The sequence below is a fragment of the Streptomyces sp. NPDC058741 genome (assembly GCF_042746715.1).
Lineage (GTDB): Bacteria > Actinomycetota > Actinomycetes > Streptomycetales > Streptomycetaceae > Streptomyces.
This window is the reverse complement of sequence record NZ_JBHYQH010000047.1, coordinates 1-52,417: the sequence shown is the minus strand read 5'-3', so window position 1 is coordinate 52,417 and position 52,417 is coordinate 1. Positions and strand designations below refer to the sequence as shown.

47 protein-coding genes and 1 tRNA gene are annotated in these 52,417 nt (G+C 71.8%); 33 read left to right on the top strand and 15 right to left on the bottom strand.

Annotation, left to right across the window (positions count from 1 at the left end; all coding sequences use genetic code 11):
* Positions 1-463 (bottom strand): DUF3662 domain-containing protein (locus tag ACFW6P_RS27870; protein WP_386425211.1); only part of this gene is annotated, 463 nt, incomplete at its 3' end.
* A gap of 473 nt (positions 464-936) precedes the next feature.
* Between ACFW6P_RS27870 and ACFW6P_RS27865 the strand changes: the two genes are divergently transcribed.
* A tRNA-Leu gene (locus tag ACFW6P_RS27865) sits at positions 937-1,020 on the top strand.
* Between the two features lie 178 nt (positions 1,021-1,198).
* Here the strand turns inward: ACFW6P_RS27865 and ACFW6P_RS27860 are convergent.
* The 8 genes from ACFW6P_RS27860 to ACFW6P_RS27825 form a co-directional block, all read right to left on the bottom strand.
* Positions 1,199-1,567, bottom strand: coding sequence for a hypothetical protein (locus ACFW6P_RS27860; RefSeq protein WP_386359192.1), 369 nt, complete (start codon positions 1,565-1,567; stop codon positions 1,199-1,201).
* 169 nt (positions 1,568-1,736) lie between these two features.
* Complete coding sequence (locus tag ACFW6P_RS27855; RefSeq protein WP_386425208.1) at positions 1,737-3,248, bottom strand: multicopper oxidase family protein; 1,512 nt, start codon at positions 3,246-3,248, stop codon at positions 1,737-1,739.
* A 104-nt stretch (positions 3,249-3,352) separates the two neighbouring features.
* The gene (locus ACFW6P_RS27850) at positions 3,353-4,207 is read right to left on the bottom strand and encodes an NAD(P)H-binding protein (RefSeq protein WP_386359188.1); all 855 of its coding nucleotides are present in this window, start codon (positions 4,205-4,207) and stop codon (positions 3,353-3,355) included.
* Positions 4,208-4,271: 64 nt separating this feature from the next.
* Positions 4,272-5,732 carry an FAD-dependent oxidoreductase gene (locus ACFW6P_RS27845; protein WP_386359186.1) on the bottom strand — a complete coding sequence of 487 codons (1,461 nt, stop codon included), beginning with the start codon at positions 5,730-5,732 and terminating at the stop codon, positions 4,272-4,274.
* A gap of 132 nt (positions 5,733-5,864) precedes the next feature.
* On the bottom strand, positions 5,865-7,073 hold the full coding sequence (locus ACFW6P_RS27840) for a hypothetical protein (protein WP_386425206.1): 1,209 nt from the start codon (positions 7,071-7,073) through the stop codon (positions 5,865-5,867).
* Complete coding sequence (locus tag ACFW6P_RS27835; RefSeq protein WP_386425203.1) at positions 7,070-8,077, bottom strand: LLM class F420-dependent oxidoreductase; 1,008 nt, start codon at positions 8,075-8,077, stop codon at positions 7,070-7,072. The genes ACFW6P_RS27840 and ACFW6P_RS27835 overlap by 4 nt, the downstream gene beginning before the upstream one ends.
* A 12-nt stretch (positions 8,078-8,089) precedes the next feature.
* A complete protein-coding gene (locus tag ACFW6P_RS27830; protein ID WP_386425200.1) occupies positions 8,090-9,316 on the bottom strand; it encodes a cytochrome P450 in 1,227 nt (408 codons plus the stop codon).
* A 139-nt stretch (positions 9,317-9,455) separates the two neighbouring features.
* Complete coding sequence (locus tag ACFW6P_RS27825; RefSeq protein ID WP_386359178.1) at positions 9,456-10,160, bottom strand: TetR/AcrR family transcriptional regulator; 705 nt, start codon at positions 10,158-10,160, stop codon at positions 9,456-9,458.
* A 229-nt stretch (positions 10,161-10,389) separates the two neighbouring features.
* Between ACFW6P_RS27825 and ACFW6P_RS27820 the strand changes: the two genes are divergently transcribed.
* The 18 genes from ACFW6P_RS27820 (at position 10,390) to ACFW6P_RS27735 (ending at position 27,959) form a co-directional block, all read left to right on the top strand.
* A complete protein-coding gene (locus tag ACFW6P_RS27820; protein WP_386359176.1) occupies positions 10,390-11,853 on the top strand; it encodes an MFS transporter in 1,464 nt (487 codons plus the stop codon).
* A gap of 470 nt (positions 11,854-12,323) precedes the next feature.
* Positions 12,324-13,001: a response regulator transcription factor gene (locus ACFW6P_RS27815; RefSeq protein ID WP_386359174.1), complete on the top strand. Its 678-nt coding sequence runs from the start codon at positions 12,324-12,326 to the stop codon at positions 12,999-13,001.
* Positions 13,002-13,301: 300 nt separating this feature from the next.
* Positions 13,302-13,955: a TcmI family type II polyketide cyclase gene (locus ACFW6P_RS27810; protein WP_386425197.1), complete on the top strand. Its 654-nt coding sequence runs from the start codon at positions 13,302-13,304 to the stop codon at positions 13,953-13,955.
* Positions 13,952-15,223 carry a beta-ketoacyl-[acyl-carrier-protein] synthase family protein gene (locus ACFW6P_RS27805; RefSeq protein WP_386359170.1) on the top strand — a complete coding sequence of 424 codons (1,272 nt, stop codon included), beginning with the start codon at positions 13,952-13,954 and terminating at the stop codon, positions 15,221-15,223. Before ACFW6P_RS27810 ends, ACFW6P_RS27805 begins: the two co-directional genes overlap by 4 nt.
* On the top strand, positions 15,220-16,413 hold the full coding sequence (locus tag ACFW6P_RS27800) for a ketosynthase chain-length factor (protein ID WP_386359168.1): 1,194 nt from the start codon (positions 15,220-15,222) through the stop codon (positions 16,411-16,413). The genes ACFW6P_RS27805 and ACFW6P_RS27800 overlap by 4 nt, the downstream gene beginning before the upstream one ends.
* Positions 16,414-16,478: 65 nt before the next feature.
* Entirely contained in the window at positions 16,479-16,742 is a 264-nt protein-coding gene (locus ACFW6P_RS27795; RefSeq protein WP_386359166.1) for an acyl carrier protein, read from the top strand.
* Between the two features lie 47 nt (positions 16,743-16,789).
* Positions 16,790-17,575 carry a 3-oxoacyl-ACP reductase FabG gene (gene fabG, locus ACFW6P_RS27790; RefSeq protein ID WP_386359164.1) on the top strand — a complete coding sequence of 262 codons (786 nt, stop codon included), beginning with the start codon at positions 16,790-16,792 and terminating at the stop codon, positions 17,573-17,575.
* 28 nt (positions 17,576-17,603) lie between these two features.
* Positions 17,604-18,554 carry an aromatase/cyclase gene (locus ACFW6P_RS27785; protein WP_386359162.1) on the top strand — a complete coding sequence of 317 codons (951 nt, stop codon included), beginning with the start codon at positions 17,604-17,606 and terminating at the stop codon, positions 18,552-18,554.
* Positions 18,551-19,459, top strand: coding sequence for an alpha/beta hydrolase (locus ACFW6P_RS27780; protein WP_386359160.1), 909 nt, complete (start codon positions 18,551-18,553; stop codon positions 19,457-19,459). The genes ACFW6P_RS27785 and ACFW6P_RS27780 overlap by 4 nt, the downstream gene beginning before the upstream one ends.
* 85 nt (positions 19,460-19,544) lie before the next feature.
* Positions 19,545-19,946: a lipocalin-like domain-containing protein gene (locus tag ACFW6P_RS27775; protein WP_386359158.1), complete on the top strand. Its 402-nt coding sequence runs from the start codon at positions 19,545-19,547 to the stop codon at positions 19,944-19,946.
* Positions 19,943-20,134 (top strand): hypothetical protein, encoded by a 192-nt coding sequence (locus ACFW6P_RS27770; RefSeq protein ID WP_386359157.1) that lies wholly within the window; start codon positions 19,943-19,945, stop codon positions 20,132-20,134. Before ACFW6P_RS27775 ends, ACFW6P_RS27770 begins: the two co-directional genes overlap by 4 nt.
* Complete coding sequence (locus ACFW6P_RS27765; protein WP_386359155.1) at positions 20,131-20,991, top strand: 4'-phosphopantetheinyl transferase family protein; 861 nt, start codon at positions 20,131-20,133, stop codon at positions 20,989-20,991. The genes ACFW6P_RS27770 and ACFW6P_RS27765 overlap by 4 nt, the downstream gene beginning before the upstream one ends.
* Before the next feature lie 180 nt (positions 20,992-21,171).
* Entirely contained in the window at positions 21,172-22,617 is a 1,446-nt protein-coding gene (locus tag ACFW6P_RS27760) for a DUF2252 domain-containing protein (RefSeq protein ID WP_386359153.1), read from the top strand.
* Between the two features lie 365 nt (positions 22,618-22,982).
* Entirely contained in the window at positions 22,983-23,801 is an 819-nt protein-coding gene (locus tag ACFW6P_RS27755; protein WP_386425194.1) for a hypothetical protein, read from the top strand.
* Between the two features lie 112 nt (positions 23,802-23,913).
* Positions 23,914-24,243: a rhodanese-like domain-containing protein gene (locus ACFW6P_RS27750; RefSeq protein WP_386359199.1), complete on the top strand. Its 330-nt coding sequence runs from the start codon at positions 23,914-23,916 to the stop codon at positions 24,241-24,243.
* 862 nt (positions 24,244-25,105) lie between these two features.
* The gene (locus ACFW6P_RS27745; RefSeq protein ID WP_386425214.1) at positions 25,106-25,936 is read left to right on the top strand and encodes a DUF5819 family protein; all 831 of its coding nucleotides are present in this window, start codon (positions 25,106-25,108) and stop codon (positions 25,934-25,936) included.
* Positions 25,933-27,147 (top strand): HTTM domain-containing protein, encoded by a 1,215-nt coding sequence (locus ACFW6P_RS27740; RefSeq protein WP_386425191.1) that lies wholly within the window; start codon positions 25,933-25,935, stop codon positions 27,145-27,147. Before ACFW6P_RS27745 ends, ACFW6P_RS27740 begins: the two co-directional genes overlap by 4 nt.
* The gene (locus tag ACFW6P_RS27735) at positions 27,144-27,959 is read left to right on the top strand and encodes a TrmH family RNA methyltransferase (RefSeq protein WP_386359147.1); all 816 of its coding nucleotides are present in this window, start codon (positions 27,144-27,146) and stop codon (positions 27,957-27,959) included. Before ACFW6P_RS27740 ends, ACFW6P_RS27735 begins: the two co-directional genes overlap by 4 nt.
* Here ACFW6P_RS27735 and paaN read toward each other — a convergent pair.
* Positions 27,956-29,647: a phenylacetic acid degradation protein PaaN gene (paaN, locus tag ACFW6P_RS27730; protein WP_386425189.1), complete on the bottom strand. Its 1,692-nt coding sequence runs from the start codon at positions 29,645-29,647 to the stop codon at positions 27,956-27,958. The two genes, ACFW6P_RS27735 and paaN, sit on opposite strands and share 4 nt — an antisense overlap.
* Before the next feature lie 160 nt (positions 29,648-29,807).
* Between paaN and ACFW6P_RS27725 the strand changes: the two genes are divergently transcribed.
* Entirely contained in the window at positions 29,808-31,325 is a 1,518-nt protein-coding gene (locus ACFW6P_RS27725; RefSeq protein WP_386425186.1) for a 3-hydroxyacyl-CoA dehydrogenase, read from the top strand.
* Positions 31,322-31,912, top strand: a complete 591-nt coding sequence (locus ACFW6P_RS27720) for a TetR/AcrR family transcriptional regulator (protein ID WP_386359140.1) — start codon at positions 31,322-31,324, stop codon at positions 31,910-31,912. Before ACFW6P_RS27725 ends, ACFW6P_RS27720 begins: the two co-directional genes overlap by 4 nt.
* A 1-nt stretch (position 31,913) precedes the next feature.
* Here ACFW6P_RS27720 and ACFW6P_RS27715 read toward each other — a convergent pair whose 3' ends face one another.
* On the bottom strand, positions 31,914-32,399 hold the full coding sequence (locus ACFW6P_RS27715; RefSeq protein ID WP_386359195.1) for an Lrp/AsnC family transcriptional regulator: 486 nt from the start codon (positions 32,397-32,399) through the stop codon (positions 31,914-31,916).
* A gap of 189 nt (positions 32,400-32,588) precedes the next feature.
* On the opposite strand from ACFW6P_RS27715, the gene pdhA (ACFW6P_RS27710) reads away from it, so the two are divergent.
* From pdhA (ACFW6P_RS27710) to ACFW6P_RS27685, 6 genes are all read left to right on the top strand, one after another.
* Positions 32,589-33,734: a pyruvate dehydrogenase (acetyl-transferring) E1 component subunit alpha gene (pdhA, locus tag ACFW6P_RS27710; RefSeq protein ID WP_386425184.1), complete on the top strand. Its 1,146-nt coding sequence runs from the start codon at positions 32,589-32,591 to the stop codon at positions 33,732-33,734.
* Positions 33,731-34,735 (top strand): alpha-ketoacid dehydrogenase subunit beta, encoded by a 1,005-nt coding sequence (locus ACFW6P_RS27705; RefSeq protein WP_386425181.1) that lies wholly within the window; start codon positions 33,731-33,733, stop codon positions 34,733-34,735. Before pdhA (ACFW6P_RS27710) ends, ACFW6P_RS27705 begins: the two co-directional genes overlap by 4 nt.
* Complete coding sequence (locus tag ACFW6P_RS27700) at positions 34,735-36,159, top strand: dihydrolipoamide acetyltransferase family protein (protein ID WP_386359134.1); 1,425 nt, start codon at positions 34,735-34,737, stop codon at positions 36,157-36,159. Before ACFW6P_RS27705 ends, ACFW6P_RS27700 begins: the two co-directional genes overlap by 1 nt.
* 86 nt (positions 36,160-36,245) lie before the next feature.
* The gene (locus tag ACFW6P_RS27695) at positions 36,246-37,202 is read left to right on the top strand and encodes an NTP transferase domain-containing protein (protein WP_386359132.1); all 957 of its coding nucleotides are present in this window, start codon (positions 36,246-36,248) and stop codon (positions 37,200-37,202) included.
* A complete protein-coding gene (locus ACFW6P_RS27690) occupies positions 37,199-38,575 on the top strand; it encodes a molybdopterin molybdotransferase MoeA (RefSeq protein WP_386425178.1) in 1,377 nt (458 codons plus the stop codon). The genes ACFW6P_RS27695 and ACFW6P_RS27690 overlap by 4 nt, the downstream gene beginning before the upstream one ends.
* The gene (locus ACFW6P_RS27685; RefSeq protein ID WP_386359128.1) at positions 38,572-39,669 is read left to right on the top strand and encodes a potassium channel family protein; all 1,098 of its coding nucleotides are present in this window, start codon (positions 38,572-38,574) and stop codon (positions 39,667-39,669) included. The genes ACFW6P_RS27690 and ACFW6P_RS27685 overlap by 4 nt, the downstream gene beginning before the upstream one ends.
* A 78-nt stretch (positions 39,670-39,747) precedes the next feature.
* Here the strand turns inward: ACFW6P_RS27685 and ACFW6P_RS27680 are convergent, their stop codons facing one another.
* Together ACFW6P_RS27680 and ACFW6P_RS27675 are read right to left on the bottom strand one after the other, a co-directional pair.
* On the bottom strand, positions 39,748-40,596 hold the full coding sequence (locus ACFW6P_RS27680) for an ABC transporter permease (protein ID WP_386359126.1): 849 nt from the start codon (positions 40,594-40,596) through the stop codon (positions 39,748-39,750).
* The gene (locus tag ACFW6P_RS27675; RefSeq protein WP_386359124.1) at positions 40,593-41,612 is read right to left on the bottom strand and encodes an ATP-binding cassette domain-containing protein; all 1,020 of its coding nucleotides are present in this window, start codon (positions 41,610-41,612) and stop codon (positions 40,593-40,595) included. The genes ACFW6P_RS27680 and ACFW6P_RS27675 overlap by 4 nt, the downstream gene beginning before the upstream one ends.
* Before the next feature lie 191 nt (positions 41,613-41,803).
* Here ACFW6P_RS27675 and ACFW6P_RS27670 point away from each other — a divergent pair, with 191 nt between their 5' ends.
* Complete coding sequence (locus ACFW6P_RS27670; RefSeq protein WP_386359122.1) at positions 41,804-42,790, top strand: NAD(P)H-quinone oxidoreductase; 987 nt, start codon at positions 41,804-41,806, stop codon at positions 42,788-42,790.
* A gap of 158 nt (positions 42,791-42,948) precedes the next feature.
* Here ACFW6P_RS27670 and ACFW6P_RS27665 read toward each other — a convergent pair whose 3' ends face one another.
* Complete coding sequence (locus ACFW6P_RS27665; protein WP_386425175.1) at positions 42,949-43,347, bottom strand: hypothetical protein; 399 nt, start codon at positions 43,345-43,347, stop codon at positions 42,949-42,951.
* A 618-nt stretch (positions 43,348-43,965) separates the two neighbouring features.
* Here ACFW6P_RS27665 and ACFW6P_RS27660 point away from each other — a divergent pair.
* Positions 43,966-44,520 carry a bacterial proteasome activator family protein gene (locus ACFW6P_RS27660; protein WP_386359964.1) on the top strand — a complete coding sequence of 185 codons (555 nt, stop codon included), beginning with the start codon at positions 43,966-43,968 and terminating at the stop codon, positions 44,518-44,520.
* An 87-nt stretch (positions 44,521-44,607) separates the two neighbouring features.
* Here ACFW6P_RS27660 and ACFW6P_RS27655 read toward each other — a convergent pair whose 3' ends face one another.
* Complete coding sequence (locus ACFW6P_RS27655; RefSeq protein WP_386425172.1) at positions 44,608-46,242, bottom strand: protein kinase; 1,635 nt, start codon at positions 46,240-46,242, stop codon at positions 44,608-44,610.
* A 346-nt stretch (positions 46,243-46,588) separates the two neighbouring features.
* On the opposite strand from ACFW6P_RS27655, the gene ACFW6P_RS27650 reads away from it, so the two are divergent.
* From ACFW6P_RS27650 to ACFW6P_RS27635, 4 genes are all read left to right on the top strand, one after another.
* The gene (locus ACFW6P_RS27650) at positions 46,589-48,178 is read left to right on the top strand and encodes a protein kinase (protein ID WP_386425169.1); all 1,590 of its coding nucleotides are present in this window, start codon (positions 46,589-46,591) and stop codon (positions 48,176-48,178) included.
* Positions 48,179-48,570: 392 nt separating this feature from the next.
* Complete coding sequence (gene pdhA, locus ACFW6P_RS27645) at positions 48,571-49,773, top strand: pyruvate dehydrogenase (acetyl-transferring) E1 component subunit alpha (RefSeq protein ID WP_386359973.1); 1,203 nt, start codon at positions 48,571-48,573, stop codon at positions 49,771-49,773.
* Position 49,774: 1 nt separating this feature from the next.
* Positions 49,775-50,752 carry an alpha-ketoacid dehydrogenase subunit beta gene (locus ACFW6P_RS27640; RefSeq protein WP_386359976.1) on the top strand — a complete coding sequence of 326 codons (978 nt, stop codon included), beginning with the start codon at positions 49,775-49,777 and terminating at the stop codon, positions 50,750-50,752.
* Positions 50,753-50,762: 10 nt separating this feature from the next.
* Positions 50,763-52,298 carry a dihydrolipoamide acetyltransferase family protein gene (locus ACFW6P_RS27635; RefSeq protein ID WP_386425166.1) on the top strand — a complete coding sequence of 512 codons (1,536 nt, stop codon included), beginning with the start codon at positions 50,763-50,765 and terminating at the stop codon, positions 52,296-52,298.
* Positions 52,299-52,417: the final 119 nt, after the last annotated feature.

Sequence of the window (52,417 nt, the reverse complement as noted above, 5' to 3'; positions counted from 1 at the left end):
TAGAGTCAGAGCCGTAGCCGCCGGGGCGTCCGCCCTGCGGGGCCGCGGGCGCGGCGGCGCCGCCGCCCGGGCCGCCCTGCTGGCTGCTGGACGAGGCGAGCGTACGGCTGCGCACCCGGTACAGGCCGGTGTCGAGGTCGTCCGCCTTCTCCAGGTGCACCTTGATCGGGCCCATGAAGGTGTAGCGCTGCTGCTTGGCGTAGTCGCGCACCATGCCGGCGAGCTCGTCGCCGAGCTGGCCGGAGTACGGGCTGAGCCGCTCGAAGTCCGGTGTGCTCAGCTCGACGATGAAGTCGTTGGGCACGACCGTGCGGTCGCGGTTCCAGATGGTGGCGTTGTTGTCGCACTCACGCTGGAGCGCACCCGCGATCTCCACGGGCTGGACCTCGGACTTGAACACCTTGGCGAAGGTGCCGTTGACCAGACCTTCGAGACGCTGCTCGAACTTCTTCAGGACTCCCATGGGGCACCTCCTCCGTCACTGCCGTCCTGTGTACTGCCCTGCGGGCCGCTTGCCTGGTACTGCTTACTGATCGTATCCACGCGCCGCTCGATCGGCTGGTTCCCCCTGTCAGGCCCGCCGACGGGTGTCGACGGATGACGAAGTTCCCTGTGGAGCGCCTCTTCGAACTCCGCCGGCAGTACTGCTGCGCACAACCGCTTCAGGTACTCCCGCCAAGGATCGTAGAGGCGGCCGAAGACCAGTGTCCCGCACCCGGCTGTGGACCCGGACCCTCTCCTGGGGAGACAAGGGGTACCGGTACGAGGTTGATACGTGAAGCGGTCCGCGTTGATACGTGGCAGGGACACCGAAGGTCCGGCGGGGCTCCTGCCTGCGGCAAGAAGGGATGTGAACCCACCCCCGGCAGCGTGCTAATGTTCTCGATGTCGGAAGGCGCCGGCCCCAGCGGGGCAAGAGCCCAGGACACACCCAATGCGCGGGTGGCGGAATAGGCAGACGCGCTGGATTCAGGTTCCAGTGCCCGCAAGGGCGTGGGGGTTCAACTCCCCCCTCGCGCACAGAGGAGCACCGACGAAAGTGCTCTGGATTGCACCGGTGGAACGGGCGGCATCGTGATCACGATGCCGCCCGTTCCTCTTTGTGTGGGCAGAAACACGTGGACCGTCGGCGGTCTTGTTTTCTGGTGTGGATCTTCGGTTGGTTGTCGTAGCCTACGGGTGGCTTGTGATGAAGGTCTCAGGGCTGGGTGGCGTAGCCCTTGGGAGTCCAGGTGCCCAGTGGCTCGGTCTTGCGACGGCGGGTGGGCCGGCGGCGCGGTCGGTCGTCGTGCAGGGTGATCGAGTCGGCCCATGCCCTGAGCCTGCGGCGATTGTCTCGGGCGAGCCGGAAGGCCAGCAGGAGGGTCTGGGCGGCGATGCCGCGGATCCGGCGGGTGCCGGCGTCTTCGATCCGCTCGTAGAGGGGGTCCTTGGCGTAGCCGTCGATTCCTTCGACGCTGTCGCGGAGGCGGAAGTAGACGCGCTGCCAGGCTTCGGAGCCGTACCGGAGGGGCTGGAGAAGGGCCGATGACCGTACAGACCCCAGAACTCCGAAATACTGGATCAACGACTCCTACCAGTGCGGTTTGATGCCCTCTTCATCGACGCTGTCTCGTGGGGCCACCAACCGCGTCAGCGCCGGTGTCCACCACTATGGACACCGGCGCTGACGCACCGAACGGGTAGCTGGCGTCGGGTCTATCAGGAATGATTCATGACACTCCCGTGGCGTCGGCTCACCGACGGTGGGAGGGGTGTCGACGGGTTTCGCTCTGTGCTGTGGTGGCGGTCTTGCTGACCCGGAAGCTCGCCATCATGCCCATCGCCGAATGGTCGAGCATGTGGCAGTGGTACACGTACGTGCCCTCGTAGCCCGTGAAGGTCGCCTGCAGTCTGACCGTTTCCCCGGGCTTGAGGGTCACGGTGTCCTTCAGCCCGCTCTCCGGTCCGGAGGTGACGGGCTTACCGTCGCGCTCCAGTACACGGAACTGCACCAGGTGGATGTGGAAGTTGTGCGGCGTGTAGACGTTGGCGTTGCGGACGGTCCAGGTCTCCGTGGCCCCGTACTCGATCTCGGTGTCGATCCGGTTCATGGCGTACGACTTGCCGTTGATGAACGCGTCCATGGTCTTGCCGGTCTCGTCCATGCTTAGGACGAAGCTGCGACGGACCGTGGCGGTGCCGAGCGCGGGCAGCGTACGCAGGGTCGCGGGCACGCTGCTGGTGTCCTCGGCGGGACCGCCGACCCGGAACTGCAGCACCCTGCCGACCTGGTCGGCAGGGTCGCCGGGCAGCAGCCCGCCGGCGTTGCCGAGGATCAGCGTGCTGCCGACGGTGTACCGGGAGAAGTCGACGACGATGTCGGCGCGCTCACCGGGGGCGAGGAACACCGATGTCACGTCGAGCGGCTCCGCCAGCAGCCCGCCGTCGGAGCCGATCTGCTGGAACGCCGAGCCGTCGGACAGCTGCAGCGCGTAGAATCGCATGTTGGACGTGTTGAACAGCCGGAAGCGGTACTTGCGGGCGGCGACGTTGAAGTACGGCCACGCCCTGCCGTTGGCGAGCAACACCTGGCGGTTCTTGAAGTCGCCCATGGTGTAGACGAGTTGGCCGCTCTCGTCGAAGCGCGCGTCCCGCAGTGCGATCGGCACGTCGTACCTGCCCGAGGGCAGGTTCAGGTTCTGCTCCACGTCGTCGGTGAGCAGATAGAGGCCGGTCAGCCCGCGGTAGACGTTCTCCGACTCCTGCTCGTGGGCGTGGTCGTGGAACCACAGGTTCGCGTGCGGCTGATGGTTCGGGTACGTGTAGGTCTTCGACCCGCCGCCCGGCGCGATCAGGTCCATGGGGGAGCCGTCGCTGTTCTGGGGCACGTGGCCGCCGTGCAGGTGGATGGAGGTGGGCACGCTCAGCTGATTGGTCTGCCTGACCACGACGCGCCGACCGGAGACCGCCTTGATGACAGGACCGGGAAAGCGTCCGTTGAAGGTACGGACCCGGGTCAGGCGACCGGGCAGGATCTCCGCGTCCGCCTCCTCGATGCTCATGTCGTAGTAGCTGGTCATCCCCCGGTCGCCCACCGGCTCCAGTACCTCGGGCAACGGCATCGCCTGCTGGAACTGCGGGACGGTGGTCGGGTCCAGGTCTGCCGCCTGTGCGGGAGCGGCCACGGCGGGCACCAGCAGGCCGGCACCGCCGAGCGCGCCGGTGAGAGCTGCCCCCGTCTTGAGGACGTCTCTGCGGTGAATCATGTCTTCTCCCGGTGGAGAGTTGCGGGTGATGGAATCTCAGGGACCGCGGGAGAAAGAGCCTCACCCGTCCTGGGTGCGGCTCCTTCGTGTCGGAGGTCGGGCGGTCAGGCAGCGGTGAACGCCGGACGATGTTCCAGGGCCCAGTCGGCGAAGGCCGTCGGCGCTCGGCCGGTGATCCGGGCGACCGTGTCCGTCACCGGGGCGGCAGTGCCGACCGAGGCGGCGTACGTGTCGAGGACGGAGTCGACCAGGCCGGGCACCCCGAAACCGCCGTAGTGCAAATCCAGTTGGGCCCGAGCGGCGTCGTCGACCAGGTCGACGACGGTCACCGGACGCCCGATCGCCGCCTCGATCAGTTCGGCCTGCCGGCGCTGCGTCATCGACTCCGGGCCGGTGAGTTCGTACGTCGCGTTCTCGTGGCCGTCCGACAGCAGGGCCTGGACGGCGACCGCCGCGATGTCACGCTCGTGGATCGGGGAGACCGTGCTCTCGGCGTACGGGATGCGGACCTCACCGCTCTCGCGGATCGCGGGAGCCCATTGCAGCGCGTTGCCCGCGAACGCGCCGGGGCGCAGCACCGTACGGGCGAGACCACTGTGCTCCACCGCCTGCTCGATCGACAGATGCATGAGCCCGATCGGATTGGTGGTCACATTCGACGCGGTCACCGCGGCGGACGACAGCAGCACCACGTGCCGGACCCCGGACGCCTTGGCGAGGTCCAGGAACTCGGCGACGCCGGACGGGTTGGGGAACAGGAAGAGCTTCTCCACTCCCGACAGAGCGTCCCTGAACGAACCGGGGTCGTCCAGATCCCCGGCGCGTACGTCGACGCCCGCGGGCAGTCCGGCGGTCTTCGGGTTCCGGGAGGTGGCCCGCACCGGGACGCCGGCCGCGAGCAGTGACTCGACAACGGTGCGGCCGACGTTACCGGTCGCGCCGGTCACCAGAACGGTCATGAGGTGGATCTCCTGTGCATGTGGGGGGAAAGAGAGTGCGTCCGGCGCGAAGGCCGGCCGTGGGTCAGGTCCGGGGCGTGCCGAACCAGCGGTGGAGCGCTTCTGCGAGCGGTGTACCGGGCACCCAGCAGATGTAGCCGTCGGGGCGCACCAGCACGGCCTCGGCGGCGAGATCGGGGAGCTCCGGTACCTCCACGGCGTCCACCCAGCCGGTCCACGGCGCCGCCCCGGCGACGAGTTCCGTCCGCGTGGTGAGCAGGACGCCGTGCCCCTGGTGGAACAGTTCGCTGACCCAGCGGCCGTCCGGCAGGGCGAAGTCGGTGAGCCGGGCCCCGACGGGTTCGTCGCCCCCGAGGTCGTAGCGGATGGAGAGCCCGGAGATCGCACCGCCGAGCAGGCGGTTGGCCTCCGGCAGCTTGATCAACTGGGCGAAGATCTCGCGCAGCGCGTCGTGCTCGATGCCCTTCTGGCCGAGGGCGACCTGGGCGCGGGTGTTCGTGAGGACGGCGGCGCCCACCGGGTGGCGTTCGCCGTGGTAGGTGTCGAGCAGCCCTTCGGGGGCCCGGCCGGCGATCTCGGCGGCGAGTTTCCAGCCCAGGTTCATGGCGTCCTGCACGCCGGTGTTGAGTCCCTGTCCGCCGAGCGGCAGGTGGACGTGAGCGGCGTCGCCCGCGAGGAAGGCCCGACCGACGCGGTAGTGCTCCGCGAGGCGTGAGGCGTCGCTGAACCGGGAGCCCCAGCGCACCTCCTTGACCTCGGTCTCCGCGCCGTAGAACTCCCGGATCACCGCGATGACCTCGTCCTCCGGCACCTTCGCGCGCTGGTCGTCGATCACCTGGTCGGCGACGCTGTAGAAGATCCGGTGGACGCCGTCCGACTCCTTGCCGATCGGGAAGATGTTCGCGAACGACCCGTCCGGACGCATCCGGGGCGAGCCCTTGGTGTCCCAGGTCGTCGCGATCCCCTCGCCGGTGACACCGAGCACGACGTCGGCGACGGTGCCGAACCACCGCGCGTCCAGCCCAGGGAAGTCGACCCCGAGTTCCTTGCGGACGAAGCTGCGGCCGCCGTCGCAGCCCGCCAGATAGCGCGCCTCGATCCACTTGCCCCCGGCCTGGACCCGGACCCGTTCCTCGTCCTGCTCGATGCCGGTGACCTCCGAGTCCCACTGGACCCGCACCCCGAGCGCGGCGAGGTGCTCCTCCAGCACCTTCTCGACCTCGGCCTGCGGAATGGCGACCTGGTACGGGTAGCGGGAGTTCCAGCCGTCCAGCGTCAGCGGGACGGGCAGGTGCGCGAAGTGGGTGGTCTCCAGCCGGGTCCTGGCCTGCTCCTCCGCACCGTCGAGCATGCCGCGCAGGGCCAGCATCTCCGCGGTGCGGGGGTGGAGATTCAGGGCGCGGCTCTCGCCGGTCCGGCCGGGACCCTTGTCGAGCAGGGCCACGTGTGCGCCCGCGAGGGCCAGCTCGTGGGCCAGCGTCAGACCGGTGGGTCCGGCGCCCACCACGATCACGTCAGCGTCCATCACGATACCTCTCCGCCTTCCGGTTCCGAACGATGTTCTATCAGTGAACGTCGTTTTTTTGCAAGTACGGCGTTCTCACGAGGCCGTGAGGAGCCCGTCATGGCCTCCGAGGGCCCGCGGGAACGCTCAAGATCACCAGGTGTGCGTCGGGGCGATGCCCCACGCGTCCAGCTCCAGCTGGACGAGGCTGTGACCGACCGCTACACCGGCGGACTGGAAGCCGACGGACACGGTCTCGCCGGCCCTGAGGACGAAACAGTTCATCCGGCCGGGCGGCCCTCCGGCGCCCGAGACGGTGCGGAAGAGGATGCCCAGGGCGGGTCCGAAGACGTCCCGGGCCTCCGGCAGCATCTCGCCGGCGTTGGACAGCGCAGCGTCCGCCTGCGGGTAGCCGGTGAGGTGCCGGCCGACCGCTTCGGAGTACGCCGCCTTGCTCAGTCGGCGGATCTCCGAGAGGTCGGTGTAGCGCCCGCGCAGACCGTCCAGCCGCAGCGTGGCGATCCCGACCATGTTGGACGATTCCAGGTCGCCGGGCCGCCGGAAGCTCACGGGCAGCCCGACCGTGAACGGCCGGCCCGCCTCGGTGGTGCCCCGGGCCGCACGCAGAATGTTCGCGGTCATGGCGAGCATCAGCCCCGTCACGCTGCCTCCACCGCCCTCGGCCACCCGCTCGGCCTCGGCGGCCGACACGGTGAAGGCGAGCCGGGAACGGACGGGCGCCGCGCCGCCGCCCTGCGGCGACCGCCCGAACAGCAGCCGGGTGGCGGTGGCGGGTACCTCAGCGGCCTTGTCGTACAGCCGTGCCAGCGCCAGCCGGGAGTACGTCCACACGCCTTCCGTCAGCGCGTCGGTGACGTCGTCGACGAGCGAGGGCGACCCGGAGCACCCCTGCCGGGCGCTCTCCCGGGCGGCGAGCGTGGCGGCGCCGATCAGGCCCTGGCCGTCGGTCAGCGCGTGCGAACCGACCAGTGACACCACGGACGTACCGTCGGCGACGTACGCCGCGCTCAGTTCCCAGCCGCGGCCCCCATGGGCGTCGAGCTCGACCCGGCAGGCGGCGTCGGCCCAGTCCATCACCCCCTCCGGGGCGACCGTCCGGGGCGAGACGCGCAGCGGTCGGCAGTCGGTGTGCCGCTCCCAGACCGGGCGGGCCAGCGGCAGCCGGACCGCCCGCATCCGGCGGTTCAACGGGCCCTGGGCCAGGTTGCTGTGGATCTTCGCCAGCGCTTCGGGAGCCGGCCGGCCCTGCACCCGCCAGAGCAGCTGCACCGGCGGGTTCATCCCCAGCTGTTGCATCAGTACGTCGCCTCCGGTGAAGCGCTGCGATCCGCCCGTGGTCATGTGGTCGTCCCTGCCTTCGGCGCGAGCCCGACCAGGGGGGCCAGCGTGCGCCCGGCCAGCGTGATGGAGTCCGGATCGTGCGCGTTGGCCAGCATGTTGGCCATGAGCCCGCCGACTCCGTGGCACAGCACCCGCTCCTGCAGCTGCTCGGTGACCTCGGCCGGGGTGCCGACGAAGAACCGGTCGGTCGCCGCGGCCCGCTCGGAGTCCGTCAGCTCCGCCACGTTCACGCCCGACCTGAGCAGCGCCTCGTCCAGCAGCTTGCGGGCCCGGTCGCCGTCCTCGTCGATGATCAACGGCATGGCGAAGCTGGTCTCCAGCGTCGCCGGATCCCGGTCGGCCTCGGCGCACCGCGCCCGCACCGCTGCCATCTTCTGCGGCAGCTCCGACGCGGTGCAGATGATGTTGAGGTGGTCGGCGTGCCGGGCGGCGAAAGCGAACGTCTTCTTCTCGCCCCCACCTCCGATCAGCAGCGGCAGGTTCTCCCGGAGCCGGGGCTCGTTGATGGCACCCTCGGCCCGGAACCAGCGCCCCTCGACCCGCGGCCGCGCCCCGCGCAGCATGGGGACGGCAATGGCGAGCGCCTCCTCGAACCTGCCGAAACGCTCGGCGACGGTACCGAACTCGTAGCCGTACTCGCGGTGTTCCTGCTCGTGCCAGCCGGCGCCGACGCCGAGCACCGCGCGCCCCTGGCTGATCACGTCGAGCGTGGTGACCATCTTGGCCAGCAGGGCGGGGTTGCGGTAGCCGATACCGGTCACCATGGTCGACAGCTGCACCCGGCTGGTGGCTGCCGCCAGCGCCCCGAGCAGGGTGTACGCCTCCAGCATCGGGCCGTCGGGCGGACCGATCAGCGGCGGCTGGTAGAAGTGGTCCATCGTGGTGACCAGGTCGAAGCCTGAGTCCTCCGCGGCCCGCACCTGGGCGACCAGTGCGGGGAAGAGGTCGGTGACCGTCTCCGTGTGATGGAAGTATGGGATGTGGTAGCCGAGACGTATGCTCACGTGCTGTTCCTCCTACCAGGTGACGGGAAGTTCGCCGGGGCCGAAGAACTGGCCGAAGTACGTGAAGGGCAGGGCGCCGGGGTCCACGGCGAGCCGCAGGCCCGGGACGCGGTGGAAGAGCCGGTCGAGGACGATCTGGAGCTCGGCGCGCACGAGGTTCTGGCCGAGGCACTGGTGCGCCCCGTAGCCGAACGCGACGTGCCGGGTGTCGGGGGTGCGCCCGATGTCGAAGCGGTCCGGGTCGGGGAACGCGTCGGCGTCCCGGTTCGCCGGCAGGGTGGGGATGATGACTCCGTCGCCCGCGCGGATGCGGACGCCGCCGATCTCCACGTCCTCCAGGGCCATCCGGAGCGGCCCGGTGTCGGTGATCGACAGGAAGCGCAGCAGCTCCTCGACCGCGGCCGGCGTCCGGTCCGGGTCGGCGGTGAGCTCCTTCAGCTGCTCCGGGTCGGAGAGCAGGGTGAGCACCGACAGGGAGATCATCGCCGCGCTGGAGGCGTGTCCGGCGATCTGCAGGAGCTGCACCAGGCTGGCGAGTTCGAACCGGTCGGCGGCTCCGCCGCGCTCCCGGCGGGACCACTCGATCTGACGGCTGAGGAAGTCGTCGGCCGGTTTCTTCTCCTTGGCCGCGATGACGCCGTCGAGATGGGCGTGCAGTCCCGCGGCGGCGGCCCGCTGCTCTTCCTCCGTCCGGGCCTCCCGCAGCATCTTCTCGGTGTTGCGCTCGATGGCGTCGAGGTCGTCCGCCGGAACGCCCAGGAACGTCTCGAGCACCAGCGTGGGCACGGGGTTCGCGAAGTGGGCGACGAAGTCGACCGGCCGGTCCGGCTGCGCCAGCATCCGGTCGATCGCCGTGTCGACGATGCGCTGGATCCGCGGCTTCATGGCGTTGATCTTGCGCACGGAGAACTCGCCGAGGACCGCGCGGCGGGCCTGGGAGTGCTCGGGACCGTCCATGTTCACGAGGAACGGTGAGAAATAAGTCAGCGCCTTGAGTCCACCCGGAGACAGTTCGGGAAAACCGGGCCGAAGTTTCTCGGAACTGAAACGGGCATCGGAAAGAACCGCTCGGGCGTCCTCGTTCTTGGTGATGAGCCAGGCGGAGCGCCCGTCGGACATACGGACCTGGTGCACCCGACCGCCCGCCTCGTCCAGCTCCCGGTACGTGTCCGGAACGCTGAACGGGCAGGTGCGAAGTATCGGAAACTCTGGGGCGGCTTCGGTTGCGATCTCGTTCATGGCAATTCCCTTGGTTAAGCCGAGGGGGGCTGCATGAACGTTAGCGCGACTATTTTCCCTGGGGGTCAGACCAGAGTCAGCTTTTTGTTAATTCTCCGACCTGGAAACTGCAGGGGAATCCATTACAGAAAATGACCGGTCAGTCCGTGATGAAAGTCGCCAGTCCGGAGATCAGCATGTCCAGGCCCAGTTCGAACCTGCCGTCGCTGTCGGCGTCCAGCATGACGTCCACGTTGCCGGCGATGGACGGGAACCGGTCCGCGGGCAGGGAGGTGAAGTAGTCGCGGACGGGGTCGAGCCAGTCGTCCACGTCCTTGTGCGCCAGACGCCAGCCCTCGTAGACGTCGGCCGTCGTGTAGAGAGTGAGCCGGTGCAGGGCCCAGGACGCGGTCTTCGCGGAGACGCCCACGTTCAGTAGCACCGACAGCAGCCGCTCGGTGATGGCCACGCCGATGGCGGTGGGAGGGAAGGCGGCGAAGTTGTAGAGGGCGATGTCGCCGTGGGCCGACAGCACGCGCTGCATCTTCGTGTAGTGCGCCTTGAGGTCCTTGTCCCACTGCCCGGTGACCTCCGGGACGCCGACCTCCTTCATCACGCGCTCGAGTACCAGGAGCAGCAGCTCCTCGCGGTTCTGTACGTGCGCGTACAGGCTGGAGGCGACCACACCCAGGTCGCCCGCGACCCGGCGCATCGTGACCGCCGCGCTGCCCTCCGCGTCGACGACCGCGAGCGCGACGTCGACGATCCGCTCCGCCGTCAGCGGAACGCGCGCGGGAGCCGCGGTTTTCCGGCGCGCCTCCCATGGTGGAAGGGGCACCTCGTCGGGGTTCGACTTCTGACGCATCTCGGAGACCTTACCGGTGAGGACCAGGCGCCCAAAGGCGCGGGTTCGGATCGGGGACCGTGGGGGATTCTGGCGCGGGTTGACGCCGAACATCATTCTAGAGTAGAACATAGTTCGTTTACGTGAAAGTGTTCGGGTGCGGGCAACAGTATTCGATCAACGAACATCGTTCATCGCGCGTCCGACGCTGTTGGCGGCACTGTCAGCTGTCTCGACCCAGGAGGTCGGCATGTCCACTACCGAAACGCCGCAGTCCGTGGCCTTGCCGGAGGGCCCCGTGGTCTCTGCCAGGCGGGCATGGGCGGCCGTCGGCGTCATCCTCATCGGCGAGATCATGGATCTGCTTGATTCGCTGGTCACGACCATCGCCGGACCGACGATCAGGCGCGACATGGGTGGCTCGCAGGAGTTCATCCAGTGGCTCGCGGCCGGATACACCATCGCCATGGCCGCCGGACTGCTCATCGGCGGGCGGCTCGGCGACAAGTACGGGCGCAAGAACCTTTTCCTGGTCGGCCTGGCCGGCTTCACCGTGACCTCGCTGGTCTCGGCGCTGGCGACCAACCCGGAGACCCTGATCACCGCCCGGATCCTGCAGGGCCTGCTGGGCGCGCTGATGGTCCCGCAGGCGCTCGGCATCATCCGGGGCGTGTTCCCGCCGGACAAGGTCGCCCTGGCCTTTGGCGTGACCGGGCCCGCGATGGCGCTGTCCGGCGTGGCCGGGCCGATCGTGGCGGGCTGGCTGGTCGACGCGGACTACTTCGGATGGGGCTGGCGGATGATCTTCGCCGTCAACGTCCCCATCGGCGGCCTCGCTCTGCTGGCCGGACTCGCCGTGTTGCCCAGGTCGACGCGGCAGAAGGACCTCAGGATCGACGTGGTGGGGGCCCTGATCGCCGCGGCGGGGATGGCCGCCGTGATCTTCTCGCTCGTGCAGGGCCGTGAGCTGGGCTGGCCCTGGTGGGTGTTCGTGCTCCTGGCCGCCGGCGTCGCCGCCCTCGCCGGCTTCGTCCGCTACCAGTCCCAGCGGGCGGGCAAGGGCCTGTCGACACTCATCGTTCCCTCGCTGTTCGGGAAGAAGGCGTTCGTCTCCGGGCTGTCCGTCGGCATCCTCTTCTTCAGCGTGATGATGGGCGGCGCGCTGCTGTTCAGCCTCTTCTTCCAGCTGGGCCTCGGCATGAGCCCGCTGAAGTCGGGACTCGCCACGATCGCGCAGGCGGGCGGCATGCTGCTCGGGTTCGGGTTCTCCCAGGCGCTCGGGATGACGCGACGGACCATGCTCATCGGGTTCGCCGCCGTCGCCGCCGGCCTGCTGGCCGTGCTGGGCACGATCGCCGTCCAGGACGACCCGGTGAACGTCTGGTGGCTCTCGCCCGCGCTCGCGGTGGTCGGCATCGGTTCCGGGCTCGCCATCGCGCCGTTCTTCGACATCGTGCTCTCGGGCGTCGACGAGGAGGAGACCGGCTCCGCCGCGGGTACCCTGAGCTCCGCCCAGCAGGTGGGCAACGCGCTCGGTGCCTCCGTGCTCGGCACGGTCTTCTTCTCCGTCCTGAACGGGCGGCGCGAGCACGGGGCGTCGGCCTTCACGACGGCGACCTCGACGAGCCTCCTGGTGGCCGTCGCGGTCGTCGCGGGCGCCGCGCTGTGCACCTTGTGGCTGCCCGAGCGCGCGGTGCGGCACGTGGAGGTGTGACGGCGCTATCCCTCGCAGGATATGCGCCGACGGATTTCTCGTAGCGAAGCGTTGTCGGGTCACCTGCGCTAAATCTCGCCAGGCCGAATGAATTTAGCCACCGAGCAGGAATGCTCTGCGGCCTTTGGCGTATCGTGATCGACAGTGCTCCGTCGGAAGTGATCCGTTCCTGACGGAGCGGAGAAGAAGTTCACACCATGACCTCGGATTACATGCCTGGTTCGCCACGGCTGTCGATGAAGCCACCGTAAGTCCGGACCGGCAAACCCCGATCGACCTAAAAAGGGAGTAAAAGCTTTACGAGGAAGTGATCGGGATGTCTTCTGTCACACATCCAGAAACATGGGGGTAGATGGATGAATCAGTGTGCCGAGATATCGGAAAGTGACATACGGACGGATACTGCCGGTGAGGCCGATCGGCAGCGGTACCACGGCAGTGTCGCCGTGCTGCCGGCGCGGCCTCTGCCCGTGTCGTTGCCCGCGTTCGACACCTGGCAGGTACTCCTCGTCGAGAGCGAGCACCGGCAACGGGAGTCGCTGAGCGAGGCGCTGGGTCGGCACGTGCACCAGGTGACCTGCGTCGACACCGGCGCCAAGGCGCTCGGCGTCTATGACCAGGCGGATGTCGTACTGCTGGGCCCCGACCTTCCCGACATCGACGGGCTGGAGGTGTGCCGGGCCATCCGGGCCACCTGTGACACCCCGATCATCGTGGTCACCGACCGCGACTCCGAGCTGGACTGCGTGCTGGCCCTCCAGGCCGGGGCCGACGACTACGTGGTCAAGCCCTACGGATTCCGGGAGCTCCTGGCCCGGATGGACGCGGTGATGCGGCGCGCGACCCCGCGCCGGCAGGGCGAGCACATCATCGAGCACGGACCCTTGCGGATCGACGCGCTCACCCGCGAAGTGCAGCTGCACAACCGGATGATCCCGATGAGCCGCAAGGAATTCGACCTGCTCCAGCTGCTCGCGGCCAATCCCGACAGTGTCATCTCACGTGAGCACATCATGCGACAGGTCTGGAACGACTCCTGGTCGCGCCGCACGGTCGACACGCACGTCAGCAGCATTCGCGGAAAACTCGGCGAGAAGTCCTGGATTCTCACGGTGCGGGGCGTCGGCTTCCGCATCGGGCGGGCGTAGCCGTGATTTCGTAACACGGGCGTAGCCGTGATGTCATAACAGAAGAGAGCGCTTTGCCGGCCGCCGCCGCAGCTCTTCCAGCTGTGGCGGCGGCTTTCTCATGCCCTGAGCTGCCCTTCTGACATTCCCCTGACATGCCGCTGAGTTGTGCGTGGGGGGACCTGACAATTCCCTTCATGGAAATGTAGAACTTATGAAGTGGAACGTGTTGAGAGTGCAACGAGTCCTGGTGAATAGTGAATGCATAATCCGATCTGTCGGAAGACAACGGGAGGGCAGGGCATGTTCACTGTGGTGAGCGTGGGAAGGCTGAACGGGGATTCCAGCAAGGAGATATCCGAGATCTTCGCTGAATTCGACGCGGTGACCGCGCCCGGGATATCCGGCCTGAAACGCCGGCAGCTGTACAGCTACTACGACGTCTTCGTCCACATCCAGGACTTCACCGGGGAGAACGCCGACAAGAAGGCCGAGGGAGCGGCGAAGGACTCCCGGGTGGCCGGACTCCGCGAGCGGACGGCCCCCCTGGTCACGGCCTACGAGCCGACCCTCGCCGACGACCGTGCCGCCACCTTCTACCACTGGGAGGGAGACCCGCCCGTGGACAAGGAGACCGGCCTGCACAGCACGGTCATCGTGAACCGGGTCGCCGACGATGTCATCCCCGAGGTCGCCCGGCTCTTCGGCGAACTGGACGCCACCGACTTCCCGTACCGGATGGGCACCCGGCGCCGGCAGCTGTTCTCGTACCACGGCGTGTACTTCCACATCCAGGACTTCCCGAGTGAGAACGGCACGGCCGTGATCGACCAGGCGTGGAAGGAGGCCGACCCACGCTTCGTGAAGATCTGCGCCGACCTCGACCCGCTGGTGAAGAAGTACGCCCCGGAGCGCTGGCGCTCCACGGCCGACCAGATCGCCACCCGCTTCTACCTCTGGGAGGCCTCGGCGTGACCGCGCGACGAGTCGTCATCACCGGCGTCGAGGTCATCGCCCCCGGCGGAGTCGGCGCCCGGAAGTTCTGGGAGCTGCTCACCGAGGGACGCACCGCGACCCGGGGCATCACCTTCTTCGACCCCACCCCGTTCCGCTCCCGCGTGGCCGCCGAGGTCGACTTCGACCCGTACGAGCACGGCCTGACCCCGCAGGAGGTCCGGCGGATGGACCGGGCCGCCCAGTTCGCGGTGGTCGCCGCGCGCGGCGCCGTCGCCGACAGCGGCCTGGCCCTCGACGCCCTCGACCCCTACCGGATCGGCGTCACCGTCGGTACCGCCGTCGGCTCCACCATGAGCCTCGACGAGGACTACCGGATGGTCAGTGACGACGGCCGCCTCGACCTGGTCGAGCACACCTACGCCGACCCGCACTTCTACAACTACTTCGTGCCGAGCTCCTTCGCGGCCGAGGTCGCCCGCGCCGTCGGCGCACAGGGACCGAGCAGCGTGGTGTCGGCGGGCTGCACCTCCGGACTCGACTCGGTGGGCTACGCCGCCGAACTGATCCGCGAGGGCACGGCCGACGTCGTGGTCACCGGAGCCACCGACGCGCCGATCTCGCCGATCACCCTCGCCTGCTTCGACGCGATCAAGGCGACCACGCCCCGCAACGACGAACCGGAGCACGCTTCCCGGCCCTTCGACGGCACCCGCAACGGGTTCGTGCTCGGCGAGGGCGCCGCGGTGTTCGTCCTCGAGGAACTCGAGAGCGCGCGGCGCCGGGGTGCCCGTGTCTACGCGGAGATCGCGGGATACGCGACCCGGAGCAACGCTTACCACATGACGGGCCTGCGGGCCGACGGCGCGGAGATGGCCGAGGCGATCACCGTCGCCCTGGACGAGGCCCGGATGAACCCCACGGACATCGACTACATCAACGCGCACGGTTCGGGGACCAAGCAGAACGACCGCCACGAGACCGCCGCGTTCAAGCGCAGCCTGGGCGACCACGCGTACCGCACACCGGTGAGCTCCATCAAGTCGATGGTGGGGCACTCGCTGGGCGCGATCGGATCCATCGAGATCGCCGCATCGATCCTCGCGATCCAGCACAACGTGGTACCGCCCACGGCGAACCTGCACACCCCTGACCCCGAGTGCGACCTGGACTACGTGCCGCTCACGTCCCGCGACCAGCTCGTCGACGCCGTCCTCACGGTCGGCAGCGGCTTCGGCGGGTTCCAGAGCGCCATGGTGCTGGCCCAGCCCGAAAGGAGCGCGGCATGACGGCCTCAGTGGTGGTGACCGGTCTGGGCGTGGCGGCGCCCAACGGACTCGGCGGCCAGGACTTCTGGAACGCGACCCTCGCCGGCAAGAGCGGCATCGGCCCGCTCACCCACTTCGACGCCTCCCAGTACCCGGCGAAGCTCGCCGGCGAGATCAGCGGCTTCAGGGCCGAGGAGCACCTGCCCAGCAGGCTGATGCCCCAGACCGACCGGGTCACCCGGCTCTCGCTTGTCGCGGCGGACTGGGCGCTCGCCGACGCCGGGGTGACGCCGGTCGAACTGCCCGAGTTCAGCATGGGCGTGAGCACCGCAAGCTCGGCGGGCGGGTTCGCGTTCAGCCAGCACGAGCTGAAGAACCTGTGGAGCAAGGGCAGCCAGTACGTGAGCGCGTACCAGTCGTTCGCCTGGTTCTACGCGGTCAACACCGGCCAGATCTCCATCCGCCACGGCATGAAGGGCCCCAGCGGAGTGGTCGTCACGGACCAGGCCGGCGGTCTGGACGCGGTGGCCCAGGCCCGGCGCCAGATCCGCAAGGGCACCTCGCTCGTCGTCGCCGGCGCCGTGGACGCGCTGCTGTGCTCCTGGGGCTGGACAGGACTGCTCACCAGTGGCCGTCTCAGCACGGCCGAGGAGCCGACCCACGCCTACCTGCCCTTCGACGACCGGGCCGCCGGCCACGTGGCCGGTGAGGGCGGCGCCCTGCTCATCATGGAGTCGGCCGACTCCGCGAGGGCCCGCGGCGCCAAGGTGTACGGCGAGATCACCGGGTACGCCGCCACCTTCGACGGAGCCGAACCCGGTCTGCGCAAGGCCATGGAACTCGCCCTCGCCGACGCGGGCGTGACCCCGGCCGACGTGGACGTGGTGTTCGCCGACGCGGCGGCTGAGCCGGAGCTCGACCGCGTCGAGGCCGAGGCGATCGTCGAGGTCTTCGGGCCCCACGGCGTACCGGTCACCGCGCCGAAGACGATGACGGGACGGCTGTACGCCGGGGGCGCGGCACTCGACCTGGCCACGGCCTTCCTCGCCCTGGACGAGGACACGATCCCGCCGACGGTCCACACCGAGCCGGCCGAACACTACGGCCTCGACCTGGTCGTCTCCCAGCCCCGCGCCGCCCGCCTGCGCACCGCGCTCGTCCTCGCCCGGGGTCACGGCGGCTTCAACTCGGCCATGGTCGTGCGCTCCTGAGCGCCGCCGCACTTTCCTCCGCGCCCCACTCCCACCGCAAGCAGGAACAAACAGGAAGGCTCCCCATGTCCCGCACCTTCACCCTCGACGACCTCAAGCGCATCCTCCTCGAAGGCTCCGGCGCCCCCGACGGCACCGGCCTCGACGGGGATGTCCTCGACACCGACTTCTCGGACATCGGCTACGACTCGCTCGCCCTGCTGGAGACGGCCAGCCGCGTCGAACGCGAGTACGGCATCGAGCTGGACGAGACCGTCGTGGGCGACGCGACCACCCCGCGCGCCCTCCTCGACGCCGTCTCCGCCCACCTGGTCGCCCAGGCCGCCTGACCACAGCAGCCCGACAGCACAGGGAAAACCACAGGGAAAGAGGGGACATGACAGAGCAGAAGAGCCGGGTCGTCCTGGTGACGGGTGCCACCAGCGGCATCGGTCTGGCGGTCACCCGGCTGCTGGCCGGGCAGGGGCACCGGGTGTTCATCGGCTCGCGCACCGAGGACAAGGTCGTCACGACCGTCAAGCAGCTCCAGGAGGAGCAGCTCGACGTGGACGGCGTGGTCCTGGACGTGCGGTCCATGGACTCGGTCCGCGGGTTCGTCCAGGCAGCCGTCGAGCGATTCGGCACCGTCGACGTGCTCGTCAACAACGCGGGGATCCCCGGCGGCGGCGTCACCGCCGACATCCCGGACGAGCTGTGGGACGACATCATCGACACCAACCTCAACAGCGTGTTCCGCCTGACCCGCGAGGTGCTGACCACGGGCGGAATGCGGCACAAGGACTGGGGGCGCATCGTCAACATCGCCTCCACCGCCGGCAAGCAGGGCGTCATTCTGGGCGCCCCGTACTCCGCCTCCAAGCACGGCGTCGTCGGCTTCACCAAGGCGCTGGGCAACGAACTGGCTCCCACCGGCATCACGGTCAACGCGGTCTGCCCGGGCTATGTCGAGACGCCGATGGCCGAGCGGGTACGGCAGAACTACTCCCGCCTGTCCGGTGCCCCGGAGTCGGCGATCCTGGAGAAGTTCCAGGCGAAGATCCCGCTGGGCCGCTACTCCACCGCCGAGGAAGTGGCGGGCCTGGTCGGCTACCTGGTGACCGACACGGCGGCGTCCATCACCGCGCAGGCCCTGAACGTCTGCGGCGGCCTCGGCAACTTCTGACCACCTCCCGAGCGCGAAGGAGTTCACCATGCCGTCGGAGCTGCACGAGTCCCGTCACGAGATCAAGATCTCGGCCCCCGCCGAAACCGTCTACCGCATGCTCGCGCATGCCGAGGACTGGCCCCGGCTCTTTCCCCCGAACATCTACGTCGACCATGTGGAGCGCGGCGAACGCGAGGAGCGCATCCGCATATGGGCGACGGCCGGCGACACCGTCAAGAACTGGACGTCGCACCGGACCCTCGACCCGGAGAACCTCCGCATCCGGTTCCGGCAGGAGGTCAGCACGCCTCCCGTGGCCGCGATGGGCGGCACCTGGCACATAGAAGCGCTGCCCTCCGGGGACGCACTGGTGCGCCTCGACCACGACTACCAGGCGGTCGACGCCGAGGGTCTGGCCTGGCTCGACGAGGTGGTGGACAGCAACTCCCGCTCGGAACTGGAGTCCCTGCGGGCGATCGCCGAGTCCGAGGGCGCCACCGACGAGAGGACCTGCTCCTTCGAGGACACGATCGCGATCAGCGGATCCGCCGGTGACGTGTACGAGTTCATCGACCGGGCGGACCTGTGGACCGAGCGTCTGCCGCACGTCCTCGCGGTGCGGCTCGAGGAGCCGGCGCCCGGCCTGCAGACGCTGGAGATGGACACCCTGTCCAAGGACGGCACCTCGCACACCACGAAGTCGTACCGCGTGTGCCTGCCGCACCACCGGATCGCCTACAAGCAGGTCACCCTGCCCGCCCTCATCACGCTGCACACCGGCCGCTGGACCATCACGCCGACCGAGGACGGCGTCACGGCCTCCTCGCAGCACACGTTCACGGTCAACACCGGGAACATCGCGAAGATCCTGGGCGCGGACGCGACCGTGCAGGACGCGATCGACTACGTCCGTACGGCGCTGAGCACCAACAGCATGGCGACCCTCGGTCTGGCCAGGTCGTTCGCCGAGGGGCGCGCCGGGGGCGACCGTCCGTGACGGTGGCACAGCCTGCCGCCCCGGCGGGAGTGCGCAGCATCACCCTCGACGCGGACGGCATCACCCTGTCCGCGCTGCTCGCCCTCCCGTCGCAGGCGCCGTGCAGGGCGATGGTCGTCGCCCTGCACGGGGCCGGGATGAGCGCCTCGTACTTTCACGGACCGGCCCTCCCGGACACGTCGTTCCTCGACCTCGCCACGAGCCTCGGGTTCGCGGTGGTGGCCGTGGACCGCCCGGGCTACGGCCTCTCGGCCCGGCAGCTGCCCCAGGGGCAGGGGGTCGCGGAACAGGCGGCGACGCTCGGCGCGGCCCTGCGTTCCCTGACGGCGCGGTTCGACACGGGCAGCGGCGTCTTCCTCCTCGCCCACTCCTTCGGCGGCAAGCCGGCGCTGCGGATCGCCGCGGACGGCACGGTGCCGCGCCTGCTCGGCCTCGACGTCTCCGGCTGCGGCGGCGAGTACGCGGTGCCGTTCAGCGCCCGGGACACGCACGGGCGGCGCAGCTGGCGGCTCAACTGGGGGCCGCTGCGGCTGTATCCCCCGGGGACGTTCCAGGCCAGCGGCGCCGTCGTCACCTCGGTTCCGCCGCGTGAGCTCGCGGACGCCGTCCGCTGGCCCGAGGAGTTCGCCGAGTTCGCCGGGCGGATCCGGGTTCCGGTCCGGTTCACCTTCGCCGAGCACGAGGCCTGGTGGCAGCACGACCAGCAGGCGGTCGCCCGGCTGCGGTCACGGCTGAGCTCGGCCCCCCGAGTGGTGACGGACCACCAGCCCGACGCAGGCCACAACATCAGCCTCGGCTGGACGGCCCGCGCCTACCACCTCAGGGCCCTCGGCTTCGCGGAGGAGTGCCTGTGGTCGCGGGAGGCGGAGGGGAGCCCCGCGCTGATCTCCCCCTACAGCGCCTGACACCGCTGCGGTTTCCCCTGGCCGCTGGTTCCCCGATCGCACCACACGACCCGATCAGACCCACGCTCAGAAAGCAGGACCGGACATGACCCAGGACATCGTCGGCGTGTGGCACCTGGACGCCTTCCACGACGTGGACGAGGCCGGGCGGCCCGTGGGAGAGGGCCCGCTCGGGCCGTCCCCGTCGGGCATGCTGATCTACACACCCGACGGCCACGTCTCGGTGAGCATGATGCCCACCACACCGTCTGCGGCGCCGGGCCCGTCGTACATGGGCTACGCGGGCGAGTGGCGGGTGCAGGACGGGAAGCTCGTGCACCGTATCCGGATCTCGTCGCGCCGCGACTGGATCGGCATCGAGCAGTCCCGGGACGCCGAACTCGACGGAGACGTCCTCACCGTCCGCGCCACCCGGGAGGTGGACGCGCGTCCGCAGCGGCGCGTCCTCGTGTGGCGCCGGACCGAGCGTTCCGGGGGTGCCCGATGAGCGCCCTGGTGGACACGCTCGCCGGGATGGCCGAGGACGCCGACCACCCCCTGCTGGTGGCCCTGACCATCTTCGCCCTCGGAGCGGTGCGCATCGCGGCCACTGGCCCGGAGCAGGAGCCGGCGGAAGGCCGGAGCGCCGCGGCGGTGGCCGAGCACCTCGGGCGGCTGGGCCTGGAGGGCACATGACCCCGGGCGCCCCGCCGCGCGTGCTGCTCCTCGCGTACGACCTGCGCTCCCCGGGCACCGAGGAACTCGCGCGCACGGTGTTCAAGGTGCTGCCGCCGGCCGAACGCGAGCGCGTCCTGCGAAAGCGGCTGGCCGCGGACCGGACCCGCTCGCTGATCGGCCGGTGGCTGGCCCGCCGGGCCGCCGCACGGATCGTCGGCACGCCCTGGACGACCCTGTGCACCGGCCAGCGTCCCGGCGGGCAGCCGTACGTGGTGGGCAGGCCGCAGTTGTCGCTGAGCATCGCGCACGGCGGCCGGTACGCGCTGGCGGCCGCGGCCCTGGGGGCGCGGGTCGGAGTCGACACGGAGCAGGTGGCGCGTGTGACCCGGCTGCCCGACACCGCCTTCCTCGGCCCCGGCGAGCAGGCGGCCCTGCAGGCCATGCCACGGGACGAGGAACGCCGGGCGGCCCTGTGGGTGCTGAAGGAGTCAGCCGCCAAACTGACCGGCCAGGGCCTGCGTGCGGGCCTGCGGAGCATCGTGTTCGAGTGCCCGGGCGCCCGCTTCCCGCTCGCCGCGCGCACCCCTTACGCCGCGGCGGAGTTCAGAGCCTTCCGGCTCCCTGGCGGATACGTCGCCGCGGTGGGCTCGTCCGCGGGCGAACCGCCCCGGGAACCCGTGTTTGTCACCCCGTTTCGTGAGACAGCCCTGGAGACCGGAAGGACGGACCGCTTCATGAATGATCTCGCCCAGCAGAACAGCATCGGCAGGGCCGACGACCACGCCCGGGCACCCGAGCGGGCGCCCCGGGGTGACGGGGGCCGGGACTGCTGCGACGAGGAGACCGAACAACATATCTGGCGCAGCGTCAACTGATCACGATGCGGTGGGCCACGAGGGGCCGCCCGCACTGTCGATCGGCTCGCCATGCAGTCCGACAGCCAGTCTCTGAACCTGCCGGTGCCCGATGCCGGAGCCGGTGACGGTATTGATCCGCTCGCATGCGTCAGCGAAGCTGCCGCGGACGGATTCGTGCGTGTGGGGGAGGCGGTCGGAATGAGCGGGACAGAGTCCCGAGTCGGCGACGGGGCGGGCAAGGAGCCGGCGCGCGAAGGCGGGGTGCGGGGCCGGTTGCCGCGGGTGCGCGGCTTCGCCGAGTGGCCGTCCGGGGGTTCGCCCAAGAAGGAGGGCAAGGCCCTGCGCGAGCGGACACCGCGCGACGCGCACGCCGCGCTCGACCTGGACGCCTCCCGGCCCGACGCGGTGAGCGCGGTCGAGGAGTCGGGCCGCGGCCGGCTTCCCGAGCTGACCCCGCTCCGGGTCGGCCGCATGTCCGCCTCGCCGTTCGCGTTCCTGCGCGGCTCGGCGGGCCTGATGGCCTTCGACCTCGCACGCACACCGACGACGGGCATACGGGCACAGATCTGCGGCGACGCCCACGCGGCGAACTTCGGTCTCTACGGCGACGCGCGCGGCGGTCTGGTCATCGATCTGAACGACTTCGACGAGACGGTGCCCGGCCCCTGGGAGTGGGACCTCAAGCGCCTCGCGGCCTCCCTGGTGCTCGCGGGCCGGGAGGCCGGCGCCGACGAGGACCGGTGCCACGCGGCGGCCCACGACGCGGTGGGCGCCTACCGCCGGACCATGCGGCTGCTGGCCAAAATCCCGGTGCTGGACGCGTGGAACGCCATCGCGGACGAGGAGCTCGTCTCCCACACGGACGCCCACGACCTGCTCGGCACGCTGGAGCGGGTCTCCGAGAAGGCCCGCCTCAACACCAGCGGGCGCTTCGCGGCCAAGTCGACCGAGGCCACGGAGGACGGCGGCCGCCGCTTCATGGACGCCCCGCCGGTGCTGCGGCGCGTCCCCGACGAGGAGGCCGTGCTGGTGGCGGCGTCCCTGGAGGACTACGTCGGCACCCTGCCGGAGGACCGCCTGCCCCTCCTCGCCCGGCACGCGGTGCACGACGTGGCGTTCCGCGTCGTCGGCACGGGCAGCGTCGGCACCCGGTCCTACGTCGTGCTGCTCCTGGACCACCGGGGGGAGGCGCTGGTCCTGCAGGTGAAGGAGGCCCGGCCGTCGGCGCTGGTGCCGCATCTGCGCACGGCCGGTTTCGAGGCGCCGGAGGCCGCTCACGAGGGCCGTCGTGTGGTCCTCGGACAGAAGCGCATGCAGGTCGTCAGCGACATGCTGCTGGGCTGGACGACGGTGGACCGGCGTCCCTTCCAGGTCCGCCAGTTCCGCAACCGCAAGGGCAGCGTCGATCCGGCCGCCCTGGCCCCCGACCAGCTGGACGACTACGGCCGTATGACCGGCGCGCTGCTCGCCCGGGCCCACTCCCACAGCGCCGACCCGCGGCTCGTCGCCGGATACTGCGGCAAGAACGAGGAGCTGGACGAGGCGATGGCACGGTTCGCGGTGGCCTACGCCGACCGGACCGAGGCGGACCACGCGGATCTGGTGGAGGCGGTGCGCGTGGGGAAGCTCGCCGCCGAGGTCTGACCGGGGTCCGGCCGAGGTCCGGTCGGGCCCGGCCGGGTCGGTTGTGGTCCGGTTGTGGTCCGGTTGTGGTCCGGTTGGGGTCGGTCGGAGTCCGGTCGGGTCCGGCCGAGGTCGGTCGTGGTCCGGTCGTGGTCCGGTTGTGGTCCGGTTGGGGTCCGGCCGAGGTCGGTCGGAGTCCGGTCGGGTCCGGCCGAGGTCGGTCGTGGTCCGGTCGTGGTCCGGTTGGGGTCCGGCCGAGGTCCGGTTGGGGTCCGGTTGGGGTCCGGTCGGGTTCCGGTCGTGGGGTGCCGCCGGGGAAACGGGGCGGGACCCGTGGGACGACGGGGGCACGGAACTCCCGCTCCACGGTGGCCTAGTCTGGTCGGGTGACGACGCCCGAAGACGACGCGACCCGCCCCGAGGCCCCGCTGGAGCGCGCCGTACGGGCAGCCGAACAGGCGCTGATCGAGTACGAGATCGCGCTCGAGACGTTCCGCGTGGAGGTCGAGAACTTCTCCCGTCTCCACGAGCGGAAGCTCGGCCCGCTCTACGGCCGCCTGGAGGAGCTGGACGCCCGGATCCTGGAGGCCAGGGCCGCCCGCAGTGGCGACCCGGACGACCGGCGCCGCGCGGAGGAAGCCCGGGCCCGCCTCGCCCCGATCCCCGGCGTCGAGGAACTGCTGCACGGCTGGATGGACGACAGCGGCCTGTTCCCCGAGGCCGTGGCCATGCTCACCGAGCAGGCGGTCCGGCCCCCGCAGCGGGTCCGCCCCAGCGACGAGGCCCGCAAGCTCTACCGGGACCTGGCCCGCAAGGCCCATCCCGACCTGGCGCAGGAGGAGGCGGAGCGCTCCCGGCGCGAGGAGTTCCTCACCCGCGTCAACGCCGCCTACGCCCGCGGCGACGAGGCGGAGTTGCGCGAGCTCGCCCAGGAGTGGGCCGCAGGGCCGGAGCTGAAGCGTGGACCGAGCCGCGCCGAGGAGCTGTACGCCCGCCTGGAATGGCTCGCCCAGCGCAAGGAGATGCTGTCCCTGCTCGCCAAGGAACTGGAGGACAGCGCCATCGGCCATATGCTCCAGCTGTCCCCGGACGACCCGGACCGCCTCCTGGAGGAGATCGGCCAGGGGCTGCTCGCACAGGTCACCGAGCGCGAGACGGAACTGGCCGCACTGCTCGGCCAGGGGAAGGACGGGAGCGGGGGCTGACCTCTGGCCCTGCTGGACCTTGCCCCTGCTGGATCCGTGCCCCGCCTGCCTCGTCCTGACTGTCCCTCCGGGTGGTTCCGGTAGCGTCGGGCGCATGAGTTTTGGAGCTGGTGTGCCCACGGTCGAGGTCGCGGACCTCAAGGACGGCGACTTCCTGCTGGACGTCCGGGAGGACGACGAGTGGAAGGCCGGTCACGCCGAAGGAGCGCTGCACATCCCGATCAGCGAGTTCGTCACCCGGTACGGCGAGCTGACCGAGGCCGCGCCGCAGAACGGCCGGATCAACGTGATCTGCCGCTCCGGCGGCCGTTCCGCCCAGGTCACGATGTACCTGGCCCAGCAGGGCGTCGACGCCGTGAACGTCGACGGCGGCATGCAGGTGTGGGAGGCGTCGGGCCGTCCGGTCGTGACGGACGACGGGCAGCCCGGCTTCGTCCTCTGAGGACCCGGGGCCTCGCGGCCTCGCGTCCCCGCAGCTCCCGGGCTGCTCCCTGTTGCCGGTGTACGCGCCGGTCGTGCCAGCACGCGTCCTCCAGTCCGGCGCAGGGTGGGCGGGCACGGCCTGGTCTCGTACGGCCGGCGTCGACATAGAACGAGTTCCAGAAAAAGAGAAGGGGCGTACGGGCGGGCGCCGTAAGGTGTCCCTCCTGTGGCCGACCGGCCGGGGCGCCCTGTGGACGACCTGCGGGGCCCCCTGTGGACGACTTGCGGGGCCCCTTTGGACGGCCTGCGGGGGTCCCCTTTGGACCAAGGGGACTGCCGTGCCCGGGCAGACGTGGGCGCCGTACGGTCGGCTTCCGCGGTGTGGCGACGGCCACGGTCCGGACCGGGGGCGGGGGGCTGTGCGCGGGTGTGCGTCCTGAGTACCGTTCCGGTGCCGACGCCGCGCGAGGCGCGCGGGCGGTGCGACGCCCCGCGGCCGGGCAGACGGAACGACGGACCGGGATCGGGACACGGACCGGGATCGGGATCGGGAACGGGGCGGAATGGACGCGTACGACGAGGGCTCGGACTCCCGGCGCGCGCCGGGCCGGCCCGGCGCCCCGCACGGACCCGGCCCCCGGGGCGTTCCGCGGCCCCCCGTCGAGCCGGGTTCCTCTGCCGAGCCGGGGTCGCCTGTCGAGCCGGGGTCGCCTGTCGAGCTGGGGTCCTCTGCCGAGCCGGGGTCGCCTGCCGAGCCGGGGTCGCCTGTCGAGCCGGGGTCGCCTGTCGAGCCGGGGTCCTCTGTCGAGCCGGGGTCGCCTGTCGAGCCGGGGTCCTCTGCCGAGCCGGGGCCACCCACCGACCCGCGCCGCGCTGTCGATCTGCGGCCCCCCACCAACTCGCAGCCGCCCGTGGCCCCGGGGCCACCCACCGACCCGCGCCCTCCTGTCGATCTGCGGCCCCCCACCAACCCGTGCCTGCCCGTCGCTCCGAATCCGCCCGTCGCCCCGAATCCGCCCGTCGCGGTGGCCCCGGACCCCCACGGTGAGCCCCGTAGCGGCATCGCCGTGCTGTCCTTGCGCTACCGGCTCGCCGTCGCGCTGGCGCTGGCGGTCGTCGGGGGCGTCGTCTGTGTGCACCTCGGGATGACGTTCCTGCACGTCGCGCCCCCGAACACGGTCACCCGGGAGCACGGCGGGACCGTGGACGACTGGATCTACCCTGAGTTCGAGCAGAACTGGAAGCTCTTCGCACCGAACCCGCTGCAGCAGAACATCTCGATCCAGGTCCGCGCCTCGGTGCGCGGGACGGACGGCATGACGGTCACCACCGGCTGGTACGACCTGTCAGCCGAGGACGGCCGGGCCATCGACGGCAATCCGCTGCCCAGCCACACCCGGCAGAACGAGCTGCGCCGCGCCTGGGACTTCTTCGTCGCGACCCATGACGGCGAGAACCGGCCGGTGGGCCTGCGCGGCACCCTCTCCGAGTCCTATCTGCGCCGCATCGCGGTGCTGCGCCTGGACCGCGAGGACGCGGTGCGGGCCACGACCGGGGGCGCCGGTGTCCTGGAGCGCATCCAGTTCCGCTCCCGCACCACCAACGTGCCCCCGCCCGAGTGGAGCCGCGAGGAGGTCGGCACCACACCGTCCCACCGCGAGCTGCCGTGGTGGACGGTGCCGCGCGACGAGGCCGGGGGACGCGTGCGGTGAACCGCTTCTCCCTGGCCGTCTCGCGCGGTATCGCCCGCGTCACCGAGACCGCCCTCGGCCCGTACCAGACGGCCATCGTCCGTATCGGCTTCAGTGCCACCTGGCTGCTGTTCCTGCTGCGCGAGCTCCCGCACCGCCATGAGCTCTACGGTCCCGACGGCCCCTGGAACTGGGAGCTCGCCTCCCAGCTGATCACCACGAACCGTGCCTTCACCGTACTGATGTGGGCACAGGGCGACGTCTGGTTCGAGATCGTCTACGCGTGCGCCGTCCTCAGCAGCGCCCTGCTGCTGCTCGGCTGGCGCACCCGCACCATGTCGGTGCTGTTCATGGTCGGCGTGCTGTCGCTGCAGAACCGCAGCGTCTTCATGGGCGACGGCGGCGACAACGTGCTGCACCTGATGTCGATCTACCTGGTGTTCACACGGTGCGCCCGGGTGTGGTCGCTGGACGCCCGGCGGGCCGCGCGGAACCGGGAGGCACACGCGCGGGGCGAGCCGGTCACGGACCGGACGGGCCCCGTCCTGTGGGGCGTGCTCGGGTTCGTGCTGGTCGCGACGACCCTGGCCGGCCGGATGGACGGTGACGACCTGCTGATACCCGCCGTGCTGTGGACGGTGTGGCTGGCGCAGGGACTGTGGTGGCTGGTGGGGCGCCGCGCGCGGACCGGTGAGCCGCGGATCGTGCTCGACGTCGTGGCGAACGTCGTGCACAACGGCGCCCTGCTCGTGATCATGGCCGAGGCCTGCCTGATCTACGCGACGGCCGGCTGGTACAAGATCCAGGGCTCCCGCTGGCAGGACGGCACCGCCGTCTACTACCCGCTCCAGCTGGAGTACTTCTCGCCCTGGCCGGTCCTCGCCGACCTGCTGTCCGCCAGCGGCACGATGGTGATGCTCGTGACCTACGGGACGGTCCTGGTGCAGGTCGCCTTCCCCTTCACGCTGCTCAACCGGCGGGTGAAGAACGTCCTGCTGGCCGTCATGATCACCGAGCACGCAGTGATCGCGGTCGTCCTCGGCCTGCCGTTCTTCTCGCTCGCGATGATCGCGGCGGACGCGGTGTTCCTGCCGACCTCCTTCCTGCGCCGCCTCGGCGGCCGAAGCGCACGCGCGCGTGACCGCGTCCTGCGCCGCGCCCGGCCCGTCCCGCTGCCCGGGCAGCGCACCCACGAGAGTCCGCGGGACACGCACGTAGGCTTCGGTGCATGACCGACCCCGTCACCGTCTGGCACCGGCTCGCCGGTGACGCCGTCCTGCTCGACGGCTTCCACGCCCTCAAGCACGCGCTGCGCTTCGGCGCCGAGGTGCCGGTGGCGGTCACCGCGGACCGGCAGGCCGCCCTCGCCCTGGCCGGGGAACTGGCCCCGGACCTGCGCGACGGGCTGGCCGCGCTCCTGACGGAGGTCCCGCACGCGACGTACGCCTCGCTCGTGCCGCGCCCGCACCCCACCGCCGTGGCCGCGCTGGCCGTGCGCCCGTCGCGCGAGTCGAACCTGGCCCGGCTGGGGCACACGCCCCGTACCGCCCCGGTCGTGGTGCTCGACCACCCGCGCAACCTCGGCAACGCGGGGGCGGTGATCCGCCTGGCCGCCGGTTTCGGGGTGACCGGCGTGGTGACCACCGGGACGCTCGACCCCTGGCACCCCACGGTCGTACGGGGCGGTGCCGGCCTGCACTTCGCCACCGCCGTGGAACGGCTGGACGTGCCCGACCTGCCGCCGGGCCCCGTCTTCGCCCTGGATCCGGAGGGCGACGACCTCCGGGCCGTCGGGCTCCCGGACGACGCCGTCCTCGCCTTCGGCTCCGAGCGCACGGGCCTGTCGGCCCCGCTGCGGGACAGGGCCGACCACCTGCTGTCGCTCCCGATGCGCCCGCAGGTCTCCAGCTACAACCTGGCGACCAGTGTGGCCATGACCCTGTACCACTGGAGCTGCGGAACGCCCCGTCAGGGGCGCGGGGAACCGCGCGAACAGCCACGGACGACCCGCGGCCGCACGGCGACCCGCACCCCGGGCTCCTAGCCCTCCCGGCGCACCTCGACGACCCGGAACCGGTTGGCGACGAAGGCCCCGTCGCACAGCGCCGCACTGGCCGCCGGGTTGCCGCCCGAGCCGTGGAAGTCGGAGAACGCCGCGGTCTGGTTCACGTACACCCCGCCCGTCAGGTTCAGCGACAGCTGGGCCGCCTCCTCCAGGCAGACCTCCTGCACGTCCTGCTCGACCTCGGCGTCGGTCGTGTACGCCCCGACGGTCATCGCGCCCTTCTCCCGGATGGTGCGCCGCAGCAGCTCCACCGCGTCCGCCGCCGAGTCGACGGAGACGGCGAAGGACACCGGACCGAAGCACTCGCTCATGTACGCGGCCTCGGCGTCCGGCTTCGCACCGTCCAGCTTCACGATCACCGGCGTGCGCACGACCGCGCGGGGGAAGTCCGGGTTGGTGATCTCGCGGGAGGCCAGGGCGACTTCGCCCAGTCCCGCGGCGGCCTCCAGCCGGGCCTTCACGTCCGGGTTGACGATCGCGCCCAGCAGGGCGTTGGCCCGGGCGTCGTCGCCCAGCAGCCCGTCCACGGCCCGGGCGAGGTCGGCGACGACCTCGTCGTAGGACTTGGGGCCCTGGTCGGTGGAGACGCCCTCGCGCGGGATCAGCAGGTTCTGCGGGGTCGTGCACATCTGGCCGCTGTAGAGGGACAGCGAGAACGCCAGGTTGGAGAGCATGCCCCTGTAGTCGGACGTGGAGTGCACGACGACCGTGTTGACGCCGGCCTTCTCCGTGTAGACCTGCGCCTGGCGGGCGTTGGCCTCCAGCCAGTCGCCGAACTCCGTCGAGCCCGTGTAGTCGATGATCCGGATCTCGGGGCGCAGCGCGAGCGTCTTGGCGATGCCCTCGCCGGGCCGCTCGGCGGCCAGCGCGACCAGGTTCGGGTCGAAGCCGGCCTCCGCGAGCACCTCGCGTGCGACCCGCACGGTGAGGGCGAGCGGCAGCACCGCGCGCGGGTGGGGCTTGACCAGCACGGCGTTGCCCGTGGCGAGGGATGCGAACAGGCCCGGGTAGCCGTTCCACGTCGGGAAGGTGTTGCAGCCGATCATCAGGGCGATGCCGCGGGGGACCGGCGTGAACTGCTTGGTCATCGCCAGCGGGTCGCGCTTGCCCTGGGGCTTGGTCCACTCCGCCGTGTCCGGCGTGCGCACCTGCTCCACGTACGCGTACGCCACCGCCTCCAGGCCGCGGTCCTGCGCGTGCGGGCCGCCCGCCTGGAACGCCATCATGAACGCCTGGCCGGAGGTGTGCATGACCGCGTGCGCGAACTCGTGCGTCCGGTCGCTGATGCGCTTGAGGATCTCCAGGCAGACCACCGCGCGCTGCTCCGCGCCGGCGTCCCGCCAGGCCCGCTGCCCGGCCTTCATGGCGGGCAGCAGCACGTCGAGGTCCACGTGCGGGTACGTCACGTTCAGGTCGATGCCGTACGGGGAGGTCTCACCGCCCACCCAGTCGTCCGTGCCCGGCTGGCCGAGGGCCATGCGGGTGCCGAGCAGCGCGTCGAAGGCGGTCTTGCCCGCCGCCGCGTCCAGGCTGCCGTGCTCCCCGTAGGCCTTCGGGTGCTCGGGGTGCGGGGACCAGTAGGCGCGCGTGCGGATCGCTTCCAGCGCCTGGTCGAGGGTGGACCGGTGCCGGGCGATCAGCTCGTGCGCCGAGAGTGCGGCGGTCATGGGTGACCATCTCCTCGTCTCAAGAACTCCTCGTAGAGTTCATGACCTGGGCGGAAACCTGGGCAGGAACACTCGGACAGAGCTAGAGTAACCGAACGATCGGTCGGTTCAAGGGGGTCCGCCGCATCTGTGGAAAACCCCGTGCGGGAGGATCGCGCACATGACAGCACTCGACCTCAGCAGCCCCGTGGCCGTCGTCGGCACCGGCACCATGGGCCAGGGAATCGCCCAGGTCGCGCTGGTCGCGGGCCATCCGGTACGGCTGTACGACGCCCTCGCGGGCCGGGCCCGCCAGGCGGCCGACGCGATCGGGGCCCGGCTGGACCGGCTCGTCGAGAAGGAGCGGCTCAGCGCCTCCGACCGCGACGCCGCCCGGGCCCGGCTGCTGCCCGCCGAGACCCTCGCCGAGCTCGCCGACTGCGCCCTGGTCGTCGAGGCGGTCCTGGAGCGGCTGGACGTCAAGCAGGAGCTGTTCCGGGCGCTGGAGGACGTCGTCGACGGCGACTGCCTGCTCGCCACCAACACCTCCTCGCTCTCCGTCACGGCCATCGGCGGCGCCCTGCGCTCCCCCGGCCGCTTCGTCGGACTGCACTTCTTCAACCCGGCACCGCTGCTGCCGCTGGTCGAGGTCGTCTCCGGCTTCGCCACCGACGTCACGTACGCCACGCGCGCGTACGAGACCGCCCGCGCCTGGGGCAAGGCGCCGGTCGCCTGCGCGGACACCCCCGGCTTCATCGTCAACCGCATCGCCCGGCCTTTCTACGCCGAGGCCTTCGCGGTGTACGAGGCGCAGGGCGCCGACCCGGCCACCGTCGACGCCGTGCTGCGCGAGTCGGGCGGCTTCAGGATGGGCGCGTTCGAGCTGACCGACCTGATCGGCCAGGACGTGAACGAGTCCGTCACGCGGTCGGTCTGGGAGTCCTTCTTCCAGGACGTGCGCTTCAGCCCGTCCCTCGCCCAGCGCCGCCTGGTCGAGTCCGGCCGGCTGGGCCGCAAGACCGGCCAGGGCTGGTACGACCACGGGGACGGCGCCGAGCGCCCCGAGCCGGACACGGCGGAGCCGCGGCAGCCGCCCGCCCATGTCGTCGCCGAGGGCGACCTGGGGCCGGCCGGCGAGCTGCTCGCGCTGATCCGCGAGGCGGGCATCGAGGTCCACGAGGAGGACGAGGACGACGGCACCCGCCTGGTGCTGCCGAGCGGCGGACAGCTGGCCCTCGCCGACGGGCAGACCTCCGTGGAGTTCCGGGACGTCGTCTACTTCGATCTCGCCCTGGACTACCGCAGGGCGACCCGGATCGCCCTGTCCGCCTCCCAGGACACCGCCCCGCAGACCCTCGCCGAGGCCGTCGGCCTCTTCCAGGCGCTCGGCAAGAAGGTCAGCGTGATCGGCGACGTGCCGGGCATGATCGTCGCCCGCACGGTCGCGCGGATCATCGACCTCGCGCACGACGCGGTCGCCAAGGGCGTCGCCACCGAGGAGGACGTCGACACCGCGATGCGCCTCGGCGTGAACTACCCGCTCGGCCCCTTCGAGTGGAGCCGCCGGCTCGGCCGCTCCTGGGCCTACGCCCTCCTGGACGACCTGCACCTGCGCGACCCCTCCGGGCGCTACGCGCCGTCCCTCGCGCTGTACCGCCACGCCCACGCCTCCGACCCGCGGGAGGGCACCGCCCCATGACCACCGCCAAGCGCGACACGTACACGCCGGACACGCTGCTGTCCGTCGCCGTCCAGGTGTTCAACGAGCGCGGCTACGACGGCACCTCCATGGAGCACCTCTCCAAGGCGGCCGGCATCTCCAAGTCCTCGATCTACCACCACGTCACCGGCAAGGAGGAGTTGCTGCACCGGGCCGTGAGCCGGGCGCTGGACGGCCTGTTCGGGATCCTCGACGAGGAGCACGCGCGCGTGGGGCGCGCCGCCGAGCGGCTGGAGTACGTCGTGCGGCGCATGGTCGAGGTGCTCATAGCCGAACTGCCCTACGTGACGCTGCTGCTGCGGGTGCGCGGCAACACCGGCACCGAGCGGTGGGCGCTGGACCGGCGCCGCGACTTCGACCACCGGGTCACCGGCCTGCTGAAGGCCGCGGCCGCCGAGGGCGACGTGCGCGGCGACATAGAGGGCAGGCTGGTGACCCGGCTGGTCTTCGGCATGATCAACTCGATCGTCGAGTGGTACCGCCCGGACGGCCGCGGCATGAACGAGCGCGAGGTGGCCGACGCGGTGGTGCAACTGGCCTTCGGAGGCCTCCGGAAGAGCGCCTGAGTCAGCCCTGCGGCTCCAGGTCCTCCTCCTCGAACACCAGCAGCGTGCGCGTGCTGAGGACCTCCGGGATCGCCTGGAGCCGGGTCAGGACCAGCTCGCGCAGCGCGCGGTTGTCCGACACGTGCACCAGCAGCAGCACGTCGAAGTCCCCGCCCACCAGGGCGATGTGGGATGCGCCGGGCAGCTGTCTGAGCTGTTCGCGGACCGTGCGCCAGGAGTTCTGCACGATCTGCAGGGTGACGTACGCGGACGTCCCCTGACCTGCCCGCTGGTGGTTGACGCGGGCGCCGAAGCCGCGGATGACGCCGTCCTCGACGAGCCGGTTGATGCGGGCGTAGGCGTTCGCGCGCGAGACATGGACCCGCTCGGCGACCGACCGTATCGAGGCGCGGCCGTCCGCCTGCAGCATGCGCAGGATGTCCTCGTCGATGGCGTCCAGCGGCCGGGGCGGCGGCAGCGTACCGGCGTCGTCCTGGCTGTCGGCCATTTGTTCAGATGCCACCCGCGCCACCCTCCCCGCCATGGACGTACTGCGTCCATCTCAGGGTGTGGAGAACCGTTTGTCCACAGCCGGGGGCCACCCGTAGCCAAAATGCGCCGACGACCGAACAATCGGTAGGTGAGGCGGGTCACAGCCGACCCGCCTCCGTAGCCGCTCCCACGAGGAGGTGCCGTCATGACGGTCATGGAGCAGCGGGGCGCGTACCGGCCGACCCCGCCGCCCGCCTGGCAGCCCCGAACCGACCCCGCGCCGCTGCTGCCCGACGCGGAGCCGTACCGCGTCCTCGGCACCGAGGCCGCCGCGAAGGCCGACCCGGAGCTGCTGCGGACGCTGTACGCCCAGCTGGTGCGCGGTCGCCGCTACAACGCGCAGGCCACCGCGCTGACCAAGCAGGGCCGCCTGGCCGTCTACCCCTCCACCACCGGCCAGGAGGCGTGCGAGATCGCCGCCGCCCTGGCCCTGGAGGAGCGCGACTGGCTCTTCCCGAGCTACCGCGACACGCTCGCGGTCGTGGCCCGGGGCGTGGACCCCGTCGAGGCGCTGACGCTGCTGCGCGGCGACTGGCACACCGGCTACGACCCGCGCGAGCACCGGGTCGCCCCCCTGTCCACCCCGCTCGCCACCCAGCTGCCGCACGCCGTGGGCCTGGCGCACGCCGCCCGCCTCAAGGGCGACGACGTGGTCGCGCTGGCCATGGTCGGCGACGGCGGCACCAGCGAGGGGGACTTCCACGAGGCGCTGAACTTCGCCGCCGTCTGGCAGGCCCCGGTGGTCTTCCTGGTGCAGAACAACGGCTTCGCGATCTCCGTGCCGCTCGCCAAACAGACCGCGGCCCCGTCGCTGGCCCACAAGGCCGTCGGCTACGGCATGCCCGGCCGCCTGGTCGACGGCAACGACGCCGCCGCCGTGCACGAGGTCCTCTCCGGCGCCGTGGCGCACGCCCGCGCGGGCGGCGGCCCCACCCTCGTCGAGGCGATCACCTACCGCATGGACGCCCACACCAACGCCGACGACGCCACCCGCTACCGCGGCGACGCCGAGGTCGAGACCTGGCGCGAGCACGACCCGATCCGGCTGCTGGAGCGCGAGCTGACCGCACGCGACCTGCTCGACGAGGCCTGCATCGAGGCCGCCCGCCAGGACGCCGAGACGATGGCCGCCGCCCTGCGCGAGCAGATGAACCAGGACCCGGTCCTGGACCCGATGGACCTGTTCACCCATGTCTACGCCGAGCCCACGCCCCAGCTGCGCGAGCAGCGGGAGCAGCTGCGGGCCGAGCTGGAGGCCGAGGCCGAGCCGGAGAGGGGCACGCACCGATGACCACCGTCGCCGTCAAGCCGGCCACCATGGCCCAGGCCCTCACGCGCGCACTGCGCGACGCGATGGCCGCCGACCCCGCCGTGCACGTCATGGGCGAGGACGTCGGCACCCTGGGCGGCGTCTTCCGCGTCACCGACGGACTCGCCGAGGAGTTCGGCGAGGACCGCTGCACCGACACCCCGCTCGCCGAGGCGGGCATCCTCGGCACCGCCGTCGGCATGGCCATGTACGGCCTGCGCCCGGTCGTCGAGATGCAGTTCGACGCCTTCGCCTACCCGGCGTTCGAGCAGCTCATCTCGCACGTCTCCCGCATGCGCAACCGCACCCGCGGCGCGATGCCCCTGCCGATCACCATCCGCGTCCCCTACGGTGGCGGCATCGGCGGCGTCGAGCACCACAGCGACTCCTCCGAGGCGTACTACATGGCGACTCCGGGGCTCCATGTCGTCACGCCCGCGACCGTCGCCGACGCCTACGGGCTGCTGCGCGCCTCCATCGCCTCCGACGACCCGGTCGTCTTCCTGGAGCCCAAGCGGCTGTACTGGTCGAAGGACTCCTGGAACCCCGAGGAGCCCGCGCCCGTCGAGCCGATCGGCCGCGCGGTGGTGCGCCGCACCGGCCGCAGCGCCACCCTCATCACGTACGGGCCGTCCGTGCCCGTCTGCATGGAGGCGGCCGAGGCGGCCCGGGCCGAGGGCTGGGACCTCGAAGTCGTCGACCTGCGCTCCCTGGTGCCGTTCGACGACGAGACGGTGTGCGCCTCGGTGCGGCGGACGGGACGCGCGGTCGTCGTCCACGAGTCGGGCTCCTTCGGGGGCCCGGGCGGGGAGATCGCGGCCCGGGTCACGGAGCGCTGCTTCCACCATCTGGAGGCGCCGGTGCTGCGGGTGGCCGGGTTCGACGTCCCGTATCCGCCGCCGATGCTGGAGCGCCACCACCTGCCCGGCGTGGACCGGATCCTGGACGCCGTGGGGCGTCTGCAGTGGGAGGCCGAGGGCTGATGGCACAGGTGCTGGAGTTCAAGCTGCCCGACCTCGGTGAGGGGCTGACCGAGGCGGAGATCGTGCGCTGGCTGGTCGAGGTCGGTGACGTCGTCGCCATCGACCAGCCGGTCGTCGAGGTCGAGACGGCCAAGGCGATGGTCGAGGTCCCCTGTCCCTACGGCGGTGTGGTCACGGCCCGCTTCGGCGAGGAGGGCACGGAGCTGCCCGTCGGCGCGCCGCTGATCACGGTCGCGGTGGGCGAGCAGGCGGCGCCGGGCGCCGAGTCCGGGGCCGACGGCGGCGAGACCGAGGGCTCGGGCAACGTCCTGGTCGGTTACGGCACGTCCGAGGCACCGGCGCGGCGACGCCGGGTCAAGCGCGGACAGCCGGCGGCCGGTACGCCCGGCACGGTCGACGGCCGGGCCGACGGTGCCGCGAGCGCGGTGAACGGCCGATCCGGCCTCGCGGGGACGGCCGGCCCGCGAGCCGCCGCCCCCGCGGCCGTGGAACCGCAGCCCGCGGCACCCCGGGCCGAGGACGGGCCCGTCCCGGTGATCTCTCCCCTGGTGCGCCGCCTGGCCCGGCAGAACGGCCTCGACCTGCGTGAGCTGACCGGCTCCGGCCCCGACGGCCTGATCCTGCGCGCGGACGTCGAGTACGCCCTGCGCGCGGCCGGCCAGGGCACCCGGCAGGCTCCCCGACGCGCCCCGTCCCCCGCACCGGCGGCCCGGCCCGCCGCGACCACGGCCCCCGGCGAGATCCGTACGCCGCTCAAGGGCGTCCGCGGCGCCGTCGCCGACAAGCTGGCGCGCAGCCGCCGCGAGATCCCGGACGCCACCTGCTGGGTCGACGCGGACGCCACGGAGCTGATGCGGGCGCGGGCGGCGATGAACGCGGCCGGGGGACCGAGGATCTCGCTCCTGGCCCTGCTGGCCCGGATCTGCACGGCGGCGCTGGCCCGCTTCCCCGAGCTCAACTCCACGGTGGACGCGGAGGCCGGGGAGATCGTCCGGTTCGACCACGTGCATCTGGGCTTCGCCGCCCAGACCGACCGGGGGCTCGTCGTCCCGGTCGTCCGGGACGCGCACGCGCGCGACGCCGAGTCGCTGACGGCCGAGTTCGCCCGGCTCACGGAGGCGGGCCGGGCAGGGGCGCTGACCCCGGCGGACCTGACCGGCGGCACCTTCACGCTCAACAACTACGGCGTGTTCGGCGTGGACGGCTCCACCCCGATCATCAACCACCCCGAGGCCGCGATGCTCGGCGTCGGCCGCATCGTCCCCAGGCCGTGGGTGTACGAGGGTGAGCTGGCGGTGCGGCAGGTGGTCCAGCTCTCGCTCACCTTCGACCACCGGGTGTGCGACGGCGGCGTGGCCGGCGGCTTCCTGCGGTACGTCGCGGACTGCGTGGAACAGCCGGCGGTGCTGCTGCGGACGCTGTGATCCGGTCCTCCCGCGAGCGGCTGCCCGTGGTCGCGTCGCTTCCCCCGCGTTCCGTGTGATCGCGGGCGGCACGCATACTCGGGGGGGTGACCGCCTACGAGCCCCCCGGTGCACCGGGCGCCGGCCCCGCCGAGCGGCCGGACCCCGCCGCGTACGACGCCGTCGTGCTCGCCGGCGGTGCCGCCCGGCGGCTCGGCGGTGCCGACAAGCCCGCGGTGCGCGTGGGCGGCCGCGCCCTGCTCGACCGCGTGCTCGCCGCCTGCGAGGGCGCGCGCACGACCGTCGTCGTCGCCGCGCCGCGGGAGACCGCGCGGCCCGTGACCTGGGCCCGCGAGGTCCCGCCCGGCGGCGGCCCGCTCGCCGCGCTCGCCGCCGGGCTGCGGCACACCACCGCGGACCACCTCGTGGTGCTCTCCGCCGACCTGCCGTTCCTGCGGGAGCGGACCGTCGCCCGGCTCCTGGAGGCGTTGCGCACCAGCGGCGCCGACGGTGTGCTGCTCACCGACCCCGGGGGCCGCGACCAGCCGCTGGTGGCCGCGTACCGCGCGCCGCGCCTGCACGCGGTGTGCGCGCTGCTCGCCGGCCGGCACGGCGGTCTGGACGGTCTGCCCCTCCGGCGTCTCGTCGCCGAGCTGAACCTCGTCCGCGTCCCGGACCCCGTCGCGTCCTTCGACTGCGACACCTGGGACGACATCGCCACCGCCAGGGCACGCATCAGGGAGCATGGGCACGTGTTGGATGAATGGATTTCCGCCGTCAAGGACGAACTGGGGATCGACCTCGAGGTCGACACCCGCGGCCTGCTCGACCTCGCCCGCGACGCCGCCCACGGGGTGGCCCGGCCCGCGGCGCCGCTGACCACCTTCCTCGTCGGCTACGCGGCCGCACAGGCGGGCGGCGGCCCCGAGGCGGTGGCCGAGGCCGCCCGCAAGGCCGCGGCCCTCGCCGCCCGCTGGGCACGGGAGAACGCCCCGGAGGCCGCGCCCGCCCAGGGCGACGTGGCCCCCGACGCGACCCCCGACACCCGCCCGGACGCCGGATGACCCCGCCCGGCAGCCGCACGGGCGAGGACGCCGAGGACCTCGACGTGGAGGAGGTGCTCGCCCTCGTGAGGAACAGCGACGACAGCACCCTCGGCGACCCGCCCGGCGGCTCCCCCGCCCCGGACGGGGCCCGCCCCGCCGGCCCCGCACCCGGTTCCCGGCACCGCGCCACCTCCTGGCCGGAGGCCCGTGACCGCGCCGAACGCGCCGCCCGCGGCATCGCCCGGGCCGCCCGCCGCGCCCCCGTCTCGGTGCCTCTGCACGCCGCACTCGGCCTCACCCTGGCCGTCCCGCTCGACGCCCTCACCGACCTCCCCTCCTTCGACACCTCCGCGATGGACGGCTGGGCGGTCGCCGGGCCCGCCCCCTGGGCCGTACGGGACGAGGACGTCCTGGCCGGGCACGCCGCGCCGGCGCCCCTCGCCGACGGCGAGGCGGTCCGGATCGCCACCGGCGCCCGCGTCCCCCCGGACACCACCGCCGTGCTGCGCAGCGAGCACGGCCGCACCGGCGACAAGGGCCGCCTGTACGCGACCCGGGAGGTCGTCCCAGGCCAGGACATCCGCCCCCGCGGCCAGGAGTGCCGCACCGGCGACCAGCTCCTCGCGGTCGGCACCGTCGTCACCCCGGCCGTCCTCGGGCTCGCCGCCGCGGCCGGCTACGACACCGTCACCGCCGTCCCCCGCCCCCGCGTGGACGTCCTCGTCCTCGGCGACGAGCTGCTCACCGAGGGGCTGCCGCACGACGGGCTGATCCGCGACGCGCTCGGCCCGATGCTCCCGCCCTGGCTGCGGGCACTGGGCGCCGAGGTCACCGCCGTACGACGCGTCCGTGACGACGCCGGCGCCCTGCACGAGGCGATCGGCACCTCCGAGGCCGACGTCCTCGTCACCACCGGCGGCACCGCAGCGGGCCCCGTCGACCACCTCCACCCCACCCTGCGCCGCCTCGGCGCGCAACTCCTCGTCGACGGTGTCGCGGTGCGCCCCGGCCACCCCATGCTGCTGGCCCGCACCGGTGAGGCCCAGCACCTCGTCGGACTGCCGGGCAACCCGCTCGCCGCCGTCTCCGGGCTGCTGACGCTCGCCGAACCGCTGCTGCGGATCCTCGCGGCCCGGCCCGCCCCGGAGCCGTACACCCTCCCGCTTCGGGAGGCCGTACAGGGGCACCCGCACGACACCCGGCTGGTCCCGGTCGTCCTGCGTGGCGACCGGGCCCTGCCGCTCTACTACAACGGCCCGGCCATGCTGCGTGGCATCGCCGCGGCCGACGCGCTGGCCGTCGTACCTCCCGGCGGCTCGCGTCCGGGGCAGGAGGCGGAGCTGTTCGACCTGCCCTGGGCGTCCGCAGGAATCGGGGTGTGTTTCACGTGAAACTTCCGGGCCAGGACGCCATCGCCCGCCAGGCGGACGAGCATCTGGTGATCCATCGGGTGAAACTCCCGAGGAAAGTGGTGGAGCACCCGATCCGCCAGGTCGGCAAGCGGCTCTCCATCGCCCTGGTGGTGCTCGTCGTCACCGCGCTGATCGTCTATGCCGACCGGGACGGCTACAACGACAACGCCGGCGGCGGCATCACCCTGCTCGACGCCTTCTACTACGCGACCGTCACCCTCTCCACCACGGGTTACGGTGACATCACGCCGGCGAGCGACAGCGCCCGCCTCACGAACATCCTCGTCATCACGCCGCTGCGCGTGCTGTTCCTGATCATCCTGGTCGGCACCACCCTCGAAGCCCTCACCGAACGCACCCGGGAGGAGTGGCGGCTGACCCGCTGGAGGTCCACCTTGCGCGATCACACCGTCGTCGTCGGCTTCGGCACGAAGGGCCGATCGGCGATCCGGACCGTCTGCGCCACGGGCCTGAAGAAGGAACAGGTCGTCGTGGTCGATCCCAGTTCCAAGGTCGTCGACGCCGCGACCGCCGAGGGGTACGCGGGCATCGTCGGGGACGCCACCCGCAGCGAGGTGCTCAAGCGGGCCGAGGTGCACCGGGCGCGCCAGATCATCATCGCCACCCAGCGCGACGACACGGCGGTCCTGGTGACACTGACGGCCCGGCAGCTCAACCGCGGGGCGAAGATCGTGACCGCGGTGCGGGAAGAGGAGAACGCGCCGCTGCTCAAGCAGTCCGGGGCCGACGCGGTCATCACCAGCGCGAGCGCCGCCGGGCGACTGCTCGGCCTGTCCGTCCTCAGCCCGTCCGCCGGCATGGTGATGGAGGACCTCATCCATCAGGGCAGCGGCCTCGACATCGTGGAACGGCCCGTCGTCAAGGCCGAGGTGGGCAAGACGCCGCGTGAGGTCGCCGACCTGGTGGTGAGTGTCATACGCGGTCATCGGGTGCTCGGTTACGACGATCCCACCGTCGGCAGGCTGGAGCTGACGGACCGGCTCATCACCATCGTGCGCAAGACGCCGGCGACCCGGGTCGCGCCCGACATCCGCCCGTTGCCCCACAACTGACCGGACGGACCGGCAGGGAGAACGACCCGGCCGCCACGCATCCCCCCGGGTGCGCGGCGGCCGGTGACGTGTCCGGGCCTACTTGCGGTTGTACAGCCGCATCGTGACCGGCCCGAAGACCAGCACGAACAGCCCGGCCCAGCCCAGCGACCAGGCGACCTCGTCCGCCGGCCAGTCACCGCCCATCAGGCCGCGCACCGCCGACGCCAGGTGCGTGACGGGGCTGTTGTTGACGAACACCTGCAGCCAGCCCGGCATGGTCGCCGGGTCGACGAACACGTTGGACAGGAAGGTCAGCGGGAAGATCACCATCATGCTGACGCCCATCACCGACTTCTCCGTGCGCAGCAGGAGCCCGAACATCGTCCAGATCCACGAGAAGGCGAACGAGAACAGCACCAGCAGGGCGATGCCGGCCAGTACACCGGCGGCCCCGCCGTCCGGCCGGTAGCCGAGGACGATGCCGACGGTCAGCATCACCACCGACGCGATCGTGTACCGCAGGGCGTCGCCGAGCAGATAACCGACCATCGTCGACGGCCGCCAGATCGGCAGGCTGCGGAACCGGTCGAAGACGCCCTTCTCGATGTCGGTGTTGACCGAGACGCCCGTGTACATCGTGATCATCACGACCGACATCACGAGGATGCCCGGCAGCAGGAACTGGATGTACTCCTCCGGCGAGCCGGCCAGCGCCCCACCGAAGAGGTACGTGTACATGAGCACCATCATGATCGGGAACGCCGTGACGTCGAAGAGCTGCTCCGGCACGTGCTTGATCTTGAGGATGGCCCGCCAGCCGAAGGTCATCGACGCCGACCAGGCGCTGGGCCGCGGCGGCCGCTCCCCGGCCACGAGCAGCGCGGCGAGGGCCTCGGTGCGGACCGGGGCGAGTTCCTTGCTCTCGGTGGTCGTCGCGGTGCTCATGCCGCTACCTCGTCCTTCCGGTCGTCGGAGCGGTCGGAGGAGTCGTGCGTGTCGTGGCCGGTGAGGGCGAGGAACACCTCGTCCAGGCTGGGCTGGCCCAGCGAGAAGTTGTCGACGGTGATCCCGGCCCGGGCCAGCTCGCCCAGGGCGCGGGAGGCCTGTTCGGCTGCGGAGTCGTCGCCGGCCGCCACACCGAGGCGGGAGGTCAGGGCCACCGGGTCGGGTTCCAGTTGCACCTGCGCGTTCAGGGCCCGGCGCAGGAGGTCCGCCGCGAGGTCGCGCCGGCCGGGGTCGCGCAGCCGCAGATGCACGGATCCGGCGCCGACCGACGACTTCAGCTCGCCCTTGGTGCCCTCGGCGATCACCCGCCCGCGGTCGATGACGGCGATCCGGGACGCCAGCTGGTCGGCCTCGTCCAGGTACTGCGTGGTCAGCAGCACGGTGGTGCCCTGGGTGACCACCGCCCGCACGATCTCCCACACCTGGTTGCGGCTGCGCGGGTCCAGGCCGGTCGTCGGCTCGTCCAGGAACAGCAGGTCGGGGGTGTTGAGGATGGAGGCGGCGATGTCGAGGCGGCGCCGCATGCCGCCCGAGTAGTGCTTGACCTGCTTCCCGGCCGCCTCCGTCAGCCCGAAGGCCTCCAGCAGCTGGGCGGCGCGATCCCGGGCGGCCCGCTTGTGGTGGCCGAGGAGACGGCCCAGCAGGACCAGGTTCTCGGTGCCGGTGAGGTCCTCGTCGACCGACGCGTACTGGCCGGTGAGGCTCACCCGGCCGCGCACCTCGTCGGCCTCGCGGACGATGTCGTGGCCGAAGACGTGCGCCTCGCCCCCGTCCGGCCGCAGCAAAGTGGCGAGCATCTTCACGGTGGTGGTCTTGCCGGCGCCGTTCGGGCCGAGGACGCCGTAGACCGTGCCCGCGGGTACGGACAGGTCCACTCCGTCGACGGCCCGGGTCTCGCCGAACGTCTTCACCAGCCCCGCGGTCTCGATCGCCAGGCCGGACGTTTGCGTGCTCATGCTTCGGATCCTTCCGTGCACGGGTGTACGCAGGAGAAGACCTTCACCGCCGCGCAAACTCATCGGCCCCGCACCCGGTTGTTCGCCGGGCCGGGCGAGCGACCGTGGTTCGCCGGGCCGGTGCACGAGGCGGGTGCCCTCCCGGAGACGGAGGGGACTTCGCCCGGGGACCGAGGGGTACGGTCCGTGTCATGCATGCGATCACGATTGGCGAACCTGGAGGGCCTGAGGCGCTGGTCTGGGACGAGGTCCCCGATCCGGTGCCCGGCGAGGGCGAGGTCCTGGTCGAGGTGACGGCCGGGGCCGTCAACCGGGCCGACATCCTGCAGCGGCAGGGCTTCTACGACCCGCCCCCCGGCACCTCCCCCTACCCCGGCCTCGAATGCTCCGGCCGGGTCGCCGAGGTGGGCACCGGTGTCTCCGGCTGGAACGTGGGCGACGAGGTGTGCGCGCTGCTCTCCGGCGGCGGTTACGCCGAGAAGGTGGCCGTCCCGGCCGGACAGCTGCTGCCCGTGCCCGAGGGCGTCGGCCTGAAGGAGGCGGCGGCACTGCCCGAGGTGGCCTGCACGGTCTGGTCGAACGTCTTCATGATCGCCCATCTGCGCCCCGGCGAGACGCTGCTCGTGCACGGCGGCTCCAGCGGCATCGGCACGATGGCCATCCAGCTCGCCAGGGCCGTCGGCGCACGGGTCGCCGTCACCGCCGGCACCAGGGAGAAGCTCGACCGGTGCGCCGAGCTGGGCGCCGACATCCTGGTCAACTACCGCGAGCAGGACTTCGTCGCGGAGGTGCGCAAGGCGACGGGTGGCGCCGGGGCCGACGTCATCCTCGACAACATGGGTGCGAAGTACCTGGAGCGCAACGTCGAGACCCTCGCCGTCAACGGCCGTCTCGCCATCATCGGCATGCAGGGCGGTGTGAGGGGCGAGCTGAACATCGGCGCCCTGCTCGCCAAGCGCGCCGCCATCAGCGCGACGTCCCTGCGGGCCCGGCCTCCGGAGGAGAAGGCGGCGATCGTCGCGGCCGTCCGCGAACACGTCTGGCCCCTGTTCCCCGGCGGCCACCTCCGCCCGGTCGTCGACCGCGAGATCCCGATGCGGGACGCGTCCGCGGCCCACCGCGTCCTGGAGGAGAGCGGCCATGTGGGCAAGGTGCTCCTGATCGCCCCCGGACCCTGACACCGGGGGCCGGGGCTCGTCCCGCCGGGACGCTCCGAGCGGGCCGGGGCTCGTCCCGCCGGGGCGCTCCGAGCGGGCCGGGGCTCGCCCCGCCGGGGCGCTGCACCCCCGGCCGGGGCTCGTCCGTCCCGACGGCTCGCCCCGCCCCTGCCCCTTTCCTAGACCCGCCGCAACCGCAGCGCCACGAACGCGAGGCCCAGGCCCACGCCGATCAGGACCAGGCCGCTGCCCAGGGGCAGGATGCGCAGGACCGGGCCGGCGGGGCGGTCGGCCCGGGCGGCGGCGGCTTCCCGTACGGGCTGATCGGTCGGATCGGCGGGGTCGGGGAAGGCCTCCTCGGAGGTGTCGGGTTCCGGGCTGTCGGCGGTGGCCTGCTCTTCCTCCTCATCCTCCTCATCCTCCTCTTCCTCCTCGACGTCCTCCGCTCGCCCGGGCCGCTCCCGGCCCTCGCCCGCCCTGCTCCCGGCCCGTGAGGGCTTGCCGGGCCGGGAGGACGCCCCCGGGCGGGACGGGTCCGCGACGGCGGAGGACACCGCCGCGGCCGAAGCGGCCGACACGGCCGAAGGCGCCGCCCGCCCCGGCCGGGCCGCCGGGACGGAGGGCGCGGGCCGGGTCTGCGGGGTCCGCGAGGCGGCCGGAGGCCGCAGGGCCGTCGGCACCGCTCCCGATGAAGGCGGCACCAGGACCGGCACCGGCCCCGGCAGCGAAGGCGGCACCAGGACCGGCACCGGCCCCGGCAGCGAAGGCGGCGCCGGGGCCGGCGGCGTCGTCGCGGCCGACGGCGCCCCCGGGACGAGGGCCGCACCCTCCGCTGCCCCGGACTCCTCCACGCGAGGAGGGACGACGGCGTGGGACCGCGCGGTCCCGACCGGTGAGACGACCGCACCCGCCCCCAGGGCGACCACCAGTCCTGTCGCCCGCAGTGCGCGTAGCCATGGAGTCACGGGGGTGACCCCTTCCCGCCGTGCCCGGTAGGGCGGCATCGGCACGTTCGGTCAAGTCGAGGCCATCAGCCTCACACCGCCCCGCTCCTCCGGCATTCCCGATACGGCCGACAGAAGGAATCCGTATCCGGCAGGGCGGGGCCTGAGGGACGCGTCCCCTCCAGCGCGGTGGATCTGCTTCGCGTGGGGGCACCAGGGAGGTGAGGTGCAGTCGTGCGAGAGAATGGCCGCATGGAGATGCCGAGGAACGAACGCTCGCAGGAGAACCCGCAGATCTTGGTCGTCGGCCAGGACGGCATGGCGCTCAGCGGCGGTGGCGGCGGTGGCGGCGGAGACGAGGACGCCCGCGAGACCCCGATCACGGAGCAGGTGGAGCAGCCCGCGAAGGTCATGCGGATCGGCAGCATGATCAAGCAGCTTCTGGAGGAAGTGCGCGCGGCTCCTCTCGACGAGGCCAGTCGGGTCCGGCTCAAGGAGATCCACGCCAGCTCGGTGAAGGAGCTGGAGGACGGTCTGGCGCCGGAGCTGGTCGAGGAACTGGAGCGGCTCTCCCTGCCGTTCACGGACGAGACCACCCCGAGCGACGCGGAGCTGCGGATCGCGCAGGCCCAGTTGGTCGGCTGGCTGGAGGGGCTGTTCCACGGGATCCAGACCACGCTGTTCGCCCAGCAGATGGCGGCCCGTGCCCAGTTGGAGCAGATGCGCCGCGCCCTCCCGCCGGGCGTCGGCCACGAGGGCCTCGACGAGCAGCACCCGGGCGGCCGTTCGGGCGGCCCGTACCTGTAGACGTGCCCTGTTCCGGGAACGCTCACCGGAAGGGCCCGGCAGCCGAGGCTGCCGGGCCCTTCCCCGCTTCGCTCGACCGCCGGGGCGTCAGGACGGCGGATTGCCCGTGGAGACGCTGAGCTCGATCTTGGGCATGTCCTCGGGATCGACGTCCGTGTCGGCGGAGGGGAACTGGTTCATGACCGTGCCGTCGCCGTAGGTGTTCTCGTCGACGTCCTTGGTGGTCACCTGCCAGCCGGCCGCCTGCAGACAGGCCTTGACCGACTTGATGTTCTTGAACTTGAAGTCCGGGATCTGGATCTTGTCCGGGTCGTTGTACGACTCCCGCGGCTCCGTGCACTCCTCGGTGTCGATCGTCTTCGTGGTGTCCGGGCCGCGGTAGCCCGGCTTCTTCTCCGCCGAGGCCGACGCGCTCGGGCTGCTGCCGCCGTCGCCCTTGTCGTCCTCGCTGCCGCCGCCGAGCAGCAGCGCCGTGACGAGACCGCCGACCGCGAGGACGGACACGACGATCGAGCCGATGATCACCGGCCGGTTGTTCCGGCCGCCGCCCTGCGCGGACCCGTTCTGGGGCGTGATGGTGTACGGCGGCGGCGTCGACGGGCCGTGCTGCGGGGAGTAGGCGGTCGGGGACTGCGTCTGGTAGCCGCCCTGCTGCGGGTAGCCGTAGGCCGGCGCGGGGGCGGGCGTGCCGTACGGGTTCGGCGGCGGGGCCGGCTGGTAGGGCGTCTGGACCTGGCCCGAGGGCGCCGGGGTCGCCTGGTCGACCGGCGGGAACACGGCCGAGCCGACGCCCGCGCCGCTCGGCGTCGGCGTGCCCGGGACGATGCTGGGCGGCGCGGCCTGGAAGGACGCCGCCACCCGCAGGCACTCGTCCCGCATGGCCTCGGCGCTGGGGAAGCGCTCGTTCGGGTTCTTCTTCAGCGCACGGGCGATCAGCGCGTCGAGGGCCGGCGGCAGCGCGCGGTTGATCGAGGACGGAACCGGCGGCTCCTCCTGGACGTGCGCGTACGCGATGGCCAGCGGCGAGTCCGCGTCGAACGGCAGCCGCCCGGTGACCAGCTGGAAGAGCATGATGCCGACCGAGTACAGGTCGGACCGGGCGTCCACGCCGCGGCCGAGGGCCTGCTCGGGCGAGAGGTACTGGGGGGTGCCGACGACCATGCCGGTCTGCGTCATCGACGTGACGCCGGACTGCATGGCGCGGGCGATGCCGAAGTCCATGACCTTGACCACGCCGCGCTTGGTCATCATCACGTTGCCCGGCTTGATGTCGCGGTGGACCAGGCCCATCTCGTGGCTGATCTCCAGCGCGGCCAGCACGTCGGCGGTGATCCTCAGCGCCTTGTCGGCGGGCATCGCGCCCTGCGCGCGCACGTCCTCGTCGAGCACCGAGCCGAGCGGGCGGCCCTCGACGAACTCCATGACGATGTACGGCGTCGTCATGCCGTCGACGGTGTCCTCGCCGGTGTCGAAGACCGACACGATGTTGGTGTGCGTGAGCTTGGCCACGGACTGCGCCTCGCGGCGGAAGCGCTCGCGGAAGGCCTGCTCCCGCCCGAGCTCCGTGTGCAGGGTCTTGATGGCGACCTGGCGGTCGAGCACGCTGTCGTACGCGAGGTGCACCGAGGCCATGCCGCCCTGGCCGAGGAGATCACGCAGCTGATAGCGGCCACCGGCGAGCGCCCGCCCCGTGTACCGGCCCTGTGCGCCGTCCTGGCTCATGTTCCCCGTCCCCCGTGGCCTCCGCAGACGCCGCCGACTTCGCTGATCCGCCGTTGATCGAAACCGTTATTCCCGGCCAAGTCTGCCCCAGGGCACCGACACGTCAAGCTCGGTGCCCGTTCCGTGACCGTACGCGAAAGAAGCGTCGCGGAAGCGTTACAGCGGGAGTGCCACCGGTACACGGAATGTGCACGACGGTGCGGGGTGAAGGTTTCATGGCCGGTCCGTCTCGTGCCGGTCCTGGCCACCCGTCGCGGACCGGAGGCTTGCGCGAAGGCTGTAGCGTGGCCGACGGAGACCGTAACAACACCGCGCGCACCGCGGGCAGAAACGACGGCGAGGACTGATGGCACAGCAGCAGCGCGCTCAGGGCCCGTCCGAACCCGAGGCGACTGGCGGCGGCATGTCGGACGCGCCGGAGTCCTGGGGTAACGGCGGGCTGGTCGGGGACGGCCGGTACCGGCTGACCCACAGACTCGGCCGGGGCGGCATGGCCGAGGTGTTCGCGGCCGAGGACGTCCGTCTCGGACGCACCGTGGCGGTCAAGCTGCTCCGCTCCGACCTCGCCGAGGACCCGGTGTCCAAGGCGCGTTTCACCCGTGAGGCCCAGTCCGTGGCCGGCCTCAACCACCACGCCATCGTCGCCGTGTACGACTCCGGCGAGGACGTCGTCGGCGGCCAGTCCGTGCCGTACATCGTCATGGAGCTGGTCGAGGGCCGCACCATCCGCGACCTGCTGCTGAACGCCGAGGCGCCCGGCCCCGAGCAGGCGCTGATCATCGTCTCGGGCGTCCTGGAGGCGCTCGCCTACTCGCACCAGCACGGCATCGTGCACCGCGACATCAAGCCCGCCAACGTCATCATCACGCACAACGGCGCCGTGAAGGTGATGGACTTCGGCATCGCCCGCGCCCTGCACGGGGCGTCCACGACGATGACGCAGACCGGCATGGTCATGGGCACCCCGCAGTACCTCTCCCCGGAGCAGGCCCTCGGCAAGGCCGTCGACCACCGCTCCGACCTGTACGCCACGGGCTGCCTGCTCTACGAGCTGCTCTCGCTGCGCCCGCCGTTCACCGGCGAGACCCCGCTGTCGGTGGTCTACCAGCACGTCCAGGACATCCCCACCCCGCCGTCCGAGACCTCCGACGCCTGCCCGCCGGAGCTGGACGGCCTGGTGATGCGCTCCCTCGCCAAGGAGCCCGACGACCGCTTCCAGACGGCCGAGGAGATGCGCGGACTGGTCCAGTACGGGCTGCAGATGCTCTACGACCAGGGCGGCCACACCGGCACCTGGAACACCGGCCCGGTCGGCATGCACGAGGGCCGGCACACCCCGTCGGGCGGCTTCGCCCAGACCGCCGTGATGGGCCATCCCGGCGACTCCTCCGGCACCGCGCGGATCCCCTCGCCGATCCTGCCCGCCGGGTACGGCGGCGGGGACGACGGCGGCTTCGAGGGCCAGGGCAACAGGGGCAGCGGACGCGGCAAGCTGTGGATCCTCGCGGTGCTCGCGGTGATCGCGGTCGCCGCGGGCGTCGCCCTGGCGCTGCAGACCACCGGCGGTGACAAGGAAGGCCCCGGCAAGGACCAGAAGCCGACGACCTCGCAGACGGCCGAGGAGAAGAAGCCCAGCGAGACGCCGAGCGACGACGAGACCGAGGAGCCGACCGACACGGCCACGGACGACGGGACCGGCACCGGGAACGGCAACGGCAACTGGACGCCGTCGTACAAGCCGTCCTACACGCCGTCGCAGAGCGCTCCCCAGTCGCCCACGGGCGAGCCGTCGAGCGAGCCGACGACCGAGCAGCCGACCGAGGAGCCGTCGCAGGAGCCCACTCCCCCGGAGACGCCGACGGGCGACGCGGGCGGCGCCGACGCGGGCACCACGACCGGCGTCATCGGCGGCCCCGGGGCCGGGGGCGGCGGCTGACCCGGCCGGACAGAACGCACCATCCCCGCGCGCGTGGGACCCGGCGACGGGCCCACGCGCGCGTGCCGTTTCGCCGCGCCCACACGTGGACTCTTCCCGTGACCTGGGTCACCGGGTTAACGTGCGGGTGCTCCGGCCTCCTGCAAGGCTGTGACCAGGGCCCCTTCGACGCCTTCCCGATTTACTTGGATATCCAAGCAAAATCGCAGGTCAGGTAGGGTTTCACAGAAATGTGGCGCACTGGGTAACGTGCTTTTTGCAGGGCGCTCGCCGGGGCACCTGTCACGCCTGTTCCCGGCCGAGTGGCACCCACCCCGTGCCCGGTGGTCGAAACAGGTGAGCCGCACTGGCCCACCGGCAACCCCGGGGGCCGGACCGACGGAGGAGCACACGTGACCGTGGAGAGCACTGCCGCGCGCACACCGCGACGCAGCGCCGGAAGCAAGGCCGGCACCACCGGCACCAAGCGCACCACCCGCACCACCGCCAAGAAGGACGCCGGCGCGAAGGGCACCGAGCCCCAGCTCGTGCAGCTGCTGACGCCCGAGGGCAAGCGCGTCAAGAACGCCGAGTACGACAGGTACGTCGCCGGTGTGACCCCGGAAGAGCTCCGCGGCCTCTACCGCGACATGGTGCTCACCCGCCGCTTCGACGCCGAGGCCACCGCCCTGCAGCGCCAGGGCGAGCTGGGCCTGTGGGCCTCGCTGCTCGGTCAGGAGGCCGCCCAGATCGGCTCCGGCCGCGCCCTGCGCGACGACGACTACGTCTTCCCCACCTACCGCGAGCACGGCGTCGCGTGGTGCCGCGGGGTCGACCCGACCAACCTGCTCGGCATGTTCCGCGGCGTGAACAACGGAGGCTGGGACCCCAACGGCAACAACTTCCACCTCTACACGATCGTCATCGGCTCCCAGACGCTGCACGCCACCGGCTACGCGATGGGCGTCGCCAAGGACGGCGCGGACAGCGCGGTGATCGCCTACTTCGGCGACGGCGCCTCCAGCCAGGGCGACGTGGCCGAGTCGTTCACCTTCTCCGCGGTCTACAACGCCCCGGTCGTGTTCTTCTGCCAGAACAACCAGTGGGCCATCTCCGAGCCCACCGAGAAGCAGTCCCGCGTCCCGATCTACCAGCGCGCCCAGGGCTTCGGCTTCCCGGGCGTCCGGGTCGACGGCAACGACGTGCTCGGCTGCCTCGCGGTCACCCGCTGGGCCCTGGAGCGGGCCCGCGGCGGCGAGGGCCCCACCCTCGTCGAGGCGTTCACCTACCGCATGGGCGCCCACACCACCTCCGACGACCCCACCCGCTACCGTGGCGACGAGGAGCGCCAGGCCTGGGAGGCCAAGGACCCGATCCTGCGGCTGCGCCGGTACCTCGAAGCGTCGAACCACGCGGACGGGGGATTCTTCTCGGAACTGGAGACCGAGTCCGAGGCGTTGGGCAAACGCGTGCGCGAGGTGGTCCGCGCCATGCCTGACCCGGACCACTTCGCGATCTTCGAGAACGTCTACGCGGATGGACACGCGCTGGTCGACGAGGAGCGCGCCCAGTTCGCCGCGTACCAGGCGTCGTTCGCCGACGAGGGGGGCAACTGAGATGGCCGACAGGATGGCACTGGCCAAGGCGATCAACGAGTCGCTGCGCCGCGCCCTGGAGTCCGACCCCAAGGTCCTGATCATGGGCGAGGACGTCGGCAAGCTCGGCGGCGTCTTCCGGGTGACGGACGGCCTGCAGAAGGACTTCGGCGAGAGCCGCGTCATCGACACCCCGCTCGCCGAGTCGGGCATCGTCGGCACCGCGATCGGCCTGGCCCTGCGCGGCTACCGCCCGGTGGTGGAGATCCAGTTCGACGGCTTCGTCTTCCCGGCCTACGACCAGATCGTCACGCAGCTGGCGAAGATGCACGCCCGCTCGCTGGGCAAGGTCAAGATGCCGGTCGTGGTGCGCATCCCCTACGGCGGCGGCATCGGCGCCGTGGAGCACCACTCGGAGTCCCCCGAGGCGCTCTTCGCGCACGTGGCGGGCCTGAAGATCGTCAGCCCGTCGAACGCGTCGGACGCGTACTGGATGATGCAGCAGGCCATCCAGAGCGACGATCCGGTGATCTTCTTCGAGCCCAAGCGCCGCTACTGGGACAAGGGCGAGGTCAACACCGAGGCGATCCCGGGCCCGCTGCACAAGGCCCAGGTGGTCCGCGAGGGTACCGACCTGACGCTGGCCGCCTACGGCCCGATGGTGAAGCTCTGCCAGGAGGCCGCCGCCGCGGCCGCCGAGGAGGGCAAGAACCTGGAGGTGCTGGACCTGCGCTCGGTCTCCCCGGTGGACTTCGACGCGATCCGGGCCTCGGTGGAGAAGACCCGCCGCCTGGTCGTGGTCCACGAGGCGCCGGTGTTCTTCGGCTCGGGCGCGGAGATCGCCGCCCGGATCACGGAGCGCTGCTTCTACCACCTGGAGGCCCCGGTGCTCCGCGTCGGCGGCTACCACGCGCCGTACCCGCCGGCCCGCCTGGAGGAGGAGTACCTGCCCAACCTGGACCGGGTGCTGGATGCCGTCGACCGCTCGCTGGCGTACTGAGGAGAGGGTCGTGACGACGATGACGGAAGCGTCCGTGCGCGAGTTCAAGATGCCCGACGTGGGCGAGGGACTCACCGAGGCCGAGATCCTCAAGTGGTACGTCCAGCCCGGTGACACGGTCACCGACGGCCAGGTGGTGTGCGAGGTCGAGACGGCGAAGGCGGCCGTCGAGCTGCCCATCCCGTACGACGGCGTGGTCCGGGACCTGCACTTCCCGGAGGGCACCACGGTCGACGTGGGCACGGCGATCATCGCGGTGGACGTGAGCGGCGGTGCCGCGCCCGCGCCCGCCGCCGAGCAGCTCGCGGCTCGGCCCGCCGCCGCTCAGCCCGCCGAGGAGCCCAAGGCCGAGGGCTCGGGCCGCCAGCCGGTCCTGGTCGGCTACGGGGTGGCGACCTCGTCCACCCGCCGCCGCCCCCGCAAGGGCCCGGAGGTCCCGGTCCAGCCGGCCTCGACGGTGATCCAGACCGAGCTGAACGGCCGCGCGCCCGCGGCTCCGGCCCCGGCCGCCCCGGTGGCCCCGGTGGCCCCGGTGGCCCCGGCCGTCCCGGCGGCCCCGGCGGCCCCGGCGGCCCCGGCCGCCCCGGCCGCCCCGGCCGTCCCGGCGGCACCGGCCGTGCCCGCGCAGGCCCCGTCCGGTGCGGAGCGTCCGCTGGCCAAGCCCCCGGTCCGCAAGCTCGCCAAGGACCTGGGCGTCGACCTGACGACGGTGACCCCGACCGGCCCGGACGGGATCATCACGCGCGAGGACGTGCACGCGGCCGTGGCCGCCGCCACCCGCGCGTCCGAGCCGGCGCCGGCCCCCGCCCCGGCGGCCACCCCGGCCCCGGCGTCGTACGACGCGGCGCGGGAGACCCGCATCCCGATCAAGGGCGTCCGCAAGGCGACGGCCGCGGCGATGGTGGGCTCGAAGTTCACCGCGCCGCACGTCACGGAGTTCGTGACGGTCGACGTGACGCGCACGATGAAGCTGGTCGCGGAGCTGAAGGAGGACGAGGAGTTCGCGGGTCTGCGCGTGAACCCCCTCCTGCTGATCGCCAAGGCCCTGCTCGTCGCGATCAAGCGCAACCCGGAGGTCAACGCCTCCTGGGACGAGGCGGCGCAGGAGATCGTGGTCAAGCACTACGTGAACCTGGGCATCGCGGCGGCGACCCCGCGCGGTCTGATCGTGCCGAACATCAAGGACGCCCACGCCCAGACGCTGCCGCGGCTGGCGCGGTCGCTGGGCGAGCTGGTGGCGACGGCCAAGGACGGCAGGACGTCCCCGGCGGCCATGCAGGGCGGCACGGTGACGATCACCAACGTCGGCGTCTTCGGTGTCGACACGGGCACGCCGATCCTCAACCCCGGCGAGTCCGCGATCCTCGCGGTCGGTGCGATCAAGCCGCAGCCGTGGGTCCACAAGGGCAAGGTGAAGCCCCGTCAGGTCACCACGCTGGCCCTGTCGTTCGACCACCGCCTGGTCGACGGCGAGCTGGGCTCGAAGGTGCTGGCCGACGTGGCGGCGGTCCTGGAGCAGCCGAAGCGCCTGATCACCTGGGCGTGACGGCCCGGGACACGGGAGAGGGGGGGCGCCCCCCGGGGGGGGGGGCCCCCCCCCCCGGGGGGGGGGCCCCCCCCCCCCCCCATGTGTAGGCCGGGGTTGGGCGGTGGGGTATAAAAAAA

Excerpts from the sequence above, each read along its gene's own strand:
- ACFW6P_RS27855 (WP_386425208.1), bottom strand. The coding sequence starts at position 3,248 with ATGATTCACCGCAGAGACGTCCTCAAGACGGGGGCAGCTCTCACCGGC.
- ACFW6P_RS27850 (WP_386359188.1), bottom strand. The coding sequence starts at position 4,207 with ATGACCGTTCTGGTGACCGGCGCGACCGGTAACGTCGGCCGCACCGTT.
- ACFW6P_RS27845 (WP_386359186.1), bottom strand. The coding sequence starts at position 5,732 with ATGGACGCTGACGTGATCGTGGTGGGCGCCGGACCCACCGGTCTGACG.
- ACFW6P_RS27840 (WP_386425206.1), bottom strand. The coding sequence starts at position 7,073 with ATGACCACGGGCGGATCGCAGCGCTTCACCGGAGGCGACGTACTGATG.
- ACFW6P_RS27830 (WP_386425200.1), bottom strand. The coding sequence starts at position 9,316 with ATGAACGAGATCGCAACCGAAGCCGCCCCAGAGTTTCCGATACTTCGC.
- ACFW6P_RS27825 (WP_386359178.1), bottom strand. The coding sequence starts at position 10,160 with ATGCGTCAGAAGTCGAACCCCGACGAGGTGCCCCTTCCACCATGGGAG.
- ACFW6P_RS27820 (WP_386359176.1), top strand. The coding sequence starts at position 10,390 with ATGTCCACTACCGAAACGCCGCAGTCCGTGGCCTTGCCGGAGGGCCCC.
- ACFW6P_RS27800 (WP_386359168.1), top strand. The coding sequence starts at position 15,220 with ATGACGGCCTCAGTGGTGGTGACCGGTCTGGGCGTGGCGGCGCCCAAC.
- ACFW6P_RS27795 (WP_386359166.1), top strand. The coding sequence starts at position 16,479 with ATGTCCCGCACCTTCACCCTCGACGACCTCAAGCGCATCCTCCTCGAA.
- fabG (WP_386359164.1), top strand. The coding sequence starts at position 16,790 with ATGACAGAGCAGAAGAGCCGGGTCGTCCTGGTGACGGGTGCCACCAGC.
- ACFW6P_RS27785 (WP_386359162.1), top strand. The coding sequence starts at position 17,604 with ATGCCGTCGGAGCTGCACGAGTCCCGTCACGAGATCAAGATCTCGGCC.
- ACFW6P_RS27775 (WP_386359158.1), top strand. The coding sequence starts at position 19,545 with ATGACCCAGGACATCGTCGGCGTGTGGCACCTGGACGCCTTCCACGAC.
- ACFW6P_RS27770 (WP_386359157.1), top strand. The coding sequence starts at position 19,943 with ATGAGCGCCCTGGTGGACACGCTCGCCGGGATGGCCGAGGACGCCGAC.
- ACFW6P_RS27765 (WP_386359155.1), top strand. The coding sequence starts at position 20,131 with ATGACCCCGGGCGCCCCGCCGCGCGTGCTGCTCCTCGCGTACGACCTG.
- ACFW6P_RS27760 (WP_386359153.1), top strand. The coding sequence starts at position 21,172 with ATGAGCGGGACAGAGTCCCGAGTCGGCGACGGGGCGGGCAAGGAGCCG.
- ACFW6P_RS27735 (WP_386359147.1), top strand. The coding sequence starts at position 27,144 with ATGACCGACCCCGTCACCGTCTGGCACCGGCTCGCCGGTGACGCCGTC.
- paaN (WP_386425189.1), bottom strand. The coding sequence starts at position 29,647 with ATGACCGCCGCACTCTCGGCGCACGAGCTGATCGCCCGGCACCGGTCC.
- ACFW6P_RS27725 (WP_386425186.1), top strand. The coding sequence starts at position 29,808 with ATGACAGCACTCGACCTCAGCAGCCCCGTGGCCGTCGTCGGCACCGGC.
- ACFW6P_RS27720 (WP_386359140.1), top strand. The coding sequence starts at position 31,322 with ATGACCACCGCCAAGCGCGACACGTACACGCCGGACACGCTGCTGTCC.
- ACFW6P_RS27715 (WP_386359195.1), bottom strand. The coding sequence starts at position 32,399 with ATGGCCGACAGCCAGGACGACGCCGGTACGCTGCCGCCGCCCCGGCCG.
- pdhA (WP_386425184.1), top strand. The coding sequence starts at position 32,589 with ATGACGGTCATGGAGCAGCGGGGCGCGTACCGGCCGACCCCGCCGCCC.
- ACFW6P_RS27705 (WP_386425181.1), top strand. The coding sequence starts at position 33,731 with ATGACCACCGTCGCCGTCAAGCCGGCCACCATGGCCCAGGCCCTCACG.
- ACFW6P_RS27700 (WP_386359134.1), top strand. The coding sequence starts at position 34,735 with ATGGCACAGGTGCTGGAGTTCAAGCTGCCCGACCTCGGTGAGGGGCTG.
- ACFW6P_RS27690 (WP_386425178.1), top strand. The coding sequence starts at position 37,199 with ATGACCCCGCCCGGCAGCCGCACGGGCGAGGACGCCGAGGACCTCGAC.
- ACFW6P_RS27680 (WP_386359126.1), bottom strand. The coding sequence starts at position 40,596 with ATGAGCACCGCGACGACCACCGAGAGCAAGGAACTCGCCCCGGTCCGC.
- ACFW6P_RS27675 (WP_386359124.1), bottom strand. The coding sequence starts at position 41,612 with ATGAGCACGCAAACGTCCGGCCTGGCGATCGAGACCGCGGGGCTGGTG.
- ACFW6P_RS27670 (WP_386359122.1), top strand. The coding sequence starts at position 41,804 with ATGCATGCGATCACGATTGGCGAACCTGGAGGGCCTGAGGCGCTGGTC.
- ACFW6P_RS27660 (WP_386359964.1), top strand. The coding sequence starts at position 43,966 with ATGGAGATGCCGAGGAACGAACGCTCGCAGGAGAACCCGCAGATCTTG.
- ACFW6P_RS27655 (WP_386425172.1), bottom strand. The coding sequence starts at position 46,242 with ATGAGCCAGGACGGCGCACAGGGCCGGTACACGGGGCGGGCGCTCGCC.
- ACFW6P_RS27650 (WP_386425169.1), top strand. The coding sequence starts at position 46,589 with ATGGCACAGCAGCAGCGCGCTCAGGGCCCGTCCGAACCCGAGGCGACT.
- ACFW6P_RS27640 (WP_386359976.1), top strand. The coding sequence starts at position 49,775 with ATGGCCGACAGGATGGCACTGGCCAAGGCGATCAACGAGTCGCTGCGC.